This is a genomic window from Microbacterium sp. SORGH_AS_0969, from assembly GCF_030818255.1.
Taxonomy (GTDB): Bacteria; Actinomycetota; Actinomycetes; order Actinomycetales; family Microbacteriaceae; genus Microbacterium.
Window position 1 is genome coordinate 3025541 of record NZ_JAUTAG010000001.1, and the last position, 55802, is coordinate 3081342.

Genomic DNA, 55802 nt, shown 5'->3' on the forward strand with positions numbered 1-55802 from the left:
CAACGGGTCGCCCCACTGCGCGACGAGACTCGGCACACCGTCCTCGGGGAAGGTCGCCGTGTCGGTGGCATCCTGACCGGCTGACGGGTCGAAGTCCAGGCAGTCGTAACTGGTCATCCCCTCCGGCGGCGTGACCCAGCTCGGGCAGTCCATGGGGCGGTAGGCGGGGGTCCGCCAGCCGTTGATCTGGAGTCCCGCGCTCTCGGTGCCCTTCGCGCCGATCTCGGAGCCGTTCCCGGCCGAGGTGTAGTACGCGACTCCGCGTGACTGAACCTGCGTGATCGCCGTCGAGATCCAGCCCTGCTGGTACAGAGGTTCTTCGCTCCAGCCGAGGTCATCGACGATGACGGTCGCCCCGGCGTCCGCGAGAGCCACGATGCCCTTCGCCATGTCCTGAGAGCTGCGCCAGCCGGTGTAGAAGACGATGCGGGCGCCCGGAGCGATGCCGTGGACGAGCTGGGCCATCGCCCGTCCCTCGTCGCCGCCGCCCTCGTCGGGCTCGATGTCGGAGAGGACCGTGACGGGTGTCTCGTACCCGCACGGGTTGCCCGGGCCGGGGAGCAGGCCCGCCTTCACATCTTCTTCGGGCGTCGTCTCCGCGTCCGGTGCGGCATCGTACGAGTCGGAGAGGATGCCGATGGTCACGCCCGTGCCGTCGACGCCGAAGTCCTTGCGCGCTTCGGCGGTGTGCAGGGGTGCGTCGGCCGTGCTCGGGAAGGCGCGACAGGACTTCTCAGCCGCCCCGCGCTGCTGCGCCGAGGGGATGTCGTCGACCGCCGGCGGGACGACGGGAATGGCGACCGGCTGCACCACGGGGTTCACCGCGCGGATGCCGTCGAGGCCGCGCAGGTCCGCCAGGGCGTCCGGGGCGACCCACGCCGTCGCCGACGACGTCAGCTCCTGCACGCTCACGATCTCGGCGAGCCGGCCGACCGCATCGAGCTGTGCGGTGTCGGGGCTGCGCGTGAACGTGATGGTCACGGAGAGGCGGCCCCGGTCGTCGAAGCGGAGTGAGCCGCGGCCCGAGCCGGGCGTGCCGACCGCCGAGGTGATGGCATCCGGAGAGTCGGCCCCGGCCTCGACGGCTTTCACGACCGCGTGGGTCAGTGTGAGGGCCGCCGGGATGTCGGTGGTGTCGGGCGTGCTCGGCTGGGCCGAGGCGGGCAGTGCGGCGGTGCTCAGCGAGCAGATCACGGCAGCGGTGATCGCCACCGCGCGAAATGCGCGATTCATCGTTGTTCGTCGTCCCCCAGTTTTCGGTCAGTGTAGGGGGCGAGATGCGGCGAGCGCGAGAAGAATCTTTCGGCCGATCAAGCCGGGGTTCTCGTGGACTTCGGAAAAGCAGAAGGCCCCGGATCGATCGATCCGGGGCCTTCATTTTGTTGCGGGGACAGGATTTGAACCTGCGACCTCTGGGTTATGAGCCCAGCGAGCTACCGAGCTGCTCCACCCCGCGGCACAAGAGAAAACATTACGCCGAGATGAACGACGGCGCAAATCCGGGCACACCGCCCGGGAGTGTCGCGACAGAATGGCCCGGTGAGCAGCACCATCGACGATCGCGACGACGGACGCCCCGAGAGTCCCGCGCAGCGCGCCGACCGCAACTGGACCGACGTCCTGCAAGAGCTTCGCGTGCTGCAGACGGGCACGCAGATCCTCACCGGGTTCCTTCTCGCGCTCGCTTTCCAGCCGGCCTTCGGCGACCTCGACGCGGGCTGGCGTGCGTTCTACCTCGGCCTGGTTGCTCTCTCCGCGCTGAGCGCGGTCGTCGCTCTCGCCCCTGTGGCTCTGCACCGCGCCGTCTTCCGACTGGGGATCAAGCCCTCCGTCGTGCGCTTCGGTCATCGCGCGCTGCGTGCCGCTCTGGTGCTCGTCTCGTTGCTGCTCACGGGCGTGGTCGGGTTCGTCTTCGGTGTCGTGGTCGGCGTGGGCGCCGCCGTCGCGGGTGCGGTCGTCCTCGCGGTGACGATCCTCGTACTGTGGGGGGTGGTGCCGGCGATCCTCCGTCACCGCGGGCGAAAGGATGACGAGTGACTGACCGCCGATTCGGACTCGCCGTCGCGCAGTTCGCCCCCAGCGCCTCCCGGGAGTCCAACCTTTCGGCGATCGAGGAGGCTGTCGGGGTGGCCGTCGCGCGCGGCGCGCAGCTGATCGTCTTCCCGGAGTACTCGAGCTACTTCATCGACCCCTTCGACGACACCCTCGCGCAGAACGCCGAGGATCTCGACGGTCCCTTCACCGCCGCGCTCCAGTCGCTCGCCGCGCGACACGGCATCGTCGTCGTGGCGGGTCTCCTCGAGCGGGCCGACGACGGCCGGCGCGTGCGCAACACCGTCGTGGCGGTGGCGGGGGATGGCATCCGGTCCGTCTATCGCAAGCTGCACCTGTACGACGCGTTCGGTCAGCGCGAGTCGGACTGGGTCGCGCCGGGCGAGATCGCTCCACCCGACACCTTCGAGGTCGACGGACTGCGATTCGGTCTGATGACCTGTTACGACCTGCGCTTCCCCGAGGTCGCGCGCACCCTCGCAGACGCCCAGGTCGATGTGGCCCTGGTGCCGGCCGAGTGGGTTCGTGGTCCTCTCAAGGAGGATCACTGGCGCACGCTCGTCCAGGCTCGCGCGATCGAGAACACCTTCTTCGTCGCGGGAGCGGATCATCCGCCGCCGCTGGGTGTCGGGCATTCGATGATCGTCGACCCGCAGGGTGTCGTCCTCGCGGCGGTCGGCACGACGACCGACGTCGCCGTCGCTCACATCGATCCGGATGCCATCGCCCGCGTGCGCCGGGTGAATCCCGCGCTCGATCTGCGACGTTTCCGGGTGACTCCGCGCTGACGTTTCGTCTCGGCTGCGCACCGTTTTGCGCCGTTTCGATGCCCTTGGCCGTCCGATGACGCAAGCTGGAAGAATGACCGGTCTCGCGTTCGACTACCCCTGGATGACGTATATGGGCGAGCTCGGGGCGAATCTGCGCGCGGCGCGCCTCGCCACGGGGCTCACGCAGGAGGACGTCGCCGTGCGTGCGCGCATCTCGCTCTTCACGTACCAGAAGCTCGAGAAGGGCGAATCGAACCCCGGGACGCCCGCCAATCCCCGTCTGCAGACGCTGCTGGCGCTGTCGGCGGTGCTCGAGGTCTCGATTCAGGACCTCGTGCCCGACCTCGACCGGATCCGCGAGGGCGAGCCGGGGCCGAGCGACGTCTAGGGGAGGTCGTCCAACAGCGCGGTCACCGCGCGCATCAACCGCTTCGTCGTCTCGATGCTGAGCACCGTGGACTGCCGCGCGAACTGATCGGAACCGAACCACACCCACGTCTCGCCGCGGGTCTGCTCCAGTCCGATCGTGATCTCGGTGACGCCGATCGCGTGGATGTCGCCGTTCGGGTGAAGGCTGCGCTCGACGCCGGGGACGGTGATGCCTTCGCTGCGGTGCGAGACGTCGGCCGCCGCATGGTCTTCGTGCTCGCCCGCGCACCAGGAGGGGCACGGGGATGACGGTTTCAGCGCGCGTGGCGGGTCGGGCCAGCTCATGGAGGTCTTCCTCGTGACGATCGTGCAGGGACGTCCTCGACGATACGAGCCGGACGCGCCCCTCGGGCGAGGCGCGAGCCACCCGTTCCGGTGGTTGACGTCGAGAGGTGGCGCTGCCTGGTCAGGGCAGCTCGCTCGACGGCTGGATGCGCTGCACGTACCGGATCAGCGAGATGGGTCGGGCGGATCGCCACCCCGACCGGGTGAGTGCCATCGTGTACCCCTCCGCGCGCAACTGCATGGCCGTCTCCGGCGTGAGCAACGTCCGTCCCGGCACCTTCGTCCACCGCAACGCTGTCCCGTAGACGTGCGTGATGCGGGGCGGGCGGGATTCGAGCGGGTGGCGCGGGCGTGGCATGGAACTTCCCGGAGGGTGGGCGACGGGAGTCGCGGGCGCGATCGCCGGCTTGCGATCACTCGAACAATACCATGCATACATGGTATGTCGCCGGTGTGACGGCGAGTTCTCCGCCGTGTGTCACGCGTCGGCCGGTCAGGCTCCCGACAGGCCCGCCAGGCGTTCCGCTGCGTCGCTCAGCACCTCGACGCGTTTGCACGCGGCGAAGCGCACGAGGGTCGCGTAGCGATCCCGCCGAGCGGGGGAGACGAACGCGGTCAGAGGAATGCCGACCACCCCGGCACGGGCGGGCAGCTCACGGCAGAACGTTCCCGCGTCCGTGGCGCCGAGCGGGGCGGCATCCACGACCGTGAAGTACGAGCCTCCGGGAGACGAGACGTCGAAGCCGGCTGCTCGGAGCCCGGTGCCCAGCACCTTCGCCTTGGCGGCCATGGTCGCTGCGACGGAGGCGAAGAACGCGTCGGGCAGTCGCAGGCCGGCCGCGATCGCCGGTTGGAACGGCGAGCCGCCGACGTAGGTGAGGAACTGCTTGACGGCCAGCACCGCGGTGACCAGCTCGGCGGGACCCGTCACCCACCCGGTCTTCCATCCGGTGAGCGAGAACGTCTTGCCGGCGGAGGAGATCGACAGAGTCCGTTCGGCTGCGCCCGGCAGGGTGGCGATCGGAACGTGCGGTCCGTCGAACACGAGGTGCTCGTACACCTCGTCGGTCACGATGATCGCGTCGTGGAGGTGGGCGAGACGCACGACCTCGTCGAGCACCTCGCGAGAGAACACCGTGCCCGTCGGGTTGTGGGGGTCGTTGACGAGGATGACTCGCGTCCGGTCGTTGACGGCGGATGCCAGGTCGTCGAGGTCGGGCTGGAAGTCGGGCCAGCGCAGCGGGACGCCGACGAGCCGCGCTCCGGCCAGCGCGACACTCGCGGCGTACGAGTCGTAGTAGGGCTCGAACACCACGACCTCGTCGTCGGGACCGTCGATGAGGGCGAGCAGAGTCGCCGCGAGCGCCTCGGTCGCCCCGACCGTCACCAGCACCTCACGCGCGGGATCGAGCTCGAGACCGTAGAAGCGCTTCTGGTGCTCGGCGATCGCGGTCAGCAGCTCGGGGAAACCGCGCCCCGGGGCGTACTGGTTGACCCCGTCGGCGATGGCGCGCCGCGCGGCTTCGAGGACGACCTCGGGGCCGTCCTCGTCGGGGAACCCCTGGCCGAGGTTGATCGCGCCGGTCGAGGTCGCCAGGGCGGTCATCTCGGCGAAGATCGTGGGGACGGCTCGGCCGTCGGCGGAGAGGAGACCGGCTCCTCGGGCGGTGCGCTGCCAGGCGCCGGGGATGGTGTTCATCGGGGAAGTGCCTTCGAAGGGGTGCGTGGGCCGGAGGGCCGATAGGTTCTCACCGTAGGCCATCGGCCTTGCGGGGCGTTGGTGTGAGACCCATAGAGGCGGCTCACCCGCGTCATAGGCAGCGCACAGCATTCGGGGTCATCGTTGAAGCGCCTGGAAGAAGGAGCATCACATGAGCGACAACACGGACAACCGCCCCGAGGGTAACGACATCAGCTCGAACACTGACGCGACCGCGCAGAACGCCGTGCCCGCCTCGCCGAACACCGACCACACCGCGACCGGGAACGCGAGCGACGCCGCCGCCACCCCCGGCGCCGTTCCGCCCGTGCCGACGCGTTCGCCCGCCGCCGCCGCGGCCGCGTGGCCGCCGCCGGCGCACAACCCCGCCGCGGGGACGCACGCGTCCGGTTCCACCCACGACGGAGCCACCCGCCCGCAGGCCTACGCCGCCGCGCCGTCCGGCGCGACCGGCCCCACCGGCCACGCGTTCGGCCCGGCCGCGGGCGGTCACGACCCGCACGGACAGCACCCCACGCTGAACCTCGGCGGGACGCCGACCGCCACGCAGCCGCGCAAGAAGAGCTCGGCCCCCAAGGTCGCCGCTCTCCTCGTCGCCGCAGCCCTGGTCGGCGGCGGCGCGGGCCTCGGTGGCACGTACGCCGGTCTGTCGCTGTGGGGCGGGTCGAACTCGGCCGCCGTCGCGGGTCCGACGGCCGTCACGGTCAACAACCCCGAAGACGTCAACAACACCACCGCTGTCGCGGCCAAGGTCGTGCCGAGCGTCGTGACGATCCAAGCGATGGAGGGCCAGACCGGCGACACCGGCTCGGGCGTGATCCTGAGCAAGGACGGCTACATCCTCACCAACAACCACGTCGTGACCATCGGCGGCAAGTCCGCCAACCCGACGGTGTCGGTCACCACGTCGGACGGACGCGTCTTCTCCGCGAAGATCGTCGGCACCGACGCGACCTACGACCTCGCGGTGATCAAGGTCGACAACGCCTCGAACCTCACCCCGATCGAATGGGCGGACTCGTCGCAGCTCAACGTCGGCGACAACGTCTCGGCGGTCGGCGCTCCGCTCGACCTGCCCAACACGGTCACCACGGGAATCGTCAGCGCGTTGAACCGTTCGATCCTCGTCGCCTCGTCGGCCGCCCCCAAGGACGGCACCGAGTCGGAGGACGGTTCGGGCTCGGGCGGCAACCAGAACCCGTTCTACTTCGACTTCGGCGATGGACAGCAGAGCCAGCAGCAGGCGACCGACTCCATCAAGATCGCCGTCATCCAGACGGATGCCGCGATCAACCCCGGCAACTCCGGTGGCGCGCTCGTCGACGACGAAGGCAAGCTGATCGGCATCAACGTCGCCATCGCCAACGCCGGTGGATCGTCGTCCGGCGGTCAGTCCGGCAACATCGGCGTGGGCTTCGCGATCCCGTCGGACATCGCCAAGCGCATCTCGCAGGACATCATCGACAACGGCGCCGCCACGCACGGTCTGCTCGGCGCCAACGTCCAGGATGCCGGCAGCATGCAGGGCGCGACCACCACGGGCGCCTACGTCGCCGTCGCGGTCGACGGCGGTGCCGCTCAGGCAGCGGGGCTGCAGAAGGGCGACATCGTGACGAAGTTCAACGGCGTCCCGATCACCAACTCCGCCGACCTGACCGCACAGGTCCGGGCGCTCGCCGCCGGGACCAAGGCTGAGATCACCTACGTCCGCAACGGGCAGGAGAAGACCGCCGAGGTCACCCTCGGACAGATGCCCACCAACTGACGCTCCGCCTGACGCTCCGGCGTCGGACGCCACCCCGCGATAGGCTCGCGGGGTGGCGTCTTTCTCGTTCGGGGCGGGAAACGCGCGAAAACTCCGCCGGATCCCGCTCTACCTCGCGGGTCGTCTCCTCACCGCTCTGGTCCCGCGATCGCGCGAGCGCTGGGTGTTCGGGTGCGCGGTCGGCGTGACCGACGGCGCTCTCGCCCTGTGGCGATTGGCCGCCGAGCGCGGAGAACGGGCGCTCTGGCTCGTCGCCGATGAGACTCAGGAGCGCGAGGCTGGATGCCTCGGCATCCCGTCGGTGAGGAGAGACTCCGTCCGCGGTCTGTGGGCTACCGCGCGAGCGCGGGTGATCGTGGTGACCCATGGGTTCGGCGACGTCCAGCGCTACGCGGTGACAGGCGCGTTCATCGTCCAGCTCTGGCACGGCATCCCGCTCAAGCGCATCGGCCTCGACTCTCCCGAGACCACGCGCGCCGGGTCGACGCGCGCCGGGTCCACCGTGGTGCGTCGTGTGCTGGCGGTCCTCTACCGCCGAACGACCCGTCAGATCTCGATGCTCCCCGCCGCATCGCACCTCGTGCGCGGGCGACTCGAGACCGCTTTCGGCCTTCCCGACGCGCGCCTGCCCATCACGGGCGAACCGCGCGTCGACGTCCTCTCCCAAGGCTCCGCGGATGAGCGTCGCCACGCCGCCCGCGCCGCTCTCGACGAGGCGTGCGGCCGCCCGCTCGGCGATACCCGGGTCGTCCTGTACGCACCCACGTGGCGCGACGGCGAGCCCGACCCCGCGGTGCCCGACGCGGAGGAGTGGGATGCCATCACCGCCGCTCTCGACCGTCTCGACGCCACACTGCTCATCCGCTCGCACCCGCTCGGCGCCGGCGACTACACGCCGCCCGTGTCGCACGAACGGGTCGGGGCACTCGGGAACGATCGGGTGGCCGACATCACCCCGCTCCTCCCCGGGATCGACCTCCTCGTCACCGACTACTCGTCGCTGGCGTTCGACGCCGCACTCGTGCCGCTCCCGGTGCTGTTCTTCGCGCCCGACCTCGAGGAGTACACCGCGCGGCGCGGCCTGTACGGGACCTACACGGAGGTCGCCGGCACCGACCCCGCGCGCACCTGGACCGACGTGCTGACGCGGGCGGGTGGCATCCTGGACGATCCGACCGAGGCGGTCACAGCCTCCCGCCGTCGCAGCGACACCGTCCACGCGCACCGGGACGGGCGGAACACCGAACGCGTGTACCGCGAGATCCGCCGTCGCCTCGAGCGGGCGAAACCGACCAACGCCCGGTGGGGCGCGAGAAGGGCGCCGCGATGACCGACGCACGTTTCCTCGACGACGGGGGTGTTCCCGTGTTCGAGATCGCCGGCACGGGAGCCCGTCCGGCATCCGTCACGCTCATCGGACGACGAGCCCGCGTCTCCGCGAGGCTGTACGGACGAGGGCGCACGTGGCGCGCCGAGGTGCCCTTGCGCGCATCGCGGTGGGGCGGACCCGAGCTGCCTCTGCCGACGGGGGAGTACCGGCTCTCGATCGAGGCGGGGGAGGCGACGGATGCCGCGCCCCCGGCCGGGGCGATCTCCCTCACGGTCCTTCCGGGCCTGCGTGCCGCGTGGACGGGGGCGACTCTGCGCGTGGGGCCGCCGGTCGATACCCCGGAAGCGCAGGCCGCCCTCGAGACGCGGTACGCCCGGCGGCGTGAACCGTTCGAGAACGCGGTGTTCTTCGAGAGCTTCTACGGCCGCAACGCGAGCTGCAACCCGCTCGCAATCGATCGAGAGCTCGCGCGCGTTGCTCCCGGGGTGACGCGGTACTGGAGTGTGGTCGACCTCTCGGTGCAGGTCCCGCCGGGGGCGGTCGCGGTCGTCGAGGGGAGCCCGGAGTGGTGGCGCGCCCGTGGGGTCGCGCGGCTGCTCGTCGTCAACGACTGGCTGCGGAGGCGCTTCGTCCGCCGCCGCGGGCAGGTGGTGCTGCAGACCTGGCACGGCACGCCCCTCAAGCGCTTGGCGCTGCACCGCCCGGGCTTCGATCCTCGGCGCGCGGCCGCCGTGGTGCGCGAGGCGCTGCGCTGGAACGTCCTGCTCGCGCAGAGCCCCTACGCGGCGCGCGTCCTCACCAAGGCCTATGCCTTCCTGCGCCGCCCGGTGTGGATCGAGGGGTACCCGCGGAACGATGTCCTCCGCACGGACGACGGAGAGCGTACCCGTCACGCCCTCGGCATCGGCGCGGGCGAGCGGGTGCTCCTGTACGCGCCGACGTGGCGCGACGACCGGGAGGCCATCGTCGACTTCGTCGACCCGACCGCCCTGGCCCGGGCGACGGACTCCGTCGTGCTGGTTCGCGGGCATTCCCGCACGCTCCTCCCCGGGGAGGACGCGCGCGGCCCGCGCGTGATCGACGTCACGGGATACCCGGACACGGCGCGACTCCTCGCTGTCGCCGATGCGCTCATCACCGACTACTCGTCGGTCATGTTCGACTTCAGCATCACGGGCAAGCCGATGTACTTCCTCGTGCCCGACCTCGAGCACTACCGCGGAGCGCTCCGCGGCTTCTACTTCGACCTGGTGGACGCGGCTCCCGGTCCCGTCGTCCGGACGCAGGACGAACTCGCCCGTGCGATCGACGAGGTCGATCCGTCGATCTTCGCCGAGCGTTACGCCCGGTGGCAGCGCATCTTCAACGCCCGCGACGACGGCCGCGCGAGCGAGCGCGTCGTGGCGCGCATTCTCGATCAGGGGTTCGTCGACCGCTAGGGCAGCGGCGTGTTGCGCCCCTCGAGCCGAGAGGTGTCGACGGTGTCGTGCGCGCCCCGCGCGACTCCCCACAGGAAGCCCGATCCCCACGAGAGATGCATCGAGGGCAGGACCGCTGCCGTCCACGCGCGGTCGCGCCAGCCGCGACCACCGCCGCGCCCGAGCGAGACCACGGCGACCAGCAGCGCATACGCCGCGACGGGAAGGTGGAGGACGGATGCCACGGCCGAGCGGCGGCGGCGCGTACGACGAGCCGTCTGCCACAGACCGGCGGTGGTCGAGAGCACGACGGCCACGACGAGAGCGGGAGGGGCGAAGAATCGCAGCGAGTTGCGCCGGCCGTATCGTCGGACGAGTTCGCCGCGCCACGCTCCGGTCGCACGGAACTGCCGCACGAGCCGTGTCCAGCTCTCGCGAGGCCAGTAGACGACCGAGAGGGCGGGGTCGAACCACACCCGATAGCCCGCGCGCCGCAGCCGGAGGTTGAGCTCCCAGTCCTCCCCGCGGCGGATCGACGGATCGAAGCCGCCCACCTCATCGAGCGCGGCGCGGCGCATGACGCCGAGGTAGGCCGATTCGGCCGGACCCTCGACCGCACCGCCGTGGTACGCACCGCCGCCCAGTCCGGCTCGCGAGTTGTACGCGCGAGCGACCGCGCGTTGGAAGGGAGAGCGACCGTCCGCGCGCATCACACCGCCGACGTTCGCCGCCCGTGTGCGGGCGAGGGTCGCCAGGGCGCGGCGGGTGTACCCCGGAGAGAGCTCGGAGTGAGCATCGACGCGCACCACGGTCGGGTGGCGACTGGCGGCGAGAGCGAGGTTGAGGCCGACCGGGATATCGGCATCCGGGTTGTCGACGAGCACGATGCGCGGGTCGCCGTCCGCCAGCTCACGGGCGATCGAGGTGGTGCCGTCGGTCGACGGGCCGAGGGCGAGGACGATCTCCACGGGTCCGGGAACGTCCTGCGCGAGGGCGGATGCGACGGCGTGCCGCAGGTACCGCTCCTCGTTGAGGACGGGCATGATGAAGCTCACGCCGGCGTCGTCGGGGGGAACGGGCGCGTCTCTACCGCCGGGGGTCGGGAGGGGCATCCCTCGATCCTTTCACGGTGCACCTGGCCGCTACCCTGGAACGATGCCCCTCGTCCGCGACGCCCGACTCGCCGTCGGCCTGCTGCGCAAGGCGGTCGCGACCCGGGGTGCCCGACGCGACCTGCACCGCGCGCTGGCCGCGCGGGGCCCCCTCCCCGAGAACGCGTTCCGCATCGCGGTGTACTTCGCCGACGGCGCGGTCAACATGTACCAGATGCGCCAGTGGTACGCGCCGCTGCGCGAGCTGGCGCGCACCTGGCCGGTCGTCGTGATCAGCCGGACGATCCGCGGTTCCGACGCGTTGCTGAAAGACGGCGAGCTCCCGGTCGCGTTCGCGCCGACCGTGCGCGACGTCGAGCGAGTGCTCGCCGAGCAGGACATCCGGCTCGTGTTCTATGTCAATCAGAACACCCGGAACTTCCAGATGTTCCGCTACGGGCGCCGCTGGCACGTGTTCATCAACCACGGCGAGTCCGACAAGATGTACATGACGACGAACCAGTTCAAGGCGTACGACTACGCCTTCGTCGCCGGAGACGCCGCCCGCGCCCGCCATCTCACGCGCACTGTGGGACTACGACCTCGACCGCCGGACGTTCTCGATCGGGCGTCCCCAGGCCGACCACGCGGTGGGGGAGGCGCCGTTCGCTGACGATGATCGCACCGTCGTGCTGTACGCCCCGACCTGGGAGGGCGACCGCCCGTCGGCACACTACGGCTCGGTCCGCACGCACGGCGAGGCATTGGTCGCCGCCCTGCTCGCCACGGGTCGTCACCGCGTCGTCTACCGCCCGCACCCGCGCTCGGGAGTCGTGGATGCCGAGTACGGCGCCGCGAACGCGCGCATCATCGCGGCCCTGGCAGCCGCGAACCGAGCAGATCCGTCGGCGCAGCACGTCTACGACACCTCGCCCGCGCTCGGGTGGCAGCTGCGGTCCGCCGACCTCGCCGTCCTCGACATCTCCGCGATGGTCTATGACCGACTCGCCTTCGCCGCCCCGTTGCTCATCACGCGGCCGAGCGATCCCGAAGCCGAGGTCGACGAGGCGGGCTACCTCTCGGCGTGCGAGTGGTTGGATGCCGCCTCCTCGGGCGACATCGTCGCAGAGACGGATCGCGTGCTCCGTGACCCCGAGGCTGTCGCTCGCCTGCGGCACTGGGTGCAGCACTACTTCGGCGACACCACGCCGGGCGCGTCCACGGCGCGCTTCCACGCCGCTGTCGCCGAGCTCATGCGCCGCTGGGACGCGTGGCACGCGCGCGAGGGTGACCGGGCGTCGCGGCATTCATAAACGCCATCCGCGCACAGAAACACGTGGAGAGCGCGTTTACGTGAGCAAATAGCGTTTATGGCCCCGGCCCGGCGCACGCGCCCGACAGGCGCCGCCCGCCGCCGCCCCCCTGCGGCTAGCCCACGTGGGTGAGGCGCCCGATCGCCGCGAGGGGGATGCCGAGCCAATCCGGACGATTCCGCGTCTCGTAGATCGCCTCGTAGACGGCCTTGTCGAGCTCGAACGCGGCGAGGAGATCGCCACCGCCGGCTATCTCGCCGCCGGCCGCGGCCGCATAGCCCTCGAGGAACGACTGCTGTGCCGCGATGACCCACGCGCGGACGGCCGCTCCGTCGTCGTCGGCGATCGCTCCCGAGACGTAGTCGAACGAGCGCAGCATCCCCGCGACGTCACGTACGGCGAGGTCGGGGAGGAGACGTTCCGCCATCGGACGCAACGGTTCGCCCTCGAAGTCGAGCAGCACCCACCCGTTGCTCGGCGTGTGCAGCACCTGCCCCAGGTGCAGATCGCCGTGGACGCGCTGAAGCGCGGGCCACGGCGCCGCCGCCGCGCGGGCGTAGACGGCACGGATGCGATCCACCAGCGGCGCGAGCGCGGGCACCTCGCTCAGCGCGATCGCGAGTCGACGCTCCCATGCCCCGGTGACGGCGGCACGGTCAGCGGCATCGGGCTCGCGCGTGGGGAACGCGGCGGCGAGCGCGACGTGCATCCCCGCCACGGCCTCGCCGAGGGCGCGCGCCGGTTCTCGGAAGTCCTCGTCGGCGCCCGCGGCGTTCAGCGCGACCCGCCAGGCGTCCTCGACACCGTCGAAGAACTGCTGCGCGAAGGCGAGGGAGCCGGTCACCGTCTCGCCCGTCGAGGCCGTCCACGTTCCCCGCAGCTCGCCGATCGCGGCCGGGACGAACGTCGCTCCACCGGCGGCGAGGGCGGAGGGGAGCTCCACATCGGGATTGCGCCCGCCGTTGACCTGGCGGAAGAGCTTGCAGATGACCGGGAGGCCGTCCTCGTCGGGGCGGAAGATGATCGACGTGTTGGACTGCTCACCGCTCAGCACCCGCGCCGTCGCCCGTGAGGCGGGTGTGCTGAGGTGCGGAGACCACAGCGCGAGGGCCTCCAGACCGGTCTCGGTCGACACGTCGATGCCGCCGACCGTGACAGCTCGGTAGAGCAGATCGGTGAACGCCTCGTCGGTGGTGGCATCCGCCCACACGCCGCCGTCGATCTCGGCACCGATCAGGCTCCCGGGCGGGACGGTGCCGGCCGGCCGCTTCACGACCGGTACCTGGTACACGATCGCGGGAACGGCGGCGTCGTCGCGCACGAGGAGCAGCCGCATGTCCGGTTCGACAAGCGGCCACGACGCGACGAGGGAGAGCCGGGGGTCGCGGCCCTTGGTTCCGTACCAGCGCTGCCGCGGCATCCATACCGCGAGGAGATCGAGGAGGTCGCCCATGCGGCGAGAGTAGCCCGCCGACGTGATCGTCGCGCGGGTCTTGCGTCCCGGGTCGGCGAGATGAGAAGGGCTCAGGATGCCGCGTTCTCGGGCGAGGAGTCTCCGGTGCTCGATTCCACGCCCTCGGCGTCTCTCTTCCGTCGCGGGAGCGCCTTGCGCGCGATCGCGCCCGTCCGGCGGCCGGCGCCGCCGACGGCACCCGCGAGGACGTCGCCGACGCGCGCCACTCCGTTCGCGGCGGTCCTCTCGAGCCGCTCGGCGCCGGGCCGTGGCTCGAGGTCGGCCGGGAGTGTCGGCGGCGGGGGACCGAACGCGCGCCGCGCGTTCACGAGGACGCGTCGTCCGAGAATGTGGTTGCCGGCGCCGCCGACGACGGCTCCGATGCCGAACGGGAGCGCCTTGCCCAGCCACGACGCCCCTCCGCGCGCCGCGAACTGGCGGGCGAACGAGGTCTTCAGCCGATCGACCAGGGGGCCGACCGCAGCGCGGGGGAGCGTCTTGGTGACGAGATCGCCCCAGTACGTCGAGCGACTTGCGCCTCGGCCCGCGGCCTGCGCGGCCAACTGGGCCACCAGGTCGGTGCCTTCTTTGCCCAGCATCAGCGTCAGTACGAGGGCTCGGGCACGATCCGGGTCATCGACCGCGACACCGTGCACTTCGGCGACCGACTGGGCATAGAGCGCCGTCGCCTCGAGGAAGCCGATGGTCTCGACTCCGCTGAGCGCGAGGGTGATCCCGGTCGTGATCCCGGGCACGACGGCGGTCGCGCCGACCGCCGCGCCGCCGGTGGTCACGGCCGCGAGGTAGCGACGTTCGAGGATTCCGAGGATCTCCTGCGTGTCGGCATCCCGGTGCCGGAGTCGGATGCTGCGCAGGTGAGCGAGCACGACGGGACGCTGCACCGCGAGGGCACGGTCGAGCAGGCGAATCGCCGCGGGATGTTCTTCGGAACCCACGGGCGGGAGCCCGCCCTTCCACGGGGCGTCTTCCGGGAGGGAGTGGATGCGATGCACCTTCTCAGCCATGACGTCATCTTCTCCCGAGACCGTCCGCGGTCGCGGCGACTTGACGGATCAGACGAAGAGGTTCGCGCGCTCGAGGTCTTCGGCGAAGTCGACCTCGACCGCGTAGAGGTCGGAGATGTCGAGCGGCTCGACCCGCAGACCGTCGTGGACGATGCCGAGCTCGATGCCGCGCTCGAAGTAGTCCTGGTCGTTCACGCGCTGCAACTGGCGCGTGAGCGCCTTCTTGTCGCGAGACGACACGTAGTTGATGCCGACGGCTTCACCGACGCCGCCGACGACGGTCTTCGACAGGTTCTTCACGAAGCCCTCGGCGTCGACCGTGTACTTCACCTCTTCGTCGCCCACGCTCGCGGTGTCGACCGTGACGAACGACCGGTCCGCCTCGATCAGCTCGGTCGCGCGACCCAGCACGCGCGGGTCGAAGACGACGTCGCCGTTCATCCACAGCACGCCGGAGCGCCCCGTCTTGGCGAGCGCACGGAGGAGGCTCTTCGAGGTGTTCGTCTGGTCGTAGCGGTCGTTGTAGACGTAGTCGACGTCGGGGAAGGCGTCGACGATCGTCTCGGCGCGATAGCCGACCACCGTGGTGATGCGAGCGTGGTGGCCGAACGCGGCACGGATGTTGTCGTGCTGCTGCTGCATGATGCTGCGGCCGTCCGCGAGCGGGGTGAGGGGCTTCGGCAGGCTGCGGCCGAGGCGCGAGCCCATGCCCGCGGCGAGAATCACGATCTGAACAGTCAAGGCTGGCTCCTGGGGGGGATGAGTCGTCATGTCCGGTTCACCGGAATGTCACGCCTTCGTGCGCTGACGATGCTAGCGAAGGGCCCGCCGGGGGTGGCATGATTCGCCCCACTCGTTGTGGTTTCGTGATCGGCTACACCATCTTGGGCCCCGCTGCCTCGCGTACAGCGGTGTCGGAGGGGCTTGCTAGTTTGGAGTGATGACAGCGTCGCTGCCGCAGCCCCAAGACTCGTCCGCCCCTCGGTCGGACGGCGACGCGGTGAGCGCCGATTCCACGCCCGACACGCCCCCGACGCCGAAGCCGCGCGCGCCGCGCGCGCCTCGCACGACCACCCCGAGGGCACCACGGACGTCCACCGCTCGCACGCCGCGCAAGCCCACATCGACGGCCGACACGCCGGAGGCGGGCGAAACCAGTAGTTCGTCGGTCGCGCCGCGCGTGACGAAGAAGCCGGCGGCGAAGAAGCCCGCCACACCGCGCAAGCCCGCGGCACCTCGCAAGCCCGCGGCTCCGCGCAAGCCCGCAGCATCTCGGCCGGCTCCGTCGACGTCGGCGGTTGCCGCCGAGACCGCATCGACTCCCGCCCTGCCCGACGACATCGTCATTCCTCCGCGCCCGCCGCTTCCCGTCGCGGCCCCCCGCGTCGAGGACGCGGACTCCGCCGCCGACTCAGCGTCCGCGGGCGATGTCGCTGAACGGTCGCCGTCGGCCGGGGCTGCGGTCGAGCCCGCGACGGCAGCGAATGCCTCACTCGACGAGCAGACCTCCGCGGATGTCGCGGCCGAAGACCCGGTGCCTGCTGACGCCGCGGTCGACGAGCACGCACCCACTGAGCAGGCTCCTAGCGATGCGGTGGCGGATCCGGAACCCGCTGACGCTGCGGCCGAAGACCCCACTCCCGCTGACGTCGCGATCGAAGAGCCCGTCGTCGCTGACGACCAGCCCGTCGTCGCTGACGCCGCGCCGATCGTCGACGAGTCGGCGAACGATGCCGCGCCGACCGTCGAGGCTCTCGTCGACGAGCCGGTCGACACCTCGGCCGACACGGTCGTGGAAGATCCCACCCCCGCAGATGTCGCCGTCGAGGAACCCGCGCTCGTCGACGAGGGCGACGGTGCCCCGGATGCCGGGGCGGAGGCCGTGTCGCACACCGTCGAGGAGCCCTCGGGAGATTCGGGCGATGCCCTCGACGAGCTGCTGACGGCCGAGGCCGACGAGCCCGTGGCTTCCGCCGATCGTGTCGAGGACGCTACGCACGCCGACGACGAGCCGACCGCCGCGGTGTCCACGGGCGCCGCGATCGGCGCTGCGGCGCTCGACGGCGCCCCCTCGTCGACGGACGTCGACGAGGCGATCCCGGCTCTCGCTCTCCGCAACGTCACCAAGACCTTCGGTGAGCTGCGGGCCGTCGACGGCATCGACCTCACGATCCCCGCCGGATCGTTCTACGGCCTGGTGGGTCCGAACGGTGCCGGCAAGACGACGACGCTGTCGATCATCGCGGGGCTCCTGCGTGCCGACGCGGGCACGGTCTCGATCAACGGCGTCGACGCCGCGAAGAACTCGCGCGCGGCGAAGAAGATGATCGGCGTGCTGCCGGACCGCCTTCGCACGTTCGATCGCCTCACCGGGCGACAGCTCCTGTCGTACTACGGCGCCCTGCGCGGTCTGCCGGCCGCTCTCGTCGAGAGTCGCTCCGCCGATCTCGCGCGTGCCTTCGATCTGGTCGATGCCCTCGCGCGCCCCGTGTCCGATTACTCGGCCGGCATGACGAAGAAGGTCATGCTCGCCGGTGCGATGATCCACTCGCCTCGACTGCTGGTACTCGACGAGCCGTTCGAAGCGGTCGACCCGGTCTCGAGTGCGGTGATCCTCGACATCCTCGGCGCCTACGTCGGCCACGGCGGAACGGTCATCCTTTCCAGCCACGGAATGGAACTGGTGGAGCGCGTGTGCTCGCGTGTCGCGGTCATCGTGTCGGGGCAGGTTCTCGCCGAGGGCACGGTCGACGAGGTACGTGGCGAGGCCAGCCTCGAACAGCGCTTTCCTCGAGCTCGCGGGCGGTCTCGGCGACGTGGAGGGCCTGGAGTGGTTGCACACGTTCTCCGGCTGAGGCTGGCCATGATGCTCGGCGCCCTGCGGGGCGACCGAGACGATGTCCTCCGCCGAGTTGTGGGCCTCGTGGTGCTCGTCGCGGGCACCGTTTTCGCGGCCGTGAACGCGAGCGGTCTGGGCGAGGTCGATCGCCTCACCGCCGGTGTGGTGACGGTCCTCGCGGGTTCCGCCATCACGCTCGGTTTCGCGGTCGCACCGCCGGTCACGGCATCCGTCGATCCCCTCGATCCGCGTCGGTTCGCCGTCGTCGGACCGGAGCCTCGACCCCTCGCCGGTGCGCTGCTGCTCGCCGGCTTCCTGAGCGTCCCGGTGTTCGCGGTGCTGGTGCTCGCCATCAGCGTCGCCGTCGCGTGGAGCGAGCAGGGCGTGGGGGCTCTCGCGAGCGTCGTGTCGATCGCGCTCGGGCTCACGACGTGCGTGCTGCTCGCGCGCGTCAGCATGGCGCTCGGAGCCCTGGTGAAGCGTCCCCGGCAGTCGCGTGAGCTCGCGGGGGTCTACCTCGTCGCCGTGCTCGTGGTGGTCGTGCCCGTCGCGGTCTTCCTCGGCTCTCTCGAGTGGCAGGGGACCGTTCCTTCACAGCTGGTGTCCGCCGCCGAAGCCCTGGCCTGGACGCCCGTGGGCGCCGCCTGGGGGATCGCTCTCGCGCCGACGCCGGGTGCCGCCGTCGGGAGCGCCGTCGTGGCTGTCGCCACGGTCGCCGCTCTCACGGCCGTGTGGTTCATCCTCGTCCGCATCCTGCTCACGACCACGCCGCGGCCCGTGGCCGTGCGCGAGCGGGGCGGCCTCGGCTGGTTCGCCCTGCTCCCCGGCACGCCCGGGGGTGCCGTCGCCGCGCGCAGCCTCTCGTACTGGCTGCGGGATCGCCGATACCTCGTCAACATCGTGGTCGTGCCGATCGCGGCCGTGCTCTCGATGGTGCCTCTCGTCGTGGCGGGTGTCCCCCTCGAGATGGCGGCGCTCCTGCCGGTGCCGATCATGGCGCTGTTCTTCGGATGGCTGCCCCACAACGACCTCGCGTACGATTCGACCGCCCTCTGGATGCACATCGCCAGCGGCGTCCGTGGGCTGTCCGATCGGATCGGGCGACTGGTGCCCGTGCTCCTCATCGGACTCCCGATCCTCGCGGTCTCGATCCCGCTCGCGATCGTCGCTCACGGGCGGTGGGCCTTCCTCCCGGCCTTGATCGGCGTCTGCGCTGCCCTGTTCCTCTCTGGTCTGGGCTTGTCGAGCATCTCTTCGGTCGTCGCGCCGTACGCCGTGTCGCGACCCGGCGACAGCCCGTTCCAGCAGCCTCAGCGGACCGGCTCGGGCGGGGTGATCGCGCAGGCGCTCGTCATGCTCGGCTCGCTCCTCGCCGCGTCACCGGCGATCTGGCTCGCCGCGAGGGCGTTGGCATCCGACACGGAAGATGCTCTCGGCGCGCTCTGGGCCGGCCTGGCGGCCGGAGGGATCGTCCTGGTGGTCGGCATCGCGGTCGGCGCGCTCTTGTTCGAGCGCCGCGGAACGCGGCTGATGGAGTTCGCCGAAGCCACGTGATCGGGCGCCGTCGATCGCGACCGGTCCGCACGGTGCGCTCCGCGGCTACACTGGCAGACCATGAGCACGCCTCTCGACAGTCCTGACAGCGGGGGCCTTGCGACCCTGGATCGTGAGCTCGAGGAGCTCATCCGCGAAGAGAACATCGAGCCGGGTGACCACGAGCGCTTCTCGCACTACGTCAAGAAAGACAAGATCCTCGAGTCCGCCCTCACCGGCAAGCCGGTGCGCGCGCTCTGCGGTAAGAAGTGGACGCCGGGTCGCGACCCCGAGAAGTTCCCCGTGTGCCCGCAGTGCAAAGAGATCTACGAGTCGCTGACCAAGTAGCGGCTGAGCGACCCGCTCACCCGGGGCTCAGCCTCGGGGCGTCGCCTCGCGATACTCCGTCGCCAGGGCGGGGTCGGCCTTGCTGAGAGCGAGTGCTCGCACGGGGAGCTCTTCACGCACGCGCGCGTGATGAGCCCGCGCGGCCTCGACGCCGGCGGGGCCGAGGGCCGCGGCATCCGCCTCTCCGTCCACCATGAGCGCGACCTGCAGCGATCGTGCGTCCGGGTGCTCAGCGGCGGTGGCGAGTTCTTCGAAGCCGTCGCTGACGATGATCAGTTCCGACGTGGCCGTTCCCTGATCGAGCGTCCGGAAGGCGGCCTTACGTCCCCCGTGCGATGCCTTCTGCGTCGACGCCTTCGCGACGGCGACCCACGATCCGTCGGTGGCTTCGCGGGCGACGAGCTTGAAGACGAGACCCGCCGTCGGAACGCCCGAGCCGGTGGCGACGGAGGTGCCGACGCCGTACGCGTCGACGGGGGAGGCGGCGAGGGCCGCCAGGGCGTACTCGTCCAGGTCGCTCGTGACGGTGATCCGGGTTCCCGTGGCGCCGAGCTCGTCGAGGAGGGCGCGCACTTCGCCCGCGACGATCGGGAGGTCGCCCGAATCGATGCGGACGCCGCCGAGCTCCGTTCCCGCCACGCGGACCGCGGTGCGGACCCCCTCCGCGATGTCGTACGTGTCGATCAGCAGGGTCGTGTCGGTGCCGAGCGCCTCGATCTGGGAGCGGAACGCGTCTTCCTCGCTGTCGTGGAGAAGTGTCCACGCGTGCGCCGCGGTCCCCATGGTGGGCACGCCCCAGCGCCGGCCGGCTTCGAGATTGCTGGTCGCCGAGAAGCCGGCGATGTAGGCGGCGCGAGCGGCGGCGACCGCCGCCTCCTCGCTCGCGCGCCGCGAGCCCATCTCTGCCAGGGGGCGGTCGCCGGCGGCCACGCTCATGCGGGCCGCCGCCGTCGCGACGGCGGAGTCGTAGTTCAGGATGCTGAGGGCGAGGGTCTCCAGCACGACGGCATCGGCGAACGTGCCCTCGATCGTCAGCAGCGGTGACCCCGGGAAGTAGACCTCGCCCTCGCGGTAGCCGGTCACCGAGCCCGTGAAGCGGTAATCGGCGAGGTGGTCGATGGTCGTGGCATCCACGATCCGGTTGTCGCGCAGGAACCGGAGTTCGTCGTCGCCGAAGCGGAAGTCCCGGATGGCGTCGAGGAGTCGACCGGTGCCGGCGACGACGCCGAACCGACGACCGCCGGACAGTCGGCGACCGAACACCTCGAACACGCAGCGGCGCGCGGCGGTGCCGTCGCGGAGGGCCGCGTCGAGCATCGTGAGTTCGTAGCGGTCGGTGTGCAGGGCGGTGCTACGCGTCATGGCGTCAGCCTATTGCCGCGGTACGTCCGCGTCGGCGCGCCGCGGCGCCGTGCGAAACTCCTGAGTTCTCGATCGATTCGTGGAGCAGAACATGAACGTCGCAGCATCGAGCCCCCATTCTCAGGAGTTTCGCCCGCGGGGCGGGCGGGCGCCGCGGCCGCGCGGCGGCCGACGGGTAGGCTGAGTCGCGATGAATGACGCGCCGATCGGGATCTTCGACTCGGGAGTCGGCGGTCTCACCGTCGCCCGGGCCGTGTCGGCACAGCTGCCGCGCGAGTCGATCCTCTACATCGGCGACACCGCCCGCTCGCCGTACGGCCCGAAGCCGATCGCCGACGTCCGCCGCTACGCGCTCGAGGTGCTCGACACGCTCGTCGAGCAGGGCGTGAAGATGCTCGTGATCGCGTGCAACACGGCATCCGCGGCGATGCTCCGCGACGCGCGCGAGCGCTACGACGTACCCGTCGTCGAGGTGATCGGCCCCGCCGTCCGCACCGCGATGTCGACCACGCGCAACGGCCGCATCGGCGTGATCGGCACCGTGGGCACGATCGGTTCGCGCGCCTATCAGGACATGCTCGAGGTCAACGAGCGCCTGACGGTCTTCGCCGAGGCCTGCCCGCGCTTCGTGGAGTTCGTCGAGGCGGGCATCACCGACTCGCCCGAGGTCCTCGCCACGGCCGAGCAGTACCTCGCTCCTCTGCGTCACGCCGGCGTCGACACGCTCGTCCTCGGCTGCACCCACTACCCGTTCCTCGAGGGAGCCATCAGCTACGTGATGGGACCCGAGGTCAGCCTCGTCTCGAGCGACAGCGAGACGGCGAAGGACGTCTACCGTCAGCTGGTCTCGCGCGACCTGCTCGCGAGTCCGGATGCCGTCCCCACCTCCCGCTACGAAGCGACCGGTTCTTCGGCCGACGACTTCGTGCGCCTGGCGCACCGCCTCATGGGCCGGGAGGTGCGCGACGTGCAGCTCGTGCAGACCGGCGCCATCGACCTGCCGCGCTGAGGCGTGGCATCCACTCCCCGTTCCTCAGGAGGACCCATGACCCGCAAAGACGGTCGCACCACCGACCAGCTCCGCCCCGTGACGATCGAGCGCGGCTGGTCCGCGCACGCCGAAGGATCGGCGCTCATCACGTTCGGGGGGACCAAGGTGCTGTGCACCGCGTCGTTCACCAACGGCGTTCCCCGCTGGCTCACCGGTAAGGGCAAGGGCTGGGTCACGGCCGAGTACGCGATGCTCCCGCGCGCGACGAACAGCCGCAACGACCGCGAGAGCATCAAGGGCAAGGTCGGCGGGCGCACGCACGAGATCTCGCGTCTGATCGGCCGCGCCCTCCGCGCCGTCGTCGACACCAAGGCCCTCGGCGAGAACACGATCGTCATCGACTGCGACGTGCTGCAGGCCGACGGGGGCACGCGCACCGCGGCGATCACCGGTGCGTACGTCGCCCTCGCGGATGCCATCGCCTGGGGTCGTGAGAAGAAGTTCATCGCGCAGCGCTCCGAGGTGCTCATCGACTCGGTGTCGGCCGTCTCGGTCGGGATCATCGACGGCGAGCCGATGCTCGACCTCGCCTACGTCGAGGACGTGCGCGCCGAGACCGACATGAACGTCGTCGTGACCGGTCGGGGCCTGTTCGTCGAGGTGCAGGGCACGGCCGAGGGTGCGCCGTTCGACAAGGCCGAGCTCGACCGTCTGCTCGAGCTGGGCGTGAACGGCTGCGCCGAGCTCCGCGGCATCCAGACCGCCGCGCTCGAGGGCTGACATGCCTCGCGTCGTTCTGGCCACGCACAACGCGCACAAGGTCGAGGAGTTCCAGGCGATCGTCGCCGCGGTGCGTCCCGACCTCGAGGTCGTCGGATACGACGGACCCGAACCCGTCGAGGACGGGGTGACCTTCGCCGCGAACGCGCTCATCAAGGCGCGCGCGGCCGCGGCGCACACGGGGCTGCCCGCTCTCGCCGACGATTCGGGTATCGCCGTCGACGTGCTCGGCGGGTCGCCCGGGGTGTTCTCGGCGTACTGGGCGGGGCACAAGAAGGACTCGACCGCCAACCTCGAGCTGCTCCTCGACCAGCTCTCCGACGTCGCCGACCCGCACCGGACGGCGCAGTTCGTCTCGGTGATCGCGCTTGTCCGGCCCGACGGCCCCGAGGACACGGTGGAGGGACGCTGGCCCGGGCGCCTGGCGACGGCGCCCGCCGGACCGGGTGGGTTCGGGTACGACCCGATCTTCATTCCCGACGGGCAGGCGTCGGGCGAGGAGCGGACCGTGGGGGAGTGGTCCGCGGATGAGAAGAACGCGCAATCCCACCGCGCGCGGGCGTTCCGTCACCTCGTGCCCCTTTTGGAGACACTCTGACCGTGTAGGAAGGAAGCGTGAAGCCGCTCCCGTCGGTATCGATCATCGTGCCCGCCTTCAACGAGGAGGCGGTGATCGCGCAGTGTCTCGAAGCGATCGTCCGGCAGACGGTGCCCGCCACCGAGGTGCTCGTCGTCGACAACCGCTCGACGGACGACACGCGAGCCGTGGTCGAGCGGTTCATCGCGGAGCACCCGCGTTCCGGCATCCGTCTCCTGCGTCAGGACGAGCGGCAGGGCCTGGTGCCGACCCGGAACCTGGGAATGGATGCCGCGACCGGCGACGTCCTCGGACGCATCGACGCCGACACCGCGATCAAGCCCGACTGGGTCGCTCAGGTGTCGCGGGTGTTCGCGTCGGGCGAGGTCGACGCCGCCTCGGGTCCGGTCGAGTACTACGACCTGCCGCTCCGGGCGATCGGTCAGCAGGTCGACGATGCGTTCCGTCGCCTCCAGGTGCGTCTGGCGGGGGACTTCGTCTTCCTCTTCGGCAGCAACATGGCCGTGCGGGCGGACGCCTGGCACGACGTGCGAGAGCACCTCTGCGACGACCAAGAAGACATCATGCACGAAGACCTCGACATCGCCGTGCACCTCGCTCTCTCCGGCCGCCGCATCGGGTACTTCTCGAACATGGTGGCCGGCATCGGAGCGCGGCGTCTCGACGACCGGCCCCGCGATTTCCGCCGCTACATCGATCGTTTCGAGAACACGTACTCGGCTCACGGCATCCGTGACATGCGTCTGCGCGCGCCGATGGCGATCTTCCTCGGGGTGTATCCCGCGTTGCACGCGCACCGGCGCATCCAGGCGCAGCTCGCGGGTCTGCGGCGCTGAGCCGTCGAGAGCGACACCCGTTCTCATTCCCGACTACCGCGAAAACACGCGGGTGATCGCGCCCCCCACCTAGCCTGGAGCTATGCACGATCACGCTCCCGCCGGTGGCATCCGCGATGCCAGCAACCGGCGTCTGCTCGCCACCGCCTTGACGCTCACCGCGTCGGTGATGGTCGTGCAGATCGTCGGCGCGATCCTGTCGGGCTCCCTCGCGCTGCTCGCCGACGCCGCGCACATGTTCACTGACGCCGCGGCGCTGGTCGTCGCCCTCGTCGCGACGGCGATCGCCTCGCGCCCCGCGGACGACCGCCGCACCTTCGGGTATCAGCGCGCCGAGGTCCTCGGGGCGCTCGCGAACGGCGTGATCCTGATCGTCCTGTGCGCCTGGGTCGGGATCGAGGCCGTCCAAAGGCTCCTCGCCCCCGCCGAGGCCGAGGTCGAGGGCGGGCTCATGCTGGTCGTCGCCGCGGTCGGCATGGTCGCCAACGCGATCTCGATGTGGCTGCTCGGTCGCGCGCAGAAGCGGAGCATCAACGTCCGCGGCGCCTACCTCGAGGTCCTCGGCGACCTCATCGGGTCGATCGCGGTGATCATCGCGGCGATCGTGATCGTCACGACCGGTTTCACACGAGCGGATGCCATCGCCTCACTGCTCATCGCGATCCTCATCGTCCCGCGGGCCATCGGCCTGCTGCGCGAAGTGGTCGTCGTGTTGACCGAGTCGGCACCCGTCGACGTCCAGGTCGCGGAGATCCGTCAGCATCTGCGCGACACCGACGGTGTCGTCGACGTCCACGACGTCCACGTGTGGCAGCTCACGCGAGGGGCGCCGGTCTTCAGCGCCCACGTGATCGTCGAGGACGCAGCGCTGAGCGACGGGCGCGCGGCGCGCATCCTCGAGTCGCTGCAGGGGTGCCTCGCCGATCACTTCGACGTGGAGCACTCGACCTTCCAACTCGAGCCGGCGGGCCACGTAGAGCACGATTCGCGCCACGCGTAGAACGCGCACGCGCGGCCACGGTGGCTTCGGCGGGCTCAGCCACCTCGCTGTGGGCCGGGTTCCGGTGGCTTCGACGGGCTCAGCCACCTCTCCGCGGCAGGGCCCTTGCGCCTGTCGAAAGGGTCAGCGACCTCCCGCGGCGGAGGTCCCTGAGCCTGTCGAAGGGTCCGGTACCCCCTTTCAGCCCTCCCGCATCACCTCGTCCGGGCTCTTGTCCGGCCGCAGCCCGCGCCAGCGGGCCTGGCGCAGGATGCCGTCCGGAGTGAACTCCGCGAACTCCACCTCGGCGACGAGTTGCGGTCGAACCCAGATCGCATCCCGGGCGTCGGCCGCCGGCACGCCCACGAACGGGTCGGTGTCGCTCCCGAGCGGTCCGAGGAGCTCGCTCAACCGACCGAGGGTCTGCTCCGTGAAGCCCGATCCGACGCGACCCGCGTAGCGAAGCCCGTCCGCGCTCGGCACGCCCACGAGCAGCGAGCCGATCGTGCCGCGGCGATTGCCCTTGCCCGGACGCACTCCACCGATCACGACCTCCTGCGTCCGGGTGTGCTTGACCTTGAGCCACTGCTCCGATCTTTCGCCGTGGCGGTACGTCGATCGCGGGTCTTTCACCACGACCCCCTCGAGGCCGAATCGGCCGCTCGTCGCGACAGCGGCATCCACGTCATCGAACACCGGCGGAACGACGATCGGCGGACGGGCGTCTCGCGTGAGCGCCTCCAGGATGCCGCGGCGTTCGGCGAGCGGCAGGGCCGAGACGTCGCGCCCGTCCGCGGCGAGCACATCGAACAGATAGAACTGCACGGGGGTGCGGCGTGCCTCGCGCTCGATCTCGCGTGGTTGGGCGAGGTTCATCCGCTTCTGCAGCAGCGGGAAGCTGGGGCGCCCCTGCGCGTCGAGGGCGACGATCTCACCGTCGAGGACCGCCGCGTCGGGTCCGAGGCCGAGGTCGACGGCGGTGAGGTCGGGGTACGTCGCGGTGAGGTCGTTGCCGTTGCGTGAGCGCAAGCGCAGGCGATGGCCGTCCCAGAGGCCGATCCCGCGGATGCCGTCCCACTTCATCTCCACCCACGCGCGGCCCCACCGCTCGGCGGCGGCGCGGGCGATCCCGGGTGTCGCCGACACCGCGAGCATGGGGCGGAGATCCGCCGCGGCGGGAACGGTCGGTTCCGAACGAAGTGCGTCGCCCTCGCCGTGGTCGAGGGGGACGACCGGCTCGCCGTCGCTCTGCGGCCGGCCCGTGGCATCCGTCTTCATTCGGTGAAGCAGCCACTGCGACTTCTCGCCGCGCCCCTCCGTGCGGATCAGCGCGAGGCGCACCCGGCCGAGGGGACCGTCGTCGCGGCCCTGAAGGGTGGCGATCACCTCGTCGTCACGCCACTTCTCGAGCTCGTAGGTGCCCGTGTCCCAGACGGTCATGATGCCCGCGCCGTACTCGCCGCGGGGGATCTCGCCGGCGAAGTCGAGGTACTGCATCGGGTGGTCCTCGGTCATGACGGCGAGGCTGTTCTTCGCCGTCGTCGGTGGAACGCCCTTGGGGACGGCCCAACTGACGAGCACGCCGTCGTGTTCGAGCCGCAGATCCCAGTGCAGGCGCGAGGCGTGGTGCTCCTGGATGACGAAGCGGGGGAGTCCCTCCGCCGCGGGCTCTGCGTGCGGGGCGTCCGGGACGGGTTCGGGGGTCCGGGCCGCCGTGCGCTTGGAGATGTACGAGCGCAGGGGTCCGGCGTCGCGTTCGACCGCTGCGAGCGGATCGCCCGTGCGTTCGAGAACCTCGGTGAAGAGCAGGTGTCGGAGCCCCGGATCGTCCAGTTCTTCCCACGTGCGCGGAGCGGCGACCGTCGGCTGGGCGCGTCCGCGGAGCGAGTAGGGCGCGATGGTCGTCTTCGACCCGTTGTTCTGGCTCCAGTCGATGAACACCTTCCCCGGACGTGCTGCCTTCGACATCTGGCTCACGACGAGGTCGGGGTGGTCGGCCTCGATCGCCCGCGCGAGCTCCTTCGCGATCGCGCTGGCCGCCTCACTCGTCGGTCGACCGTCGAGGTGGGCGTAGAGGTGGATCCCCTTGCTGCCGCTGGTGACCGGCAGAGGGTCGATACCCATGTCGTTCAGGATCGCTCTCGCCCACCGGGCGACCTCGGCGCACTCGGCGAGACCGACGCCGGGACCGGGATCGAGATCGAGCACCAGCCGGTCGGGGTTCTGTCGTTCGCCCTCGGGCGAGAACCGCCATTGCGGCACGTGCAGCTCAAGACTCGCGACCTGCGCGAGATAGACGAGCGTGGGGAGGTCGTCGACGAGGGGGTAGTCCTTCGCGCCCGACGAGTGGTCGATGGGAAAGCGGCGCACCCACGCGGGAGCGCCGGGCTCGAGGGCTTTCGCGAAGAACGGTTCAGCCGGATCGGCCTCCGTGCCCACGCCATCCGGCCAGCGTTTGCGGGTGACGGGCCGTCCGGAGACGTGGGGGAGCAGGCGCGCGGCGATGCGCGAGTAGTAGTCGATCACCTCGCCCTTGGTCGTCCCGGTCTCGGGGTAGAGCACCTTGTCGAGATTCGACAGGCGTAGGCGATGCCCGCCGATCCGCACCGTCTGCTCCGCCATCGCCCCAGCGTAGAGCGAGGGGGGAGCCGGATGCCGAGGGGGTTGCGGCGGCCGCGGGTCCCGGTGGCTTCGACGGGCTCAGCCACCTTGCGCGCGCGTGCCTCAGCGTGTCGACGGGTGCCGGTGGCTTCGACGGGCTCAGCCACCTGGCGCGCGCGCGCCTCAGCGTGTCGACGGGTCCCGGTGGCTTCGACGGGCTCAGCCACCTGTGTTGTGCCTCGGACGTGAGGTCCCTGAGCCTGTCGAAGGGACCGGTGCCCTGCCGCGGCGCAAGGGTCTCGGCATCCACCCCTCTTTCGGTGTTCACTGGACCCATGCGATCGATCTGGAAGGGCGCCCTGACGTTCGGCCTCGTCAACGTGCCCGTCAAGGTGTACTCGGCCACGGAGGACCACGACGTCTCGCTGCACCAGGTGCACAACAAGGACGGTGGACGCATCCGCTACCAGCGCATCTGCGAGATCGACGGGGAGGTCGTGCCCTACAGTGACATCGATCGTGCGTACGACGACGGCGAACAGACGGTCGTGCTGACGAAAGACGACCTCGCCTCGCTGCCGAGCGAGCGGAGCCGCGAGATCGAAGTCGTCGAGTTCGTGCCGAGCGACCAGGTCGACCTGCTCACGCTCGACAAGGCCTACTACCTCGAGCCCGACTCGTCCTCGCCCAAGGCGTACGTGCTGCTGCGCAAGACGCTGGAGCAGACCGATCGCACCGCGATCGTGCGTTTCTCGCTGCGGCAGAAGACCCGTTTGGCCGCGCTGCGGGTGCGCGACGACGTGCTCGTGCTGCAGACGCTTCGCTGGGCCGATGAAGTTCGGGAGGCAGCCTTCCCCGCTCTCGAGGAGGACGTGCGCATCTCGGCGAAGGAGCTCGAGATGTCGGCATCCCTCGTCGACAGCTTCTCGAAGGACTTCGACCCTGAGGAGTTCACCGACGAATATCAGCAGGAGCTGCGGACCCTGATCGACGCGAAGCTCGAGCAGGGCGACGCGATCGACACGGATGCCACCTTCGGCACGCAGGAAGACGAAGACGGCGGCGAAGTCATCGACCTGATGGAGGCGCTGCGGGCGAGCGTCGAGCGCACCCGCGCAGCGCGCGCCGAGAAGGACGAGCCCGCGAAGAAGAAGGCTCCCGCCAAGAAGAAGAGCTCGAAGGCGTCTTAGCGCGTGGGCTGATCGCCGTCTTCGAGCGTCTTCGGGTCGAGGGCGAGCGACGCGGCCTCGTCGTGGGTGACCGTTCCCTCGCGCTTCGCAGCAGCCCGCTCACGGAAGTAGTGGATCGCGATGAAGAGTGCCGTGCCCGCGACGGCGGCGAGCAGGATCACGTCGATGTACTCGGTGACGATGTCCCGGATGAAGGGGATGTAGCCGACGGCGTAGCCGAGCATCGTGAGACCGATGCCCCAGATGACGGCACCGATGAAGTTGTACAGCGTGTACTTGCGCCACGGCATGTGGCCGACACCGGCGGCGATGGGGGCGAAGGTGCGCACGACGGGGACGAAGCGCGCGAGGATCACCGTCAGTCCGCCGAAGCGCTCGAAGAACGCGTTGGTGCGTTCGACGTTCTTGCGGCTGAAGATGCCGGAGTCCTTGCGCTCGAAGATCGACGGCCCCGCCTTATGGCCGATGTAATAGCCGACCTCACCGCCGATGAAGGCGGCGAACCCGATAGCGAGAGCCACCCACCACGCGTTGATGCCGAACACGCCGTTCGGCGCCGCGGGCGTCGAGTGCGACAGCAGGCCGGCCATGATCAGCAGGGTGTCGCCGGGAAGCAGGAACCCGATGAGCAGGCCGGTCTCGGCGAAGATGATGAAGCAGACGACGAGCAGGGCCCAGGGCTGCGAGTTGGTGATGATCGTCGTGGGGTCGAGCCACGGGAGCAGAGCGGTGGGGTGGATCACATCGGTCCCGTCGGGTCGGAGAGGTCGTGCTCGGTTACGGCAGTTGTCGTGCGGAAGGGGGGACTTGAACCCCCACGCCCGAAGGCACAGGAACCTAAATCCTGCGTGTCTGCCAATTTCACCACTCCCGCGAGTGGGTTCAGTCTATGCGCGCGCGAGGCTCGCACGATGTGAACCAGCCGTCAACCCCCGGCGACGTCACCCGCGACGACGGTCGTGACATTCCGGGTCTCGTGGATGCCGTCGGGTCGGCCCGCGAAAGGGTTGCGATCCGCGATGGCGAGGTCGGCCGGCGCGCCCGGGGCCAGGGTTCCGGGACCGATGCCGAGCAGGTCGGCCGAGCCGCGCGTGTATGCGTCGAGCGCCTCGCCGAGCGACAGGGACTGCGCGGCGCCCAGGGGCTCGGCATCCGGTTCTCCCGGAGGCTGACGGGTGACTGCCACGTGAATGCCGAGCCAGGGGTCGAAGGTCGAGACGGGCCAGTCCGATCCCATCGCGAGGCGAGCACCCGCGGTGCGCAGGGCGGCGAAGGGGTACAGCTCATCTGCGCGCTCAGCGCCGAGAAGCGGGAGCGTCACGTCGCGGACGAGGTCGTTGCGACACGCCCAGTAGGGCTGGCAGTTCGCCGTCACGCCCAGTGCCGCGAAGCGCGGAAGGTCGCGGGGAGTGATCAGCTCGAGGTGCGCGATGTGGTTGCGCACGCGAGCGCGATCAACGGAGGGGACCGCGGCGAATCCGTCGAGAGCATCGCGGACCGCCGCGTCGGCCAGCGCGTGGACGTGCACGGCGAGTCCCGCGGCGTTGAGGGCGGGCACGAGCAGGCGCACGATCTCGGGGTCGAAGTAGGCCAGGCCGTGCGAGCCGTCGGGGTAGGGCGCGCAGACGTGGGCGGTGCGCGTCTCGATGATCCCGTCGAGCATGAGCTTGGCGGTTCGCGTCGGGAACCCGGCCGCCGTGTTCACACGGGCGCGTTCGACGCACTCCGCGACGAACGCGTCGATGGTGGCCGGGGTCAGATCGCGGGGCACCCAGATCGCGCCGGTGGCTCGGCCGACGAGGTCACCGGCCTCCGTGAGGGCGCGGTACGCGTCGGAGAAGTCCGGGTAACCGGCGAAACTCCCGAGCGCGGCCTCCTGCCATCCGGTGATTCCGGCCGCGACGACGTCGCGCGAGATGGCGAGGAGGGCGCGCGCGAGATCTGCCGTGTCGGTGGGTGGGACGAGCGGCGCGACGAGTTGCAGTGCGCCTTCGCGCAGGGTTCCGCTTGGGGTGCCGTCGGCGAGTCGTTCGATCCTGCCGTCGGACGGATCCGGTGTCTGCACGTCGATGCCTGCCGCGCGCAGAGCCGCCGTGTTCGCCCACCCGCCGTGGTGATCGGCATCGATGAAGAGGGCCGGTCGATCGGGAACGATCGCATCGAGGTGCGCGGCCGTCGGCCCGGTCGAGGGGGACAGCGTGGGATCCCAGCCGCCGCCCACGATCCAGGCCGCTGTCGTGCGGGCGGCGAACGTCCGCACCCGTTCGTCGATCTCGTCGAGAGAGGCCGCTCCGGCGAGGTTGCAGCGCAGCGCGTCGACGGCCCCACCGCCGAGGTGGATGTGCGAGTCGACGAATCCGGGGGTGACGAGGCCTCCGCACGCGTCGAGCTCATCGGCATCCGGTCCGATCGCATCGCGGACGTCGCGTCGGGGGCCGGTCGCGACGATACGACCGTCGCGGATGCCGACGGCGTCGCCCTCGAGCACCGATCCGCCGGAGAACAGGACGCCGTTCGCGACCACGAGACTGCTCATCCGCCCAGTGTGGCGGCTGGCGGGTCGACACGCCGAGGGAATGCGTGCGCGACGAGCCCGCTTGTCCTCTCCATGCGAGCGATCACGTACTCCCAGACCGGTGACTCCTCCGTCCTGACGCTCGGTGAGCGTCCCGTTCCCGAACCGGGACCCGGCGAGGTGCGCGTGCGCATCGCCGTCTCGGGCGTGAACCCGACCGACTGGAAAGCGCGTGAGGGTGGTCGGCCCTTCTCGTTCACCGAAGTGACGCCGAACCAGGACGGTGCGGGAACAGTGGATGCCGTGGGCGAGGGCGTGACGTCGGTCTCGGTGGGGGAGCGGGTCTGGGTCTACCTCGCCCAGCACGAGCGCCCGACCGGAACGGCGGCCGAGTTCGCGGTGATCCCCGCGGAGCGCGCCGTTCCGCTCGCGGACGGGGCGTCCTTCGCCCTCGGCGCGAGCCTTGGAGTGCCCGCCATGACAGCGCACCGCGCTCTCACCGTCCACGAGGACGGCCCGTCGCGCCTGGGACCGGGAGCCCTCGCCGGGAGGACGGTGCTCGTCCAGGGCGGCGCGGGGGCGGTGGGCCACGCGGCGATCCAGTTGGCGGTCTGGGCCGGTGCCACCGTCATCGCCACCGTCAGCAGCGATGAGAAGGAAGCGCTGGCCCGGGCGGCGGGCGCCCACCACGTCTTGCAGTACCCGAGTGAGACGTTGGCCGACGGCATCCGGGAACTGGCCCCCGACGGCGTCGAGCACATCGTCGAGGTGGCGATCGCCGAGAACGCGGCGCTCGACGTCGAGGTCATCGCCAACCACGGAAGCATCGGCTACTACGCCGACAACGGCGGAGACAGCTTCACCGCGGCGGTGCGGGCGAGCTTCGCCAAGAATGTCCGCTGGCAGGGGCTGCTGCTCTACACGGTGGGGGAGACCGCCCTGACCGCTGCCGCCGAGGATGTCTCCGCGGCCGTCGCCGACGGCGCCCTTCCGATCGGCGAGGAAGCCGGGCTGCCGGTGACGTGGTTCTCGCTCGACGACACGGCGGCGGCTCATGATGCCGTCGCTGCGGGAACGACGGGCAAGGTGCTGATTCAGGTCAGCGACGAGGACTGACCCCGCTCGATCCGCCGCGGACGGCGATCACGATCGAGGCCCCGACCATGGCAAGGTGCTGATCCAGGTCAGCGACGAGGACTGACCCCGCTCGATCCGCCGCGGACGGCGATCACGATCGAGGCCCCGACCAGGGCAAGGGCGGCGAGGGCGAGAGCGGCGGGGCTGCCGAGGCGGTGGGCGACCCCGCCAATTACGGCACCCCCCGCAAGCGACGCCCAGAGCAGAAGGGGGCGCCGCCACGCCGTCCGTGATCGTCCGGTGACGAGGGATGCAAGGCCCAGTCCCAGGCTCACGAGCGTCCCCGTCGCGTAGGTGATGGCCACCCGCGCGCGACCCTCCGCGAGGAAGAGCGTGTTGAGCGCTCCCATCGCCGCGGCCAGCAAGCCCGCTCGCCAGAGCGTCGCATCTCCCGCCAGGGCGAGGCCGGCTGTGACGGCGACGGCTGCCGCGGCACCGGCGACGACCCTCGCGCGCGGACGAGAGGCGCGCATGCTCACGACGGCTCCGGCTGTCACGCCGAGCACGAACGCCGCGATGATCCCTGCCGAGACCAGTGCCACGGCGACGCCGTCGTCGAAGAGGCCGACCGCACCCTGCGTCGAGTTGCCGCTCATGAACGAGACGAACAGACCACCCGTGTCGAGGAACCCGACGGCGTCCACGAACCCGGCTACGGCGGAGAGAGCGGCGGACAGCGCGAGCGCTCCGCGGTCCACGTCTTTCACTGCGCCTCCCGTGCGTCTCGCTGATCGCATCTTCGTGCGCGGGACGCACGCGAGCAAATTCTCGAGAGCGAAATGGCCGCCGGGGCCGCGTGCGCGTGGCACCCGACCCCGACGGCCTTTCTCAGGGGTTACTCCTGCGGGCGTCGACGGGCGACGATGGTCCCTGCGGCGATGAGCGCGCCGATGACGAGCATTCCCGCGCCGATCGCGGGGAGCGGGGAACCTTCGGCGTTCGACCCCGTCTTGGCGAGGTCGTTGCGGGAGCCAGGGCCCGCGGTCGCGCTCGGCGACGGGACGGGCTGCGCGGTCGGCTCCGCCGTCGGCTGCGCGGTCGGCTCAGCGGTGGGCTCCGTCGTCGGCTCGACGGTGGGCTCGGGCGAGGGCTCCGTCGGCTCGGGCGACGGCTCGGCCGCCGCGTCCCAGGCCAGGGCGACGGCGGCGTGACCGATCGCCGGGGCGAAGATGTCGATCGAGTCGCGGTTGACGTTCGCGAGGCTGTCGTTGATCGTGTGGTAATTCCGGTCCATGTAGACCCCGGCCGTCCCGCCGAACAGTGCGGCCTGCTCCTCGGTCTTGATGTCATCGGCGCCGGAGAACAGTCCGCCCGCGGGCACGCCGTTGTCGATGAACGCCTGGTAGTCCGAGCGACCCGAGTACTCGGTGTCGATCCACGGCTGCTCGATGGTGTCGAAGTAGTCGGTGTAGAGCTTCTCGATCTCCACGGACCCTTCGGGGATGTTCACGCCCTCCGCCGGGAAGGTGGAGCGGTCGGCGTCGTACACGCCGACGGTGAAGTTCTCGGAGCCGATCATGTCGTAGTTCAGGTACGACGAGATGCGGTCCCACTCCGCGGGGTCGTTCGCGACGAGGTCGTTGACGTACGCGGTCGAGCCCAGCAGGCCGATCTCCTCGGCGCCCCACAGGGCCAGGCGGATCCGCTTGTCGTTCGGAACCTCGGATGCCGCGATCTTCTCCGCGAGAGCGAGGACGGCCGCGGAGCCCGAGCCGTTGTCGTTCACCCCGGGTCCCTCGGCGACGCCGTCGAGGTGCGCGCCGATGACGACGGTGTCGTCGGGGTCGCCCGCGACGCTGTCGGCGATGATGTTGAAGGACTGGCCGACGAGGAACTGCTTCTCGATGACCGCGGTTCCCTCGACGGGAGCGTCCACGGGCGCCGCGGTGACGAGCGCGGCGAGGGCGTCGCCACTGGCCTGCGGGAGCGTGGCGGCGGGGGAGTCCTCTTCGTTGCGCGGGCCCGAGCCCACGTTGGTCAGCTGATCGTCGGGCGAGACGCCCTCTTCAGCGGGGCGCTCGTTGTTGTAGACGAACACCGCTCCGGCTCCGGCCGCGGTGGCGTTGTCGATCTTGGCCTCGAACGTGCAGTCGCCGCGCTGGACGAGCACGATGGCTCCCGCGGGGACGTTCGCGAAGTCGGTGGGTTCGCAGCCGAGCCGACCGCCGTCCGCGGACTCGGGGAGGGCGAGCGCCGCGGTCACCGGGGAGTCGGTGCCTTCGCTGTTGTCGAAGTGCGAGCCCGTGTAGGTCGTTCCGTCGACCGTCAGGGAGGCCTCGCCGAACTCCGAGTACGGCACGTCGAACGCGTGCCGCGACACCGTGAACGCGCCGGTCGCTTCGAGCACTTGCTCGGCGTACTGCGCGGCGGCCTCGTAGCCGGGGGAGTTCCAAGAGCGGTAACCCTGGTCGGCGAACGACTCGCTGATGTCGGACAGCTCCGTCAGGTGCGTCATGACGTCGGCACCGGTCAGACCGAGATCGTTCGGCGCGTCGCCCGGTGCGGGGGCGGCGAAGGCCGCCGGAGCGACCAGGAGCGCGCCCCCGACGAGGGCGCTGGTGGCCAGGACGGCCGAGGCGCGCCGGGCGCGCGAAGCCGCGCGCGGCGCGAGGGAATGCGGGGTGTTACGGGGCACGGTGAAGGTACCTCTCTGCGGGCGGCGTCGCCCGCTTCATCCGGGGGAAATGACACGTCGCCGGAGGGCGGCGAACGTGTGACCGATTCTCACGGCAAACTCATCAAATGGCCAGAGTCAACCGGATTTTTTACGGCCCGGAAACACGGAAGGCTGTCTTTTGCCCCGTCTTTCCGGCGCGAATCAGGAAGATCCTAATCCGTCAGGAACGCGATCTCGGCACGTACCGCGGGACCCAGCGGACGAAGCCGAAGGCGCCGAGCGCGGCGATCACTCCCATGGCGGCGACGGCCCCCGAGAGCGACACCAGCGCCGTCAGTGCCGAGATCACCACGGGAGCGATCGCACCTCCGGCATCCGTCAGGGTCCGCCACGATCCCAGGAAGGCCGCCGGCTCGTCGGCGGGCGCCAGATCGGCGCCCAGGGTGAGCAGGATGCCGCTGGAGAGCCCGTTTCCGACCCCGAGCACCGCGGCGAACATGGCGAACCACATCGCCGAGCTGTCGAGATCGTGCGTGAACGACAGGGCGAGGAAGCCGGCCCCCATCAGCACCATCGCGGGAAGGGCCGCCCACAGGCGGCCGAAGCGGTCCATGACCTGTCCGCTCGCGTAGAACAGCGCGAAGTCGATGGCTCCCGAGACGCCGACGACCACCGCGATCGTCGAGGCGTCCAGCCCGAGCGACACGCCCCACAGGGGAAGGACCACCTGTCGTGCCGAGCGCACCGCCGACAGCGAGGCGGCAGCGAGGCCGAGACGCGCCAGTACGGCGCGGAATCGCCACATCGTGCGGAACACGCCGACGCGTTCGACGGTGGGGATCGCCCCCGTCACGGGTTCGCCCGTGTCCTCGGCCTCCCGGGAGTCGCCGCCGACCGCCACGGCCTTCTCGGGGTCGGGGCCGAAGAAGACGAGCAGGATCGTCGCCACCTGGCATACGGCGAAGAACGCGATGGATGCTTTCTCGTCGCCGAAGACACCCAACAACGCCGCGGAGATGAAGGGACCGACGAACATCCCGAGCCGGAAAGTCCCGCCGAGCAGCGACAGCGCACGGGCGCGGAAATGAAGGGGCACGCGGGTCGTCATGAAGGAGTGTCGGGCCAGCGCGAAAGACGCCGCGCAGAATCCGATGAGGAAGACGGCGGCCGCGAAGATCGCGAGCGTTCCCGCGAAGACCACGCCCACCAACCCACCGAGGATGATGATCCCCGCCACACCCATCGTGATCCGCTCCCCGAACCGGGCGACTGCCCAGCCCGCGGGGATGTTGCCGCACAGCTGCCCCACGACGAGAGCCGCCGCGACCAGGGCGGCGAGGGCCACGTCCGCACCGAGCCGGTTCGCGATGACCGGGATGAGGGGGATGACGGCTCCCTCCCCGATCGCGAAGAGCAGGGTGGGTCCGTAGATCATGGGTGCGAAGCGCACCAGCACGCTCCGGGGAGAGTCGGCGGTCACCGTCTCCACGATAGGCTGATTCCAAATGCTCGAACTCGATTTGACCGCCGACATCCAGGCGCTGCGCTCGACCTTCGCCGATATTCAGGCCGTGGTCGACGTCGACGCACTCAAAGCCGACATCGACCGCCTCAGCGAAGAGGCGGGCGCTCCCGACCTCTGGGACGATGTCGACAACGCCCAGAAGGTGACCAGCCGGCTCAGCCACCGTCAGGCCGAGCTCAAGCGCATCGCCGAGATCGAGCAGCGCCTCGACGACCTCGAGGTGCTCGTCGAGCTCGCGATCGAGATGGACGACGAAGACAGCGCCGATGAGGCTCGCCGTGAGCTGGCCTCGCTGAAAGACGTGATCGGTCAGCTCGAGGTCCAGACGCTGCTCGACGGCGAGTACGACTCCCGCTCGGCCGTCGTCACGATCCGCTCGGGAGCGGGCGGCGACGACGCCACCGACTTCGCCGAGATGCTCCTGCGCATGTACCTGCGGTGGGCCGAGCGTCACAAGTACCCGGTCAAGGTCATGGACACCTCCTACGCCGAGGGCGCGGGCATCAAGTCCGCCACCTTCGAGGTCGATGTGCCCTACGCGTACGGCACCCTGTCGGTCGAGGCCGGCACCCACCGCCTCGCGCGCATCAGCCCCTTCGGCGGTGCCGACAAGCGCCAGACGAGCTTCGCCGCGGTCGAGGTCATCCCCGTGATGGAAGAGGCCGTCGAGGTCGAGGTTCCCGAGGGCGACATCCGCGTCGACGTCTTCCGCTCATCCGGCCCCGGCGGTCAGTCGGTGAACACGACCGACTCGGCCGTGCGCATCACGCACATCCCCACCGGCCTGGTCGTCTCGATGCAGAACGAGAAGTCGCAGATCCAGAACCGCGCCGCGGCCATGCGCGTTCTCCAGACGCGCCTGCTCCTGCTCAAGCGCGAAGAAGAAGCGGCCAAGAAGAAAGAGCTCGCCGGGACGATCACCGCGAGCTGGGGCGACCAGATGCGCTCGTACTTCCTCTACGGCCAGCAGCTCGTGAAAGACCTGCGCACCGGCTACGAGGTCGGCAACCCCGCCGTCGTGTTCGACGGGGACCTCGACGGTCTCATCGCGGCCGGAATCCGCTGGCGCAAGCGCAAAGACGACGACGACTGAGACGGATGCCGCGGTCCTCGGCATCCGTAGGGTTTTCCCGGATGCCGACACGGCGCGTCCTGTCGGGCTCTTCGGAACGCGCGCTTAGGCTCGTCGAGCCATGATCCGGTTCGAGAATGTCACCAAGCGGTATCGCGGCACCACGAAGCCCGCGCTGAGCGCAGTCGACTTCGAGGTGCAGCGCGGAGAGTTCGTCTTCCTCGTCGGCGCCTCGGGTTCGGGGAAGTCGTCGTGCCTGCAGCTGATCCTGCGGGCCGAGACCCCGAGCGAAGGGCGTGTCGTCGTGCTCGGCCGCGACCTCCGCACCCTGTCGAACCGCAAGGTTCCCTATTTCCGTCGCCACATCGGGTCGGTGTTCCAGGACTTCCGGCTGCTGCCGAACAAAACGGTCCACCAGAACGTCGCTTTCACGCTGCAGGTGACCGGCGCCTCGCGCGGCTTCGTCCAGCAGGCGGTTCCCGAGGTCCTCGCGCTGGTCGGTCTGGACGGCAAAGAGAAGCGTCTGCCGCACGAGCTGTCGGGCGGTGAGCAGCAGCGTGTGGCGATCGCCCGCGCGCTCGTGAACCGGCCCCAGGTGCTGCTGGCCGACGAGCCGACGGGAAACCTCGACCCCGGTACGTCGATCGACATCATGCGCCTCCTCGCGCGCATCAACGCCGGCGGGACCACGGTCGTCATGGCCACGCACGAGGCCGGATTCGTCGACCAGATGCAGCGCCGCGTGATCGAGCTGCGCGGTGGCGAGATGGTGCGCGACGAGCGCCACGGTGGCTATGGCGACCGTTCGGGGCTGCCCGTGCTCGCACCCGAGGTCGAGAAGGGCGCGGCCGCGGTCGCCGCGCTCACGGCCGTGCTCGAGGTGCAGCGCGAGGTCACGAACATCACCGGGCCCGTCGAGCCGCTGCGCGGACCGGAGGGGTCGGAGCAGGTCTCCGCCGCCCCCGTCGAGCCCACGTCGCCGTCGGTCACCACCGCTCCGGGGGAACGCCGCGAGCCCGGGACGAACACGCGCTCCATCCCGGTGAGCAACCCCGAGGTCGACGCGCTCGGCCTCGCCGACAGGCTCGGTCTCGCCGAGAAGAAAGACCGCGACGACGAAGTGGGACCCACGTCATGAGGTTCGGGCTCATCCTCTCGGAGGCCTTCACGGGTCTCCGCCGTAACGCGTCGATGGTCATCTCGGTCATCCTCGTCACCTTCGTGTCCTTGACGTTCGTCGGCGCCGCGATGCTCATGCAGATGCAGATCGGCAAGATGCAGTCGTACTGGGCGGATCGCGCGCAGGTCGCGGTGTTCATGTGCTCCACCGTCTCCGACAAGCCGACATGCAACGCCGGCGAAGCCGCCACGCAGGAGCAGATCGACGCGGTGCGCGCGACGCTCGACGGCGAGGCGCTCAAGCCGCTCATCCGCGATTACACCTTCTCGACCAGCGATGAGGCCTACCAGAACGCTCAGGGGTTGCTGTCGTCCGACATCGCCGGCGTCGTCACGGCCGACCAGTTCAACGCGACCTTCAACATCAACCTCGTCGACCAGAATCAGTCCGACGTGATTGCGGAGGCGTTCAGCGGACAGGCCGGGGTCGAAGAGGTGACCAACCAGATGCAGTACCTGGAACCGCTGTTCCAGTCGCTCACGGTCGCCACGTACGTCGCCGTCGGCATCGCCGGTCTCATGCTCATCGCCGCGGTCCTCCTGATCGCCACGACGATCCGTCTCTCCGCCTTCGCGCGGCGAAGAGAGCTCGGCATCATGCGTCTCGTCGGAGCGTCCAACCGGTTCATCCAGACACCGTTCATCCTCGAGGGCGTGCTCGCCGCGCTGATCGGGTCCGCTCTTGCGAGCGTCGCCGTGTGGGCGATCGTGCAGGTCGGGGTCGAACGGTATCTGCGCGATCGGATCAGCTTCATCACGTCCTGGGTGAGTCTCTCGGACGTCGCGATCGTGGTCCCCGTGATCGTGGTGATCGGTGTCGTCCTGGCCGCGTTGAGTGCCGGCTTCGCCATTCGGCGATGGCTGCGCGCCTGATCGCGTAGACTGAGGGGCTCTGTGTGCCCGTGATCATGAGGAGGTGGCACCATGCCTCGTGAGCAGGGGGAGAAGCTCATCGCGTCCAACAAGAAGGCGCGACACGACTACGCGATCGAGAAGACGTACGAAGCCGGTCTCGTGCTGACCGGTACCGAGGTGAAGTCGCTGCGCCAGGGGCGTGCGAACCTCACCGACGGCTACGCGTACATCGACGGCGGCCAGGCCTATCTCGACGCCGTTCACATTCCGGAGTATTCGCAGGGCCACTGGACGAACCACTCGGCCAAGCGCACGCGGAAGCTGCTGCTGCACAAAGAAGAGATCGTGAAGCTCTCGCATGCCGTCGCGGCGGGCGGCTACACGCTCGTTCCGTTGCGTCTGTACTTCCTCGACGGGCGTGCGAAGGTCGAGATCGCGGTGGCCAAGGGCAAGCGCGAGTTCGAGAAGCGGCAGACGATCCGCGAGCGGGAAGACAAGCGCGAGGCCGAGCGGGCCATGCGCACGCGCAACCGCCTGGGGGAGTGACTCTCACTCTGCGCGGAAGCGCCCCTCGACGGTCGAGCTCACCACGATCTCAGGCGGCTGCAGACTGAACGACGGCCCGCTGTCGGCGGCCGTCGCGCGGGCGGCGAACACCGGCGGGTTCTCGGGCCGCGCCGCCAGGAGTCCGGCATCCGCGATCTCGACGGCGGACACGGATGCCAGACCCAAGGCGTCCGCGTAGGCGCTCGCGCGCTCGACCGCGACGCGCACGGCGTCGGCGGCGACGCTGCGTTCGACCCGGGCGCGTGTGTCCGCCGAGAGTCGCCAGTCGACGGCCGTCACGTGGACGTCGTCGGACTCGGCGACATCGCCCAGCCACCACGACAGCGCGCCGGCATCGGTGAAGGTGGCCGACAGCTCGACGGCGGCGTGATGGACGAGGGGGAGCTGAACGCCCTCGTTGTTCCACGGGCGATCGGACCAGACCGAGACGCGCGCGCTCGACCACTCGGAGATCTCGCCGGAGCGCAGGTGCGCGACGAGGCCGTCCTGGACGGATGAGGCGCGCTCCTGCGCACGCTCGACGACCGGCCCGCGAGCGGCTCCGTCCGTCACGACGCTGACTCGTACCGCGGCTTCCTCGGCGCGCACGCGGGCGCTGCTCTCGCCGCGGACGGTGATGACGACCTCGCTCATGCCGCGAGCCTACGGGAGGCCGGGTCCTCCGATGCCGGGCGGGCGCGGACCGTCCGGCGGAGTTCATTGTGGACACGCCGGTCGATGGCCGCCCCGCACGGCGTGTCGCGGCCGAACTCCGCGTGACGGTCCGCGGGGCGGAGGTCGGCGGGGCGGACCGTCAGGCGGACCCTGTGGCCGACACGCCGTGGGGCGGGCTGTGGCGACCGGTGTGTCGCGGCCAAACTCCGCGTAACGGTCCACGGGCCCGCGCGACGGCCCGCCGCCCCACCGTGGGAATCACCGGGCCCCTCGATACGTTGTAGACTGTGATGCTCGGGTGCCGCTGATGAAGACGGCGACCGAGGTGGTAATTCAACAGTGTGACAGTGGCCACTCCGAACGGAGTTCCCGGGGCTGATCGGTTTCGACAGCGCCTGCGAACCCGCGAGAAGCGGGCCGAGGATGTGGGGTTATCTCGTAAACGCTCCCTGCAAAACAATAAGTGCCGATGCTAAGCGCACTGACTTCGCCCTCGCTGCGTAAGCGAGCCCGATAGTCCGTCAGACCGTGTGTGACCCCGCCACGGATCCTGGCGTCATTTAGGGGTCTTGCTGCGTGACGGCGTCTGGACGTCACGCGGGACTTTTCCCAGGCTGGGCTTGTCGACTTAGGTGTCTGTGACAAAGGTCGGAGCCGAGCAGAACGTTTTCACAGACTGCGCCCGGAGAAAACGCGGAGACCCAGCGTTGGACGGGGGTTCGATTCCCCCCAGCTCCACGAGCCACTGTCACGTCGACGACGCCCCCGCTCCCACCCGTTTCGGTGGGGCGGGGGCGTCGTCGTTTCCGCCCTCGTCAGGCGGCCGAGCGCGTGTGGATGTCGCTCTCGCCCGAGACGCCGTTGAGCTCGAGGTATACCCGGCCCTCGGTGCGGGTGAGCGTGGCCGTGCTGCGTCGTTCGATGTGACCGGCCATGCGCTCCACGAACCCCGCGTCGAAGCTGTGCAGGAGAACGTCCTCGCCCCGGTGGATCCGCTTTCCGGCCCACGGTGCGGCGACCTTATCGGGGTCGCGGTGCGTGTACACGACGGTGCGCGCGGCCTTCATGCTGCCGGTGTGCAGGCGGGCGGCATCCGGGGCTCCGACCTCGATCCACGCCACCAGCGCGCCCGTGAGGTCGCGCACGAGCACGGCGGGTTCGTCCGTGGCCGAGATGCCCTCGCTGAAGTCGATGCCGTCCTCGTACTCGAGGCAGTAGGCGAGCACGCGCGTGAGCATGTAGGCGTCGGTCTCGGATGGATGCCGGGCGACCCGGATCGACAGCTCGTCGTACACGCCCCGGTCGACGTCGGAGAGCTGCACCGTGAACGTGTGAATGGTCGCGCCGATAGCCACGAGGGTCGAGCCTACGTCGTCTGCGCTCGCCTGCGCGTTCGCGCACCCCGTTGAGTTGCGCCGAATGGTCGCCGCGAAGCCTCCCGAGCGGACATTCGGCGCGAGTCGCCGAGTGTGGCGCGCTTGTCGGGGCGCGAGCACAGCGCCTAGCGTCGAGGGATGCCAGATCCCCGCGCACTCCGCATCGATGTCGGCCCGTTCCGCCTGGAGCCGACGCCTGACGCCGGCACGTGGACCGCTGTGCCGCGCGAGGCGGACGGGGGAGTGGCATCCGGGATCACTGCCGCGTGGAGCGACTGGGTCGCCTTCGCGGAGAAGGTGCGCCGGGCCGACGAGTTGTGGCGCGAGCGCGAGGCGCGCGGGGACGCGTGGGACGAGGGTTTCTCCGCGGCGAAGGATGCCGCGGCGACCAACCCCTACCGGTGACGGGTCAGGAGGGTCCGTCGACGAGCACGAGACTCTGACGCGTGTCGGCCATCTTCACCCAGCCGTCGCCGAAGAGGTACGTGATGCCGTACCCCTCGCTGTCGCCTCTGCCACCCACCCACGCGGAGTTCTCCGTCACGTAGGTGCCGGCCGGCCCGTCCTCGCGGCGCCAACCGGAGGCGATGAGCTCTCGCTCAGCCTTGGCCGCGGTGGCGTCGTCGATCGGAGCCCAGCCGAACACCTGGACCCGGTCGGTCGTGATGCGCTGATCGCCCCACTTGCACTGGATCCCACCGCCGATCTCGGTCGCCCCGATGCGGAACGGCTCGGAGCTCACGCTCCACCCGAGGCTCCGGAAGTCGTCGGCGGTGCTCTTCGGGATGATCGTGTCGCACGTGGGGTCGGCAGCGGGCTCGGGGGTGCCGTCGGAGGTCGGTTTCGGGGTGGAGGTGCCGGGGGCGTCGCTCGGCACCTGCGCGGCCGCGGTCGGCGTCGGTGCCGGAGCGGAGCAACCGGCGAGCAGGATGCCGGCCAGCGCGAAGGTCGAGATGACGAGCCCGAGACGGCGGGTCACGCGGTGCCCTCGTCGTGGGTGAGGCGGAAGAACTCGTCGTGCAGGATGCCATTGGTCGCGAACGACGAGCCGGCGTCGAGGCGGTCGGATCCGTCGAAGGCGGTGAAGCGGCCGCCCGCTTCGCGCACGATCGGCGCGAGGGCGGCGACGTCGTACTCCTTCACGCCGAACTCCGCGACGAGCTCGAGGCGGCCCTCCGCGAGCCACATGTACGGCAGGGCGTCGCCGTACCCCCGGTCGCGCCAGACGGCGCGGGTGAGTCGGTCCAGGGCCGGGAGGAGGTCGACGTCGCGCCACTGCTCGACGCTCTGGAAGCTGACACTGGCCTTCGCCACATCGTCGATGTCGGAGACCCGGATGCGGCGGGGAGCGCCGGACGGGGTGTTCGTCCACGCCCCGTGGCCCGTCGCGGCCCACCAGCGGCGCCCGAGGGCCGGCTGGCTCACCACTCCGACCACGGGAACCTCACCGACGCTGAGGGCGATCAGCGTCGCCCAGATCGGGATGCCGCGCATGTAGTTGTGCGTGCCGTCGATCGGGTCGATCACCCAACGCCGCGCGGTGTCACCCGACGTGCCGTACTCCTCGCCCAGAACGGCGTCGCCGGGGCGCTCGGCATCCAGGATCTCTCGGATCGCCCGCTCGGTCGCGAGGTCGGCTTCGGTCACGTGCGTCCGGTCGGCCTTCGTGTCGATGCGCAGGTCGTCGGCGTCGAAGCGCGCCATGGCGACCGCGTCGGCGGCGTCCGCCAGTCGCAGAGCGAGCGCGAGGTCGTCGGCGAGGGTGGGGAGGTTCTCGTCGGGAGTCGGGGACACGGCTCCAGGATAACCGGCGACCCCGGGCCGATTTGGCGCGGTCGCGTCACGCCTGGTAACGTAATCCCTCGGTTCGCCAAGCAAATCTGAGGCGGATCAGCCTGCACCTCTAGCTCAATCGGCAGAGCAACTGACTCTTAATCAGTGGGTTCTGGGTTCGAGTCCCAGGGGGTGCACGCACCGGGCCTCCACCTTCGGGTGGGGGCCCTTTCTCATTTTGTGCAGGTGGCTACTGCACCGTCCACCACGCGACGTCGACGAGGCACAAGCCCCCGTCATCCTCCCGGTAGAACAGGTCTCCGGGATACTCGATCCCGGATGCCACGCGTCCGGCGGGCAGTGACAGGTTGATGCTCCACGACGGGGGCTTATAGGCAAGAACGTGTGGATGGCTCGGGCGTGTCAGCTCCGTCCTGCCCATCCGGTTCGGATCCAGAGGCCTTCCTCGGCGGTGACGGCGGTGTCGTAGAGAGCTGGCTGTCCGTCGTCGTCGGGCTCGTCGGGTGTGGCCGGCGGGGTGGGCGTGATGGCGTGCCGGTGCGCGCGCTCGAGGGGAACCTCGTGCAGCAGCAGGAACCACTCGACGGCTTTGCGGCGGTGCTCGGTGGGCATGCCCCGGTGATGGCGCAGAAGGTGGCGGATCTGACTGTTCAAACCCTCCAGGCGTGAAGTGGTGCGGGGGTTTCCGTGCTGGAGAGTGGTGAACACGTGCCCTGATTCTGCGGCGCGATGAAGGACATTCCAGGCTCGGCGGAGTTTGAAGTGGGTGAACCCGAAGTGCCCGTTCGCGTAGAGGGTGCGTTCTTTGGTGAGATGCCCGTGGGTCTGCCACCACGCTTGCAACGTGAGCCGCCAGGAGATGGCGTCATCGATGGTGTGGACCGCGGTCAACGCGAGGGAGATCTGGCGCAGGTCGCGGCCGGCGCGGGTGCGGGGATTGCGCGTCAGCTCGCGGGTGACGTTCAGTTGCAGGTGGAAGATGCAGCGTTGCACGGCGGTGTCGGGCCAGGTCGTGGCTAGGGCGGAGCGGATGCCGGAACCGCCGTCGGTGACGACGACGACCGGGGGCGGGACCTGTTCGAACAGGGCCGTCCACGCGGCGGTGGATTCTCGGGCGCACCACTGCCAGGCGAGGACGCGTCCGGTGTCGGATTGGGCGACGAGAAGGCACCAGGAGCCGATCCAGACACCGTCGACGAGGACGACATCGTGAACTTCGCCGGTGACCGGCATCACGGGCTGCAGACCCCAGCACCAGGCGGTGTCGTGACGAAATGAGCGCCCGGTTCCGCCGCCGATTTCCGCTTGCGTTGTTTTGCCCGTCAACCAGCGCAGGAACCGGCGCAGCTGCTCCCGCTCGCTCACGTCGCGTCGGGAGCGGACAGATGATGCGCCGCAGTCGGGGCAGCGCCATCGCTGTGTTCCGGCGGCGGTCTTACCGTTCTTCACCAGCCGAGCACCGCATATCACGCAGAGCGCCTGATTCGAGGGATGGTCCACGCCTAAGCGTCGCGGACCATGCACAACCCCGTTTCACCGCGTGATCGCGCGGCTAGATCACCATCCCATCCACACGTTCTTGCCTATAACCCACGACGGGTCGAACTCGGCCTGCTCAGGCCAGTACTCGGCGACGAACTCTTCGGGCTCCTCGGCGGACAGCCCGTCCCAGGCGGACGGCGACCCGAGATCGATGTCCCGCCCCTCGCACACCATCCCGTCCGCGTTGCCCGCTGCCGCGGCCTCGATGAGCTCCTCAGTCGTGTCGATCACGTTCGCGCCCCCGGGGCCCCAGATGAGCCCGTCCAGAGAACACCCCGTCAGGGCGAGCGCGGAGGCGGCCGTCAGGGTTGCGGCGATGCGGCGGTGCGTTCGGCTCATGCGCTCAACCTATCCGCGGCCCCTTATCGTGCGCGTAAGCCGCTTGTCACGCGGTGGAATGGGGGAAGGACCGTCGTCGACCATCGGAGTCCCGGCAACGACGAGAGCATGTACGTCGACGTGCTTCCCGCTTCGGCAGAACGTTGACTGCACGCGCCCTGCGCGCCGCCTCTTCGGGAAGGATGGCCCCATGGCCGATGACGAGATCTGGGACGTGACCGATATCCAGGGGACTCCGACGGGGGCGCTGCACCGTCGTGGGGACGGCCCCGTCCCGGCCGGGTCGTTCCACATCGTGGCATCCGTCTGTGTGGTGTCGTCGACGGGGCGGGTGCTCGTGAGTCTGCGCGCACCGGGCAAGGACTACCCGCTCGCGTGGGAATTCCCCGCGGGCAGCGCCCTCCGCGCGGAGTCGAGTCGACGCGGTGCCGCGCGCGAGCTCGAAGAGGAGACCGGGCTCTCGATCGCCCCCGACGAGCTCGTCCTCGTCGGGCGGGTGATCGAGGAGCGCGCGCTGTTCGATCTCTGGATCGCGCGAGTGGACGGCGAGCCCGTGCCCGTACCCGATCCCGAAGAGGTCCAGGATGCCGAGTGGGTCACGCTCGACGAGGTGCAGCGTCGCTGGCGGGCGGGCACGTTCGCCTCGCCCTGGAACGCGCGCTTCGACCAGTTGTGGGACACCCTCGCTCGCGAGGTGGGGCGCGGCGCATGAGCTCCGTGTACCGGACGCACGACATCGCGGTCGCGGCGGGGTCGCTGCGCGTGGGGGAGTGGAATCCGGATGCCGTGGGCATGCCGTGGCTGCTCGTGCACGGCGTGACCGCCTCGCATCTCGCCTGGGCGTGGCTGGCTGTCGAGGCACCCCAGCAGCGTCTGATCGCTCCGGACCTCCGCGGCCGCGGGCGGAGCGAGAGGGGGGAGAGGCCGCTCGGCATGACCGCGCACGCCGACGACCTCGTCGCTGTCGTGGATGCGCTCGGGGTGGAGCAGGTCGTCGTCGTCGGTCACTCGATGGGCGCTTTCGTCTCCGCCGTGTTCGCCGACCGGCACGCGGATCGAGTCGTTCGCGTCATCCTCGTCGACGGCGGCTTGCCCTTGGAGCTCCCGCCGGGCATGCCGCCGCGGGAAGCCGTGCGACACGTGCTGGGGCCGACGGCGGCGCGGCTCGAGCGGCGGTTCGCCGATGAGGGCGAGTACAGAGGCTTCTGGCGCGCGCACCCCGCGTTCGTCGGCCGCGAGGATCCGCTGCTCGATTCCTACTTCGCGTACGACCTCGTCGGCGCGGAACCGTTTCTACGTCCCGCCACGGTGATGTCCACCGTCGAGGAGGACTCGATCGATCAGAACGCGGGCGACGCGATCGGGAGGGCTGTCGAGCGGATGCCACGGCCGACGACGCTTCTCGCGGCCGAGCGTGGTCTGCGCGGTGAGGTGCCTCCGCTGTACCCCGACCTCGACGCGCTCCGGGCGACCCACCCGCGGCTGCGAGACCTCCGACGCGTCGACGGGGTCGATCATTACTCGATCGTCATGTCTGAGGTAGGGGCGCGGGAGGTCGCGCGCGCCGCGGGCGAGGCCGACTGACGCAACGGTGGGGGTGAGGGTGAAGTTCGGCCCCTCAGGAGCCACAAGCCGGTTCGCCTGCCGTCGGGGCTCTAGCGTCGGGCGGATGCGCCGTTCTCTCTCCACAGGTGTCGTGCTCGCCGTCCTCGCCGTGTCGGCGATGGCCGCGATCGCCGCCCCCGCCTCCGCCGCCGTCCCCGACCTGACCGGTCGCTCCTACGTCTCCCTCGGCGACTCGTACGCCGCCGCGTGGGGACTCCCTCTCGCCGCGACGCAGCCCGCCGCGGGGTGCGATCAGTCGGATGAGAACTACCCCCACCTCGTCGCCGACGAGTTCGGTTTCGACCTCGACGACCGCTCGTGCGGCGGAGCCGTGATCGCCAACGTGGTCGACACTCCGCAGTCGGTGGGCGGGGCGACGGCACCGGTCCAGTCGGACGCCCTGGATGCAGACACCGACCTCGTGACTCTCACGATCGGCGGGAACGACCTCGGGTTCTGGCAGCTCGGTCAGATGTGCATCGCGGCCACGGCGGGAGGCCCGGTCGCCGGGAGTCTCGACGGCAACGTGCACGCCTCGTGCGCCGAACAGTTCGTGGTGAACACTCCCGCGGGCCCGGTGAACACGCTCGAGACGCAGATCGATCAGACGGTGGCACCCGCCCTGTCGGCGGCCCTCGCCGACATCGAGGCACGGGCTCCGCATGCGAAGATCATCGTGGTCGGATACCCCGCGCTCGCCCCCGACGCCGCGCACACCCCGAGCGACGGGTGCTACACCTCGCTCCTCCAGGGGCTCGGGTTCCGCACGAACGCGTACCCCTACACGAATGCGGACGTGGAGTTGCTCTACGCCACCCAGGCCTACCTCGACGACACGATGGCGCAGGTCACCGAGGCCTCCGGCGCGACCTACGTCTCGCTGCTCGCCGACTCCGTGGCGCACACGCCGTGCAACTCGCGCGACGCGTACGTCAACGGCATCACGCTGAGCCTCGCCCCCGACAGCGTGCCCGTCTCGGGGCTCCCCGTCGGCGGGATCAAGAAGGGGGCGATCCACCCGAATGCGGCGGGCGCCGCGTTCACCAGCACCAAGGTCTCGGATGCCGTGCGCGAGCTGTTCGCGGAGCCGGATCCGACGCCGACCCCGACGATCACGCCGACGCCGACACCGACGGATGACCCGTCGCCCTCACCGAGCCCGAGCACCACGGAGAGCCCGAGCGCCAGCGTGAGCCCGGTGCCGTCGACCAGCGCCACCCCCATCGCCGCCGCGACGACCGGGGCCCTGGCGACAACGGGGACGCCGTCGGTTGCGGGGGCGATCGGTATCGGTGCTGCGATGCTCCTCGCGAGCATCGCGGTGACCCTTCTGCTCCGGCGTCGTGCGCACAGCTGACACGACCGCTGTACCGACACGCGCCCTGTCCCGAATCGTTCGGGACAGGGCGCGTGCGTGCGTTCGCGATGCGTCAGGCGGCGTCGCCCACGAGGACGGCGGCTCCCTCGTCGGCGATCGTCGGGCGGGCCTGGTCCACGTGCGCGAGGGCTCGCCGACCGAACAGGACGCACGCCGCCGCGATCAGCACGGACACGGTCGCCATGACGTACGGCACTCCCGCGCCCGCGGCGTGCCAGAGGAAGGCGGCGAGCGGCGGGGCGACGGCTCCGCCGAGGAAGCGGACCGCCGAGTAGGCCGAAGAGGCGACCGAACGGGGGAGGTCGGTGGCCTCCATCACGGCCTCCGTCAACGCCGTGTTCACGACGCCGAGCACCAGACCGCCCACGACGATGCAGACCACGAGTCCGACGGGGGAGTCCACGACGAAAGCGGCGACGAGGAGGTCGACAGCGAGCAGGGGGAGGGCGAGCAGCAGAACCGACGTCAGCCGCATCCGGCGGAGGAGGATCGGGGCAACCCAGACACTCGTGATCGCGAGCGCGACACCCCACCCGAAGAAGGTGAGCCCGATCCCCATCGCACCGAAGCCCAGCGGGAAGGGGGAGAAGGCCAGCAGGGTGAAGAAGCCGATGTTGTAGAACAGCGCGGTGGCCGCGAGGATCGCGAGCGCCGGGCGACCGAGGGCGCGGAACGGCGCGCTGAAGGGGATGGGCGTTCGTGCGGGAGCGGGGCCGCGCAGGAGCACTGCCACGGCGACGAAAGCGATCGCCATGAGGGCGACCACTCCGAAGAACGGTCCCCGCCAGCTGGCCTCGCCGAGGCTGCCGCCGAGCAGCGGTCCGATCGCGATGCCCAGGCCGAGCGCCGCTTCGTACAGGATGATCGCCGCCGAACTGCCACCGGAGGCGGCGCCGACGATGGTCGCGAGAGCCGTCGAGATGAACAGGGCGTTGCCGAGGCCCCAGCCCGCGCGGAAGCCGATCACGGCGTCGACGCTTCCGCTCAGCGCGCACAGGAGCGAGAACGCGACGATCAGGGCGAGCCCGACGAGCAGCGTGGCCTTCGCGCCGATTCGGCTCGAGATCCAGCTGGTGACGAGCATCGCGAGGCCCGTCACGACCAGGTAGCTGGTGAACAGCAGCTCGGTCTCGACGGGTGTCGCCTTCAGTGACTCGGCGATCGCGGGGAGGATCGGGTCGACGAGACCGATCCCCATGAACGCGACGACGCACGCGAATGCCACGGCCCAGACCTGGGCCGGCTGCTTCCATACGCTCGGAGCGGCGCTCATCGCACGACCTCCGGCTGAAGGCCCACGCGGGCCGAGAGGGCGCCGGCGGCGGTGCTCACGGCATCCCATTCGGCATCCGTCAGATCGGCCACGTGGGGCGCGAGGGCGGCGCTCAACTGTGCGAGCCAGCGCTCGAGGGCGGAGAGACCGGCGTCGGTCACGGCGATGACGCTGACGCGCGAGTCATCGGGGTGCGGCTCGCGCGTGACGAGACCCGCGTCGCTGAGCTGGTGGACGAGGCGCGTCATGCCGGGCTGGGTCACGCGGCTGAGGGTGGCCAGGTCGCCGAGACGCTGGGGTCCGTGGTCGCGCAGCAGGGTGAGGGTGCGCCACTGCGCGGAGGGGGCGTCGTTCTGGGTGTCGAGGGCCGCGATGCGCGTCAGGGCGTGCACCGCGAGCAGCAATCTCTGGAGATCGTCATCGCGGGTCATGGGAAAAGCATATCGCAGATATATACCTGAGGTATCTATCGTGACGCGAGTCGCGTGGACAGCTGGTGCGCGTGCGCGAGCAGGATGCGACCGAGCTCGCCGAGTCTCTCACCCGAGAAACGGAACTCGACGCCGGTCAGGCTCAGTGCCCACTGGGGAGCCCCCGCCCGGTCGAACACGGCCGCCCCCAGGCCCCAACTGCCCTCCACGATGAGCCCCGGATTCACGGCGTACCCGCGCTCCTGGGTGTCGCGCACCCGCGCGCGCAGGCGCGCCGGGGCATGTGAGGCTCCGAACCGCTCGGCGAGGTCCCCGTGGCGCTCGAGATAGGCGTCCACATCATGGGGCGGAAGGAAGGCGAGGATCGCGAGACCCGCGGATGCCACGCCCAGCGGGAAACGCACTCCCTCGGAAAGCACGAAGGAGCGAATGGGGAAGCTGCCGTCTTCTCGGACGAGGCACACCGTCTCGTCGCCGCGCCGCACCGAGAGGAAGGCGCTCTCTTCGGTTCGCACCGCGAGCGAGCGCACGACGTCGCGTGCCGTCGCGGTGATGTCGAAGCGAGAGGCCGCCACACTGCCCATGAGGTAGAGCTCAGGGCCGGGCAGCCAGTGGCCGGTCGTTTCGTCGCGGTCGACGAGCCCCTCCGCGCGGAGGGCGGTCAGGAGCCGGTGCGCGGTGGGGCGCGTGAGATCGGCGTCGCGGGAAAGGTCGCCGATGGTCGCCCCGGCGGATCCCGCCGCCGTCACCAGGCGGAGGAGTGTGGCGGCGCGGGCGATCGCCTGGGCGCCGGGAACGCTCGCGGGTGAGCGCGAATGAGGTGCGGTGTCCACGATGTGGACGCTACGCGGCTTGGCATCCACATCGCAAGATCGCGCTGGGCGCATCCCGGCGGCGGCCCTGAGCATGAGATGACGCAGACACGAAGGAGTTCGCGTGATCGACAAGACCTGGACCTCGGCCGCCGACGCGGTCTCCGACATCCCCGACGGCGCGTCCCTCGCCGTCGGCGGCTTCGGACTTTCCGGCAACCCCATCGCCCTCATCGAAGCCCTGCTCACCCGAGGGACGCGAGACCTCTCCGTCGTTTCCAACAACTGCGGTGTCGACGACTGGGGTCTCGGCATCCTGCTGGGGGCTGGTCGGATCCGCAAGATGACGTCGTCGTACGTCGGCGAGAACAAGGAGTTCGAACGGCAGTTCCTCTCCGGTGAGCTCGAGCTCGAGCTCACCCCGCAGGGCACTCTCGCCGAGAAGCTCCGTGCCGGTGGGGCTGGCATCGCGGCGTTCTACACCCAGACGGGAGTCGGAACCCAAGTCGCCGAGGGCGGGCTTCCTCAGCGGTACGACGGCGCCGGAGGCATCGCGGTCGCGTCCCCCGTCAAAGACGTGCGCGTCTTCGATGTCGACGGCGTGCCTCGCGAGTTCGTCCTCGAAGAGGCGATCACGACGGACTTCTCCCTCGTCCATGCGTGGAAGGGTGACCGACACGGCAACCTCGTGTTCCGCAAGGCCGCCCGCAACTTCAACCCGCTCGCGGCGATGGCGGGGCGCGTGTGCATCGCCCAGGTCGAGCATCTCGTCGAGCCCGGCGAGATCGACCCCGACGACGTCCACCTGCCCGGGGTCTACGTCCACCGTCTCGTCGAGGTCGGGCCCGGGATCGAGAAGCGGATCGAGAAGCGCACGGTGCGGGACGGCGTCGCCGAGTCGGGCCCGGTCCCTTCGACGAGCTCAGGGACCTCAGCATCGACGAGCTCAGGTCCCGCCGCACCGATGAGCAAGGAGTTCTGACATGGCCCTCACCCGCACGGAGATGGCGGCGCGAGCCGCCCGCGAACTCGCCGACGGCTCGTACGTCAACCTCGGCATCGGCCTGCCGACCCTCGTTCCGAACCACGTCCCGGAGGGCGTGACCGTCGTGCTGCAGTCCGAGAACGGCATCCTCGGCGTCGGTCCGTATCCGACCGAAGACGCGGTGGATGCCGACCTCATCAACGCCGGCAAAGAAACGGTGACCACGCTCCCCGGCGCGGCCTTCTTCGACTCGGCGCTGAGCTTCGGGATGATCCGCGGGGGCAAGATCGACGCCGCGATCCTCGGGGCGATGCAGGTGTCGGCCTCCGGAGACCTGGCGAACTGGATGATCCCCGGAAAGATGGTGAAGGGTCCCGGCGGCGCCATGGACCTCGTCCACGGAGCCGCGCGCGTCATCGTGCTCATGGAGCACGTCGCCAAGGACGGCTCGCCGAAGATCGTGAACGACTGCTCGCTGCCGTTGACCGGTCGCGGTGTCGTCGACCGCATCATCACCGACCTCGCCGTCATCGACGTGACCGAGGATGGACTCGTGCTCGTCGAGCTCGCTCCCGGGGTGAGCGTCGACGAGGTGCGGGATGCCACTGAGCCCCCGCTGACCGTGGAACTCACCGAGGAGGTCACCCGATGAACCCCGAAGACGTCGTGATCGTCGCTGCCGCGCGTACTCCCCAGGGGCGGCTGAAAGGTCAGCTCGCCCCGCTCACCGCCGTGCAGCTCGGCGCAGCCGCGATCCGCGGGGCCCTGGACCGCGGGGGACTTCCCGCCGAGGCCGTCGACGCGGTGCTGGTCGGACAGGTGCTCCAGGCCGGTGCCGGGCAGAACGCGGCTCGACAGGCTGCCGTCGCCGCGGGGATCGGGTGGGACGTGCATGCGGCGACCGTCAACAAGGTCTGCCTGTCGGGTCTCACGGCGATCATCGATGCCGCGCGCATGCTGCGCCTCGGGGACGCGACGGTCGTCGTCGCGGCGGGCATGGAGTCGATGACCCGCGCCCCGCACCTGCTGATGAACTCGCGCGAGGGCTACGCCTACGGCTCGGTCGAGGTGCTCGATCACCTCGCGTACGACGGTCTCACGGACGCTTACGACCGCGAGAGCATGGGGGCTTCCACCGAGCGCGCCAACGCGCGATTCGACGTGACCCGTGAGGCGCAGGACGCGGTCGCTGCCCGGTCGCACCAGCGTGCCGCCGCCGCGCAGGCGGCGGGTGTCTTCGACGCCGAGATCGTGCCCGTTGAGATCCCGCAGCGCAAGGGCGATCCCGTCGTCGTGACGGCCGACGAGGGCATTCGCGCCGACACGACGGTCGACTCGCTCGCGAAGCTCCGCCCCGCTTTCGCCGAGGGCGGATCGATCACGGCGGGCAACGCGTCGCAGATCTCCGACGGGGCGTCAGCGGTGGTCGTGACCACCCGCTCGGTGGCCGAGGAGCACGGATGGGACGTCCTCGCGGTCGTCGGGGCGGCGGGACAGGTCGCCGGACCCGACAACTCGCTGCACGCGCAGCCTGCTCGCGCGATCGCGAGAGCCCTCGAGAAGCAGGGCATCTCGGCATCCGATCTCGATCTCGTCGAGATCAACGAAGCCTTCGGCGCTGTCGTGGCTCGTTCGCAGGCCGAGCTGGGCCTGTCCGACGATGTCGTGAACCCGCACGGGGGCGGCATCGCGATCGGTCACCCGATCGGCGTCTCGGGCAACCGGCTCGTCGTGCACGCGGTCCACGAGCTGGTGCGGCGGGGGAGCGGCACCGCCGCGGTCGCCCTCTGCGGCGGTGGAGGCCAGGGCGACGCGCTGATCCTCACACGTTGACAGACAGACGGATGCCACGACCCCGGGGTCGTGGCATCCGTCGTCCGGTCAGCGCGCGAGGCGCTTCTTGAAAAGCTTCTGCTGCTTCTTCGCGACGGGGGAGTCGCCCGCGATCACGCGTCCGCGCCGGGCGCGACGGGTGTCGACGACCGATCCGATCGCGAGAGCCAGCGTGATGCCCCAGCTGAGCCACGCGAGGGCGGTGCGCCACGTGAAGGGCTCGTCGTTGCGCAGAGCCCGCAGGAGCGTGATGCCACCCGTGATGGCGCTGAGAAGACCCGTTCCGAAGATGTACTGGCGCATGTGTTCAACCTACCGAGGAGCGTGATGCGACGCCGCGCCTTGACAGGCGGGGCGTCCATATCGCATCCCGTCCAGCCCTCTGCGCCGCTCGATGCCGCTGTTAGCCTGAGGTCGATCCCCGAGGAGGACCTGTGACCCAGGCCGATTTCGTCGTCGTCGCCAACCGCCTTCCCGTCGACCGCACCCCGGACGGTGAAGGGTGGCGTCGTTCCCCCGGCGGTCTCGTGACCGCCCTCGAGCCGGTGATGCGTCGCGCCGACGGCGCGTGGGTCGGGTGGGCCGGCCAACCCGACGTCGAGCTCGACCCGTTCGAGTTCGACGGAGTGCACCTTGTTCCCGTCGTGCTGTCGGCGGCCGACGTGCAGAACTACTACGAGGGCTTCTCGAACGACACGATCTGGCCGCTCTACCACGACGTCATCGCCGCGCCGACCTACAAGCGCGCGTGGTGGGACGCGTACGTCCGCGTGAACCGCCGATTCGCCGAAGCCGCGGCCGCCTCTGCTTCTCAGAACGCGACGGTGTGGGTGCAGGACTATCAGCTGCAGCTCGTTCCCAAGATGCTGCGGGAACTCCGGCCCGACCTGACGATCGGCTACTTCCACCACATCCCGTTTCCCGCCTACGGCCTGTACTCGCAGCTCCCGTGGCGCAAGCAGGTCCTCGAGGGCCTGCTGGGCGCCGACGTGATCGGATTCCAACGCGTTGCGGACGCGGGCAACTTCGCGCGAGCCGTGCGGCGTCAGTTGCGGTACGAGACCAAGGCCAGCGGCATCCTGGTTCCGGACCCGAAGGGCGGCACGCGCGTCGCCCTCGCCAAGGCGTTCCCGATCTCGATCGACGCCGACTCGTACGTCGAGCTCGCGCAGAAGCCCGAGATCCAGCAGCGCGCGAAAGAGATCCGCGAGGGCCTCGGCAACCCCCGCAAGATCCTGCTCGGGGTCGATCGCCTCGATTACACGAAGGGCATCCGCCACCGCCTGAAGGCGTGGGGCGAATTGCTCGAGGACGGCCGCGCCACGGTCGAGGACGCCACGCTCGTGCAGGTCGCGAGCCCGAGTCGCGAGCGCGTCGACGCCTACGTGCAGCTGCGCGACGAGATCGAGATGACCGTCGGGCGGATCAACGGCGACCACGACACAACAACGCACACCGCGATCCGGTACCTGCACCAGTCGTACCCGCGTGAAGAGATGGTCGCGCTGTTCCTCGCCGCGGACGTCATGCTCGTGACCGCTCTCCGCGACGGCATGAACCTCGTGGCGAAGGAGTACGTCGCCAGCCGCACCGACAACCGCGGTG

Annotated in this window: 52 protein-coding genes, 3 tRNA genes, 1 other RNA gene and 1 pseudogene (2 of these 57 running past the window's edge); 30 read left to right on the forward strand and 27 right to left on the reverse strand. The window is 70.1% G+C overall.

Annotated elements, in window-relative coordinates; all coding sequences use genetic code 11:
• A protein-coding gene (locus QE388_RS14130; protein WP_307385914.1) for a hypothetical protein crosses the window boundary here: on the reverse strand, nucleotides 1-1233 show its 5' portion. The gene continues 1212 nt to the left of window position 1, outside the view; only the first 1233 of its 2445 coding nucleotides appear in the window; its start codon is at nucleotides 1231-1233; its stop codon lies beyond the left edge, outside the window.
• 149 nt (nucleotides 1234-1382) lie between these two features.
• Nucleotides 1383-1456, reverse strand: a tRNA-Met gene (locus QE388_RS14135).
• Between the two features lie 83 nt (nucleotides 1457-1539).
• Here QE388_RS14135 and QE388_RS14140 point away from each other — a divergent pair.
• The 3 genes from QE388_RS14140 (at nucleotide 1540) to QE388_RS14150 (ending at nucleotide 3210) form a co-directional block, all read left to right on the forward strand.
• Nucleotides 1540-2037 (forward strand): DUF6328 family protein, encoded by a 498-nt coding sequence (locus QE388_RS14140; RefSeq protein ID WP_307385916.1) that lies wholly within the window; start codon nucleotides 1540-1542, stop codon nucleotides 2035-2037.
• Entirely contained in the window at nucleotides 2034-2840 is an 807-nt protein-coding gene (locus tag QE388_RS14145; protein ID WP_307385918.1) for a carbon-nitrogen hydrolase family protein, read from the forward strand. The genes QE388_RS14140 and QE388_RS14145 overlap by 4 nt, the downstream gene beginning before the upstream one ends.
• 73 nt (nucleotides 2841-2913) lie before the next feature.
• Nucleotides 2914-3210: a helix-turn-helix domain-containing protein gene (locus QE388_RS14150; RefSeq protein ID WP_275798211.1), complete on the forward strand. Its 297-nt coding sequence runs from the start codon at nucleotides 2914-2916 to the stop codon at nucleotides 3208-3210.
• On the opposite strand, the gene QE388_RS14155 is transcribed toward QE388_RS14150, so the two are convergent.
• The 3 genes from QE388_RS14155 to QE388_RS14165 all read right to left on the reverse strand — a co-directional run bounded on the left by QE388_RS14155 (nucleotide 3207) and on the right by QE388_RS14165 (nucleotide 5235).
• Nucleotides 3207-3536 (reverse strand): hypothetical protein, encoded by a 330-nt coding sequence (locus QE388_RS14155; RefSeq protein WP_058595220.1) that lies wholly within the window; start codon nucleotides 3534-3536, stop codon nucleotides 3207-3209. The two genes, QE388_RS14150 and QE388_RS14155, sit on opposite strands and share 4 nt — an antisense overlap.
• A 121-nt stretch (nucleotides 3537-3657) precedes the next feature.
• On the reverse strand, nucleotides 3658-3894 hold the full coding sequence (locus QE388_RS14160) for a hypothetical protein (protein ID WP_058612963.1): 237 nt from the start codon (nucleotides 3892-3894) through the stop codon (nucleotides 3658-3660).
• Between the two features lie 135 nt (nucleotides 3895-4029).
• Nucleotides 4030-5235 carry an aminotransferase class I/II-fold pyridoxal phosphate-dependent enzyme gene (locus tag QE388_RS14165; RefSeq protein ID WP_307385922.1) on the reverse strand — a complete coding sequence of 402 codons (1206 nt, stop codon included), beginning with the start codon at nucleotides 5233-5235 and terminating at the stop codon, nucleotides 4030-4032.
• Nucleotides 5236-5407: 172 nt separating this feature from the next.
• Here QE388_RS14165 and QE388_RS14170 point away from each other — a divergent pair, with 172 nt between their 5' ends.
• From QE388_RS14170 to QE388_RS14180, 3 genes are read left to right on the forward strand one after another with little or no spacing between them, the layout of a single operon-like run.
• Entirely contained in the window at nucleotides 5408-7021 is a 1614-nt protein-coding gene (locus QE388_RS14170) for a S1C family serine protease (RefSeq protein WP_307385924.1), read from the forward strand.
• A 52-nt stretch (nucleotides 7022-7073) separates the two neighbouring features.
• Entirely contained in the window at nucleotides 7074-8351 is a 1278-nt protein-coding gene (locus QE388_RS14175; protein WP_307385926.1) for a CDP-glycerol glycerophosphotransferase family protein, read from the forward strand.
• Nucleotides 8348-9790 (forward strand): CDP-glycerol glycerophosphotransferase family protein, encoded by a 1443-nt coding sequence (locus tag QE388_RS14180; protein WP_307385927.1) that lies wholly within the window; start codon nucleotides 8348-8350, stop codon nucleotides 9788-9790. Before QE388_RS14175 ends, QE388_RS14180 begins: the two co-directional genes overlap by 4 nt.
• On the opposite strand, the gene QE388_RS14185 is transcribed toward QE388_RS14180, so the two are convergent.
• Nucleotides 9787-10881 (reverse strand): glycosyltransferase family 2 protein, encoded by a 1095-nt coding sequence (locus QE388_RS14185; RefSeq protein ID WP_307385928.1) that lies wholly within the window; start codon nucleotides 10879-10881, stop codon nucleotides 9787-9789. The genes QE388_RS14180 and QE388_RS14185 overlap by 4 nt on opposite strands.
• 43 nt (nucleotides 10882-10924) lie before the next feature.
• On the opposite strand from QE388_RS14185, the pseudogene QE388_RS14190 reads away from it, so the two are divergent.
• Nucleotides 10925-12173, forward strand: a pseudogene (locus QE388_RS14190) (CDP-glycerol glycerophosphotransferase family protein).
• Between the two features lie 115 nt (nucleotides 12174-12288).
• On the opposite strand, the gene QE388_RS14195 reads toward QE388_RS14190, so the two are convergent.
• The 3 genes from QE388_RS14195 to QE388_RS14205 form a co-directional block, all read right to left on the reverse strand.
• Nucleotides 12289-13626 carry a phosphotransferase gene (locus QE388_RS14195; RefSeq protein WP_307385930.1) on the reverse strand — a complete coding sequence of 446 codons (1338 nt, stop codon included), beginning with the start codon at nucleotides 13624-13626 and terminating at the stop codon, nucleotides 12289-12291.
• Nucleotides 13627-13697: 71 nt separating this feature from the next.
• Nucleotides 13698-14651: a hypothetical protein gene (locus tag QE388_RS14200; RefSeq protein ID WP_307385932.1), complete on the reverse strand. Its 954-nt coding sequence runs from the start codon at nucleotides 14649-14651 to the stop codon at nucleotides 13698-13700.
• 48 nt (nucleotides 14652-14699) lie between these two features.
• On the reverse strand, nucleotides 14700-15392 hold the full coding sequence (locus QE388_RS14205; protein ID WP_307385934.1) for an NTP transferase domain-containing protein: 693 nt from the start codon (nucleotides 15390-15392) through the stop codon (nucleotides 14700-14702).
• A gap of 439 nt (nucleotides 15393-15831) precedes the next feature.
• Here QE388_RS14205 and QE388_RS14210 point away from each other — a divergent pair, with 439 nt between their 5' ends.
• Nucleotides 15832-19044: an ABC transporter ATP-binding protein gene (locus tag QE388_RS14210; RefSeq protein ID WP_307385935.1), complete on the forward strand. Its 3213-nt coding sequence runs from the start codon at nucleotides 15832-15834 to the stop codon at nucleotides 19042-19044.
• Nucleotides 19045-19104: 60 nt separating this feature from the next.
• The gene (locus QE388_RS14215; protein WP_043363140.1) at nucleotides 19105-19371 is read left to right on the forward strand and encodes a DUF3039 domain-containing protein; all 267 of its coding nucleotides are present in this window, start codon (nucleotides 19105-19107) and stop codon (nucleotides 19369-19371) included.
• 27 nt (nucleotides 19372-19398) lie between these two features.
• Here QE388_RS14215 and QE388_RS14220 read toward each other — a convergent pair whose 3' ends face one another.
• Nucleotides 19399-20733 (reverse strand): nicotinate phosphoribosyltransferase, encoded by a 1335-nt coding sequence (locus QE388_RS14220; RefSeq protein ID WP_275798231.1) that lies wholly within the window; start codon nucleotides 20731-20733, stop codon nucleotides 19399-19401.
• Between the two features lie 190 nt (nucleotides 20734-20923).
• Here QE388_RS14220 and murI point away from each other — a divergent pair, with 190 nt between their 5' ends.
• The 5 genes from murI (at nucleotide 20924) to QE388_RS14245 (ending at nucleotide 24938) form a co-directional block, all read left to right on the forward strand.
• Nucleotides 20924-21742, forward strand: a complete 819-nt coding sequence (murI, locus tag QE388_RS14225; RefSeq protein WP_307385937.1) for a glutamate racemase — start codon at nucleotides 20924-20926, stop codon at nucleotides 21740-21742.
• Nucleotides 21743-21778: 36 nt separating this feature from the next.
• Complete coding sequence (gene rph, locus QE388_RS14230; protein WP_058595233.1) at nucleotides 21779-22504, forward strand: ribonuclease PH; 726 nt, start codon at nucleotides 21779-21781, stop codon at nucleotides 22502-22504.
• A 1-nt stretch (nucleotide 22505) separates the two neighbouring features.
• Nucleotides 22506-23102, forward strand: coding sequence for an RdgB/HAM1 family non-canonical purine NTP pyrophosphatase (gene rdgB, locus QE388_RS14235; RefSeq protein WP_307385940.1), 597 nt, complete (start codon nucleotides 22506-22508; stop codon nucleotides 23100-23102).
• A gap of 17 nt (nucleotides 23103-23119) precedes the next feature.
• Nucleotides 23120-23938, forward strand: coding sequence for a glycosyltransferase family 2 protein (locus QE388_RS14240; RefSeq protein WP_275798234.1), 819 nt, complete (start codon nucleotides 23120-23122; stop codon nucleotides 23936-23938).
• 82 nt (nucleotides 23939-24020) lie between these two features.
• Nucleotides 24021-24938: a cation diffusion facilitator family transporter gene (locus tag QE388_RS14245; RefSeq protein WP_307385942.1), complete on the forward strand. Its 918-nt coding sequence runs from the start codon at nucleotides 24021-24023 to the stop codon at nucleotides 24936-24938.
• A 180-nt stretch (nucleotides 24939-25118) separates the two neighbouring features.
• On the opposite strand, the gene QE388_RS14250 is transcribed toward QE388_RS14245, so the two are convergent.
• Complete coding sequence (locus QE388_RS14250; protein WP_307385945.1) at nucleotides 25119-27539, reverse strand: ATP-dependent DNA ligase; 2421 nt, start codon at nucleotides 27537-27539, stop codon at nucleotides 25119-25121.
• 314 nt (nucleotides 27540-27853) lie between these two features.
• On the opposite strand from QE388_RS14250, the gene QE388_RS14255 reads away from it, so the two are divergent.
• Complete coding sequence (locus tag QE388_RS14255) at nucleotides 27854-28708, forward strand: Ku protein (protein WP_307385946.1); 855 nt, start codon at nucleotides 27854-27856, stop codon at nucleotides 28706-28708.
• Here the strand turns inward: QE388_RS14255 and QE388_RS14260 are convergent.
• From QE388_RS14260 to QE388_RS14270, 3 genes are all read right to left on the reverse strand, one after another.
• Nucleotides 28705-29451: a DedA family protein gene (locus QE388_RS14260; RefSeq protein WP_373426625.1), complete on the reverse strand. Its 747-nt coding sequence runs from the start codon at nucleotides 29449-29451 to the stop codon at nucleotides 28705-28707. The genes QE388_RS14255 and QE388_RS14260 overlap by 4 nt on opposite strands.
• A gap of 49 nt (nucleotides 29452-29500) precedes the next feature.
• Nucleotides 29501-29582: transfer RNA gene (locus QE388_RS14265), tRNA-Leu, on the reverse strand.
• A gap of 51 nt (nucleotides 29583-29633) precedes the next feature.
• Nucleotides 29634-31244: an amidohydrolase gene (locus tag QE388_RS14270; RefSeq protein ID WP_307385948.1), complete on the reverse strand. Its 1611-nt coding sequence runs from the start codon at nucleotides 31242-31244 to the stop codon at nucleotides 29634-29636.
• A gap of 72 nt (nucleotides 31245-31316) precedes the next feature.
• On the opposite strand from QE388_RS14270, the gene QE388_RS14275 reads away from it, so the two are divergent.
• Nucleotides 31317-32339 carry an NADPH:quinone reductase gene (locus QE388_RS14275; protein WP_307385950.1) on the forward strand — a complete coding sequence of 341 codons (1023 nt, stop codon included), beginning with the start codon at nucleotides 31317-31319 and terminating at the stop codon, nucleotides 32337-32339.
• A 68-nt stretch (nucleotides 32340-32407) separates the two neighbouring features.
• Here the strand turns inward: QE388_RS14275 and QE388_RS14280 are convergent, their stop codons facing one another.
• From QE388_RS14280 to QE388_RS14290, 3 genes are all read right to left on the reverse strand, one after another.
• The gene (locus QE388_RS14280; RefSeq protein WP_307385951.1) at nucleotides 32408-33067 is read right to left on the reverse strand and encodes a YoaK family protein; all 660 of its coding nucleotides are present in this window, start codon (nucleotides 33065-33067) and stop codon (nucleotides 32408-32410) included.
• Between the two features lie 128 nt (nucleotides 33068-33195).
• Nucleotides 33196-34995, reverse strand: coding sequence for a M20/M25/M40 family metallo-hydrolase (locus QE388_RS14285; RefSeq protein ID WP_307385952.1), 1800 nt, complete (start codon nucleotides 34993-34995; stop codon nucleotides 33196-33198).
• A 202-nt stretch (nucleotides 34996-35197) separates the two neighbouring features.
• A complete protein-coding gene (locus QE388_RS14290; RefSeq protein WP_307387153.1) occupies nucleotides 35198-36412 on the reverse strand; it encodes an MFS transporter in 1215 nt (404 codons plus the stop codon).
• A gap of 70 nt (nucleotides 36413-36482) precedes the next feature.
• Here QE388_RS14290 and prfB point away from each other — a divergent pair, with 70 nt between their 5' ends.
• The 4 genes from prfB to smpB all read left to right on the forward strand — a co-directional run bounded on the left by prfB (nucleotide 36483) and on the right by smpB (nucleotide 40154).
• Nucleotides 36483-37595 (forward strand): peptide chain release factor 2, encoded by a 1113-nt coding sequence (prfB, locus tag QE388_RS14295; RefSeq protein WP_307385953.1) that lies wholly within the window; start codon nucleotides 36483-36485, stop codon nucleotides 37593-37595.
• A 100-nt stretch (nucleotides 37596-37695) separates the two neighbouring features.
• The gene (gene ftsE / locus QE388_RS14300; RefSeq protein ID WP_307385954.1) at nucleotides 37696-38712 is read left to right on the forward strand and encodes a cell division ATP-binding protein FtsE; all 1017 of its coding nucleotides are present in this window, start codon (nucleotides 37696-37698) and stop codon (nucleotides 38710-38712) included.
• Nucleotides 38709-39626 carry a permease-like cell division protein FtsX gene (gene ftsX / locus QE388_RS14305; protein WP_058615205.1) on the forward strand — a complete coding sequence of 306 codons (918 nt, stop codon included), beginning with the start codon at nucleotides 38709-38711 and terminating at the stop codon, nucleotides 39624-39626. Before ftsE ends, ftsX begins: the two co-directional genes overlap by 4 nt.
• 51 nt (nucleotides 39627-39677) lie before the next feature.
• Nucleotides 39678-40154 carry an SsrA-binding protein SmpB gene (smpB, locus tag QE388_RS14310; RefSeq protein ID WP_058596494.1) on the forward strand — a complete coding sequence of 159 codons (477 nt, stop codon included), beginning with the start codon at nucleotides 39678-39680 and terminating at the stop codon, nucleotides 40152-40154.
• A 3-nt stretch (nucleotides 40155-40157) separates the two neighbouring features.
• Here smpB and QE388_RS14315 read toward each other — a convergent pair whose 3' ends face one another.
• The gene (locus QE388_RS14315; protein WP_307385956.1) at nucleotides 40158-40808 is read right to left on the reverse strand and encodes an SIMPL domain-containing protein; all 651 of its coding nucleotides are present in this window, start codon (nucleotides 40806-40808) and stop codon (nucleotides 40158-40160) included.
• 392 nt (nucleotides 40809-41200) lie between these two features.
• Here QE388_RS14315 and ssrA point away from each other — a divergent pair.
• Nucleotides 41201-41570: a transfer-messenger RNA gene (ssrA, locus tag QE388_RS14320) on the forward strand.
• Between the two features lie 74 nt (nucleotides 41571-41644).
• On the opposite strand, the gene QE388_RS14325 is transcribed toward ssrA, so the two are convergent.
• On the reverse strand, nucleotides 41645-42184 hold the full coding sequence (locus tag QE388_RS14325; RefSeq protein WP_058614465.1) for a YaeQ family protein: 540 nt from the start codon (nucleotides 42182-42184) through the stop codon (nucleotides 41645-41647).
• 159 nt (nucleotides 42185-42343) lie between these two features.
• Here QE388_RS14325 and QE388_RS14330 point away from each other — a divergent pair, with 159 nt between their 5' ends.
• Entirely contained in the window at nucleotides 42344-42610 is a 267-nt protein-coding gene (locus QE388_RS14330; RefSeq protein WP_307385957.1) for a hypothetical protein, read from the forward strand.
• Between the two features lie 4 nt (nucleotides 42611-42614).
• On the opposite strand, the gene QE388_RS14335 is transcribed toward QE388_RS14330, so the two are convergent.
• On the reverse strand, nucleotides 42615-43184 hold the full coding sequence (locus QE388_RS14335; RefSeq protein ID WP_307385959.1) for a hypothetical protein: 570 nt from the start codon (nucleotides 43182-43184) through the stop codon (nucleotides 42615-42617).
• The gene (locus QE388_RS14340; RefSeq protein ID WP_307385960.1) at nucleotides 43181-43999 is read right to left on the reverse strand and encodes an inositol monophosphatase family protein; all 819 of its coding nucleotides are present in this window, start codon (nucleotides 43997-43999) and stop codon (nucleotides 43181-43183) included. Before QE388_RS14340 ends, QE388_RS14335 begins: the two co-directional genes overlap by 4 nt.
• Before the next feature lie 103 nt (nucleotides 44000-44102).
• Here QE388_RS14340 and QE388_RS14345 point away from each other — a divergent pair.
• A tRNA-Lys gene (locus QE388_RS14345) sits at nucleotides 44103-44175 on the forward strand.
• A 226-nt stretch (nucleotides 44176-44401) separates the two neighbouring features.
• Here the strand turns inward: QE388_RS14345 and QE388_RS14350 are convergent.
• Both QE388_RS14350 and QE388_RS14355 read right to left on the reverse strand, forming a co-directional pair.
• Nucleotides 44402-45523 carry an IS1249 family transposase gene (locus tag QE388_RS14350; protein WP_307385962.1) on the reverse strand — a complete coding sequence of 374 codons (1122 nt, stop codon included), beginning with the start codon at nucleotides 45521-45523 and terminating at the stop codon, nucleotides 44402-44404.
• Between the two features lie 33 nt (nucleotides 45524-45556).
• Complete coding sequence (locus QE388_RS14355) at nucleotides 45557-45880, reverse strand: hypothetical protein (RefSeq protein WP_307385964.1); 324 nt, start codon at nucleotides 45878-45880, stop codon at nucleotides 45557-45559.
• A 190-nt stretch (nucleotides 45881-46070) separates the two neighbouring features.
• Here QE388_RS14355 and QE388_RS14360 point away from each other — a divergent pair, with 190 nt between their 5' ends.
• The 3 genes from QE388_RS14360 (at nucleotide 46071) to QE388_RS14370 (ending at nucleotide 48842) form a co-directional block, all read left to right on the forward strand.
• Complete coding sequence (locus tag QE388_RS14360) at nucleotides 46071-46592, forward strand: NUDIX domain-containing protein (RefSeq protein ID WP_307385965.1); 522 nt, start codon at nucleotides 46071-46073, stop codon at nucleotides 46590-46592.
• Nucleotides 46589-47464 carry an alpha/beta hydrolase gene (locus QE388_RS14365; protein ID WP_307385967.1) on the forward strand — a complete coding sequence of 292 codons (876 nt, stop codon included), beginning with the start codon at nucleotides 46589-46591 and terminating at the stop codon, nucleotides 47462-47464. Before QE388_RS14360 ends, QE388_RS14365 begins: the two co-directional genes overlap by 4 nt.
• Before the next feature lie 85 nt (nucleotides 47465-47549).
• Nucleotides 47550-48842 carry an SGNH/GDSL hydrolase family protein gene (locus QE388_RS14370; RefSeq protein WP_307385969.1) on the forward strand — a complete coding sequence of 431 codons (1293 nt, stop codon included), beginning with the start codon at nucleotides 47550-47552 and terminating at the stop codon, nucleotides 48840-48842.
• Nucleotides 48843-48915: 73 nt separating this feature from the next.
• Here the strand turns inward: QE388_RS14370 and QE388_RS14375 are convergent, their stop codons facing one another.
• From QE388_RS14375 to QE388_RS14385, 3 genes are read right to left on the reverse strand one after another with little or no spacing between them, the layout of a single operon-like run.
• Nucleotides 48916-50136, reverse strand: coding sequence for an MFS transporter (locus tag QE388_RS14375; protein ID WP_307385972.1), 1221 nt, complete (start codon nucleotides 50134-50136; stop codon nucleotides 48916-48918).
• A complete protein-coding gene (locus QE388_RS14380; protein WP_275799905.1) occupies nucleotides 50133-50567 on the reverse strand; it encodes a MarR family winged helix-turn-helix transcriptional regulator in 435 nt (144 codons plus the stop codon). The genes QE388_RS14375 and QE388_RS14380 overlap by 4 nt, the downstream gene beginning before the upstream one ends.
• 35 nt (nucleotides 50568-50602) lie before the next feature.
• Entirely contained in the window at nucleotides 50603-51400 is a 798-nt protein-coding gene (locus QE388_RS14385) for an IclR family transcriptional regulator (protein WP_307385974.1), read from the reverse strand.
• Nucleotides 51401-51503: 103 nt separating this feature from the next.
• Between QE388_RS14385 and QE388_RS14390 the strand changes: the two genes are divergently transcribed.
• From QE388_RS14390 to QE388_RS14400, 3 genes are read left to right on the forward strand one after another with little or no spacing between them, the layout of a single operon-like run.
• Nucleotides 51504-52361: a CoA transferase subunit A gene (locus tag QE388_RS14390; RefSeq protein WP_307385975.1), complete on the forward strand. Its 858-nt coding sequence runs from the start codon at nucleotides 51504-51506 to the stop codon at nucleotides 52359-52361.
• A gap of 1 nt (nucleotide 52362) precedes the next feature.
• A complete protein-coding gene (locus QE388_RS14395; RefSeq protein WP_275799911.1) occupies nucleotides 52363-53016 on the forward strand; it encodes a CoA transferase subunit B in 654 nt (217 codons plus the stop codon).
• Nucleotides 53013-54197: an acetyl-CoA C-acetyltransferase gene (locus tag QE388_RS14400; RefSeq protein ID WP_307385977.1), complete on the forward strand. Its 1185-nt coding sequence runs from the start codon at nucleotides 53013-53015 to the stop codon at nucleotides 54195-54197. The genes QE388_RS14395 and QE388_RS14400 overlap by 4 nt, the downstream gene beginning before the upstream one ends.
• Before the next feature lie 48 nt (nucleotides 54198-54245).
• On the opposite strand, the gene QE388_RS14405 is transcribed toward QE388_RS14400, so the two are convergent.
• Nucleotides 54246-54500, reverse strand: a complete 255-nt coding sequence (locus QE388_RS14405) for a hypothetical protein (RefSeq protein WP_058595904.1) — start codon at nucleotides 54498-54500, stop codon at nucleotides 54246-54248.
• A gap of 131 nt (nucleotides 54501-54631) precedes the next feature.
• On the opposite strand from QE388_RS14405, the gene otsA reads away from it, so the two are divergent.
• Nucleotides 54632-55802, forward strand: the 5' portion of a protein-coding gene (otsA, locus tag QE388_RS14410) for an alpha,alpha-trehalose-phosphate synthase (UDP-forming) (protein ID WP_275801539.1). It continues 290 nt past the right edge of the window; 1171 of the gene's 1461 nt are visible here — the first part of the coding sequence; it begins with the start codon at nucleotides 54632-54634; its stop codon lies off the right edge, out of view.

Excerpts from the sequence above, each read along its gene's own strand:
- QE388_RS14400 (WP_307385977.1), top strand. The coding sequence starts at position 53,013 with ATGAACCCCGAAGACGTCGTGATCGTCGCTGCCGCGCGTACTCCCCAG.
- QE388_RS14185 (WP_307385928.1), bottom strand. The coding sequence starts at position 10,881 with ATGCCCCTCCCGACCCCCGGCGGTAGAGACGCGCCCGTTCCCCCCGAC.
- rdgB (WP_307385940.1), top strand. The coding sequence starts at position 22,506 with ATGCCTCGCGTCGTTCTGGCCACGCACAACGCGCACAAGGTCGAGGAG.
- QE388_RS14250 (WP_307385945.1), bottom strand. The coding sequence starts at position 27,539 with ATGGCGGAGCAGACGGTGCGGATCGGCGGGCATCGCCTACGCCTGTCG.
- QE388_RS14170 (WP_307385924.1), top strand. The coding sequence starts at position 5,408 with ATGAGCGACAACACGGACAACCGCCCCGAGGGTAACGACATCAGCTCG.
- QE388_RS14200 (WP_307385932.1), bottom strand. The coding sequence starts at position 14,651 with ATGGCTGAGAAGGTGCATCGCATCCACTCCCTCCCGGAAGACGCCCCG.
- murI (WP_307385937.1), top strand. The coding sequence starts at position 20,924 with ATGAATGACGCGCCGATCGGGATCTTCGACTCGGGAGTCGGCGGTCTC.
- rph (WP_058595233.1), top strand. The coding sequence starts at position 21,779 with ATGACCCGCAAAGACGGTCGCACCACCGACCAGCTCCGCCCCGTGACG.
- ftsE (WP_307385954.1), top strand. The coding sequence starts at position 37,696 with ATGATCCGGTTCGAGAATGTCACCAAGCGGTATCGCGGCACCACGAAG.
- QE388_RS14290 (WP_307387153.1), bottom strand. The coding sequence starts at position 36,412 with ATGATCTACGGACCCACCCTGCTCTTCGCGATCGGGGAGGGAGCCGTC.
- QE388_RS14155 (WP_058595220.1), bottom strand. The coding sequence starts at position 3,536 with ATGAGCTGGCCCGACCCGCCACGCGCGCTGAAACCGTCATCCCCGTGC.
- QE388_RS14255 (WP_307385946.1), top strand. The coding sequence starts at position 27,854 with ATGCGATCGATCTGGAAGGGCGCCCTGACGTTCGGCCTCGTCAACGTG.
- QE388_RS14355 (WP_307385964.1), bottom strand. The coding sequence starts at position 45,880 with ATGAGCCGAACGCACCGCCGCATCGCCGCAACCCTGACGGCCGCCTCC.
- QE388_RS14220 (WP_275798231.1), bottom strand. The coding sequence starts at position 20,733 with ATGACGCGTAGCACCGCCCTGCACACCGACCGCTACGAACTCACGATG.
- QE388_RS14180 (WP_307385927.1), top strand. The coding sequence starts at position 8,348 with ATGACCGACGCACGTTTCCTCGACGACGGGGGTGTTCCCGTGTTCGAG.
- QE388_RS14245 (WP_307385942.1), top strand. The coding sequence starts at position 24,021 with ATGCACGATCACGCTCCCGCCGGTGGCATCCGCGATGCCAGCAACCGG.
- QE388_RS14365 (WP_307385967.1), top strand. The coding sequence starts at position 46,589 with ATGAGCTCCGTGTACCGGACGCACGACATCGCGGTCGCGGCGGGGTCG.
- QE388_RS14160 (WP_058612963.1), bottom strand. The coding sequence starts at position 3,894 with ATGCCACGCCCGCGCCACCCGCTCGAATCCCGCCCGCCCCGCATCACG.
- QE388_RS14330 (WP_307385957.1), top strand. The coding sequence starts at position 42,344 with ATGCCAGATCCCCGCGCACTCCGCATCGATGTCGGCCCGTTCCGCCTG.
- QE388_RS14275 (WP_307385950.1), top strand. The coding sequence starts at position 31,317 with ATGCGAGCGATCACGTACTCCCAGACCGGTGACTCCTCCGTCCTGACG.
- QE388_RS14380 (WP_275799905.1), bottom strand. The coding sequence starts at position 50,567 with ATGACCCGCGATGACGATCTCCAGAGATTGCTGCTCGCGGTGCACGCC.
- smpB (WP_058596494.1), top strand. The coding sequence starts at position 39,678 with ATGCCTCGTGAGCAGGGGGAGAAGCTCATCGCGTCCAACAAGAAGGCG.
- QE388_RS14150 (WP_275798211.1), top strand. The coding sequence starts at position 2,914 with ATGACCGGTCTCGCGTTCGACTACCCCTGGATGACGTATATGGGCGAG.
- prfB (WP_307385953.1), top strand. The coding sequence starts at position 36,483 with ATGCTCGAACTCGATTTGACCGCCGACATCCAGGCGCTGCGCTCGACC.
- QE388_RS14375 (WP_307385972.1), bottom strand. The coding sequence starts at position 50,136 with ATGAGCGCCGCTCCGAGCGTATGGAAGCAGCCGGCCCAGGTCTGGGCC.
- QE388_RS14315 (WP_307385956.1), bottom strand. The coding sequence starts at position 40,808 with ATGAGCGAGGTCGTCATCACCGTCCGCGGCGAGAGCAGCGCCCGCGTG.
- QE388_RS14270 (WP_307385948.1), bottom strand. The coding sequence starts at position 31,244 with ATGAGCAGTCTCGTGGTCGCGAACGGCGTCCTGTTCTCCGGCGGATCG.
- QE388_RS14195 (WP_307385930.1), bottom strand. The coding sequence starts at position 13,626 with ATGGGCGACCTCCTCGATCTCCTCGCGGTATGGATGCCGCGGCAGCGC.
- ftsX (WP_058615205.1), top strand. The coding sequence starts at position 38,709 with ATGAGGTTCGGGCTCATCCTCTCGGAGGCCTTCACGGGTCTCCGCCGT.
- QE388_RS14360 (WP_307385965.1), top strand. The coding sequence starts at position 46,071 with ATGGCCGATGACGAGATCTGGGACGTGACCGATATCCAGGGGACTCCG.
- QE388_RS14165 (WP_307385922.1), bottom strand. The coding sequence starts at position 5,235 with ATGAACACCATCCCCGGCGCCTGGCAGCGCACCGCCCGAGGAGCCGGT.
- QE388_RS14215 (WP_043363140.1), top strand. The coding sequence starts at position 19,105 with ATGAGCACGCCTCTCGACAGTCCTGACAGCGGGGGCCTTGCGACCCTG.
- QE388_RS14395 (WP_275799911.1), top strand. The coding sequence starts at position 52,363 with ATGGCCCTCACCCGCACGGAGATGGCGGCGCGAGCCGCCCGCGAACTC.
- QE388_RS14370 (WP_307385969.1), top strand. The coding sequence starts at position 47,550 with ATGCGCCGTTCTCTCTCCACAGGTGTCGTGCTCGCCGTCCTCGCCGTG.
- QE388_RS14405 (WP_058595904.1), bottom strand. The coding sequence starts at position 54,500 with ATGCGCCAGTACATCTTCGGAACGGGTCTTCTCAGCGCCATCACGGGT.